The following is a 56,821-nucleotide window of genomic DNA, read 5'->3' on the forward strand; positions in this document are numbered from 1 at the left end:
GCTCCCACGCGCCCGGAATGGGCGGAGGCCACGCTCCGGCTCGGCCAGCCGCTCTACCGCACGCTGGCGCAGGCGTTGCCTGGCGTGCGCACGCTGCGGGAGCGGCTGAGGCCCTGGCTCTAGGCCAGCCTGCGACAGGCTTGCTGAAACGGCCTGTCTGTTTCAGGGGATGTTTCAACCCGCCGACCTGGCTCGCGAGTACTGCAAGGGGGTCTTCGTGGTGATCAACTCGACCACCGCGAGGCTGGCGAGGGCTGTCACCAGCTTCGTCCGTCCCGGAGCGGATCAACATGAAGACGCGGGGGGCATCATCGCCCGCGCCCAGGCGCGCCGGTAGGGGGGGCCTCCCTCAACCCCTGCGCGCCGCGTTGATCTTCGCGATGTCGATCTTCTGCATCTCCATCATCGCGGCGAACACCCGCTTGCGCGCGGCCGGATCCGGATCGCTCATTCCGTCCGTCAGGGCGGCAGGGGTGATCTGCCAGGAGATTCCCCACTTGTCCTTGCACCACCCGCACTGACTTTCCTGACCGCCGTTGCCGACGATGGCGTTCCAGTAACGGTCCGTCTCTTCCTGATCCTTCGTGCTGATCTGGAACGAGAAGGCTTCGCTGTGCTTGAACGTGGGACCGCCATTGAGGCCGATGCAGGGGAAGCCCAGCACGGTGAACTCCACCGTGAGGACATCGCCCTCCTTGCCGTCCGGGTAATCACCCGGTGCGCGGTGCTTGGCGCCGACGGAGCTGCCGGGGAAGGTGCGGGCGTAGAACTCCGCCGCTTCTTCAGCGCTGCGTTCGTACCAGAGACAGAGGACGGTCTTGTTCACCGGGGTCGTCATGATTTCGCTCCTGGATTCATGTCGCCGTGATGCGGTGCGGCAAGTCTGGCCGCGTCAGCGCGGGCCGAAGAAACATTATCTCTCGATGGGCGAGAATCGAGAAAATCATGCGAACCACTCCCCACCACCGTCCTCTCCTTCACGTCGCAAACACTGGCAATCGCGCTCAGAAGGTCGAGGAGCGCATGAAGTCGCCCGGCTACCACAAGGGTGCCGCGGACGACCGCTTCGACGCCAAGACCGCCAGCACCACGACGGCCCGGGCCAGCCAGACGGGCGCCAGCGACAGCAAGGGCAAGACCCCATCGCAGCTCAAGGGCGCGACCTACAACGTCGAGCGCGACCGCAATCCCCAGGACGTGAAGAAGTGGCTGGGCGACTTCGCCAAGAAGAACAAACTCGACTTCATCCAGCTCCAGGAGATCAACGGCTATCACAAGGCCCTGGAGAACATCCCCGGCTACCACCTGGTGACCTTCCCCGGGGCCAAGGACCATGGCGAGACAGGCGTCCTCGTGAAGGACAGCCTGCTCCAGGGGCAGAAGACGTCCATCCAGGGCGAGGGTGGCGGATGGACCACCGTGCGTGGTGGCCATGCTCCGCCGCGCGCGGCCACCGCGGTCAAGCTCGCGGGCTGGCTTCAGGTGGTTTCGGCCCACCAGCCGCCCTCGGTTGACTGGAAGGGCGGGGAGCCCGTCGGGCCGAAGAACCGCGTGAGTACCTACAAGTCGCTCTCCGAGAAGCTGCTCGGCTTCGCGCAGCGGAAGATCGCGAAGAACCCTGACGAGGGCCTGCTCATCGGTGGCGACTGGAACGAGCCGGCGTCGACGAAGGGGAAGTGGTCACCCAACTGGATCGCGCAGCAGGCGGGCATGAAGACCCATGGCGGCGTGGAGAGCCACGGCCACGGCAAGATTGACTATGCGATGTCCTACGGATGCAAGGTCACGAACGTGAGGGCCGGCCCGACCGGCGGCTCGGATCACAACATCGTCATGTTCAACGTGAGCCGTCCGAAGGGGAAGGGCTGACGCGCGGCCTGGTGCCCCGATGGCGCTATCGGGGGAACGGTGAACCTGGGCTGTTTCGATGCACATTGACTGAAAGAGACAGTCCGGGTGTCCACGCGCGCAATGACACACAGTGCGGGGGCACTCGACAGAACGCGTTTGTTGAGGACGTTGATACAGGTGGAGGTCTACGCTCGCCGGATGAACCGACTCCTGGCTGCGCTGATCCTGCTTCCTTCGATGGCCTTCGGGCAGGTGCGTGTCGACCTCAACGTGAAGCTGCCTGACATCGTCTTCTCGACGCCACCGCCGCTCGTCGTCGTGCAGCCCGGCGTGCAGGTGGTGGAGGACTACGACGAGGACCTCTACATCGTGGACGATGCGTACTGGGTGCGTCGTGATGGGCGGTGGTACCGGGCGCGCGACTACCGCGGCGGCTGGGAGGTCGTGGAAGAGCGGCGGGTCCCCGTCAAGGTCGTGAAGCTGCCCCCCGGGCGCTACAAGAAGTGGAAGCACTCGAAGAAGGGGGGCGTCGTGCCCGCGTCGCACCGTGAACGTGGTCATGACCACGGGCACAATCGGGGCCACGACCGGCATCACGATGACGACCACCACAAGGGTGGCAAGGGCAAGGGCAAGAAGTAGCCCGGCCGGGCCCGCTCAGTCCCGGAAGAGGGGACGGAACAGCGCGGACTCGCGCAGGGAGGCGGCCAGCGCGGCGATGTCATCCGACTGGCCGTCCACCTCCTCGGCGTCGAAGGTCTCCTTCAGGCGGGCCATCACCTCCGCGTGGCCGCCTCGCTGTGCTGGACCTTCAGCCACCGCTCCTGAAGGCGCCTCCCCATGTCCTGGAAGATGCGCATGCGCTTTCCCCGCTCACCGGCGTGTCCGCAGCCCATACGGATCGAGGTGGCCATTCTGGCTCGATTTCCTTTGAAAAAAGGGCTTGTCGCTCTTGGGCTGCCGGACCGTGTATAGGGTTGCGCGCGCATGACGACCCTCACGACGAAGCTGTGTGTCATTGGCGGCGGACCCACCGCGGTGGCCGCTCTCTTCGAGGCCCGGGCGCGTGGCATCCCCGCCCTGGCCCTGGAGGCCGGCGCCACTCCGCTGGCCTCGCTGCATGCCCATATCGAGGGTCTCGTCTACCTGTCGCCCGCCTCGCACTGGGAGGTGGGTGGCCTGCCGCTGGACTGCCGCGACGCGCTGGAGTGCTCGCGCGAGGACGTGCTGCACTACTACGCGCGCGTCATCCAGATGGGGCGCCTGGACATCCGCTGCCGCCACCGCTGCGTGGGCCTGCGCCCCGACGCGGACGGGGTGACGGTGGAGGTGGAGACGCCCGAGGGACGCCGCGAGGTGCGCGCCGAAGAGGTGCTCGTCACCTCCTGGTATGAGCGGCGGCCCCTGCCTCCGGACGCGGTGGAGCCCGGCTCGCGCGTGGAGGTGCGGGAGGGGCTGCGCTCCGCGGCGGAGGTGGCTGGCCAGCGCGTGGCGGTGCTGGGCGGTGGCATCTCCGGCTTCGAGCAGGCCGGGGCGCTGATGATGGCAGGCCAGCCGGTGACGCTGCTGATGCGCGGCGAGGCGCGGAGCCTCCACCGGTTGCCGCACTTCGCGCGGCTGGTCGAAGCCACGGGCTCGCGGCTGGTGCCGAACGCCCGCGCGGTGCGCGTTACCCGCGAAGGCGTCACGTACCACGAGGACGGCGAGGCGCGTCACCTGCCGTGCGATGTGCTGGTGGCCGCGTGCGGCGCGCGCCTGTCCCCGCAGGTGCTGGGGCTGCTCACACGCGCGGGCGTTCTGACGGAGGACGAAGCTCGAGGCCTGCGGGAGTCCGTCAGCCTGGAGGAGGCGAAGCAGGCGCATCCGGACTGGACCGGAGCGGAGCTGGAGCGCCTGGCGGTGGAGTCCCGGCCGGACCTGTGGCCGCTCGTCTTCGAGGGCCGCCGCCGCGTGAGGCTCGCTGGAGGGCCCCTGCACGTGGGGGCCTCCAACGCGGGCGTGATGGTGTCCATTGCCACCGCCGTGTTCGCGGTGCGCGCGATGGCGGGCGCGCCTGTACCGTCGGGCATGGCGCCGCCGCTGGCGCGGGCCCTGCTCAACCTGGAGACCCTCCTCCAGGTACTGCGCGAGGAAGTGCCGCCCGAACGCGTGGAGTCGCTGCGCCCGCTGGCGGTGGGCTCCTGGAGCCGCGCGTGGGTGCACCCGCATCTGCTGGAGCGCCCCACCGCGCAGAGCGTGGAGCGCACCACCGGCCTGAATCCGACCCGATTCCTGCTACCCCCCGGGCTCGGCGCCAGCGACATGGAGCGGGAGCTGCTCGGGCTCGCGGATGGCACCACCAGCATCGCGGAGATCGCCGACGCCAACGAGCTGACGGATCCCGCGGAGCGCGCGAAGCTCGTCGCCACCTTCCGCAAGCTCTGGACGCGCAACGTGCTCACGTGGCTGCCTCCGCTGGACGCGAATCGCTGACAAGTGATTGGAGCAACGACCAGGAACTCGAGGGCACTTCGTATTTCGTTTCGACCGCGCAATTCCGTGCGGCCTTACATCGAGAGACGAAATATGAAGAAGCCCTCCAAGAAGCTGACGCTGTCGAAGGACACCCTGCGCTCGCTGAACGAGACCGAGCTGAAGCAGGTTGCCGGTGGCGCCCCGACCTCCGTGGTTGCCTGCACGGGCACGGATCCGACCGAGGCCACCGTCTGCTACACGAACGCGCTCTGCTCGACGGGCGAAGCCTTCGGCTGCTGCTTCTGATGAGGTCTTTGCCATGAGCTCGGAGGTGAGGTCCGCCTCCGAGGCATGGTGAGAGGCTTTGCCCCGGGCCGGTGCTTGCCGGCCCGGGGCGTTTTTCCGCACCCGCCCGGTTCCGAGGTCCGTCGCGATGTCCCAGCTCCGCCGCCGCGCTCCCGCCGAATCCCTGATGGAACCGGCGGACTTCTTCGTCCTGCGCACTCCGCTCCTGCCCTTCGACGCAGTGGAGCACTGGAGCTCGCAACTCACCGCGCCGCGGGCCCCGGAGTCGCTCGCGAAGGCGCTGGACGCGGATCGCGCGCTGTTGCGCACGCGGCTGCGCGCGTACGTGGAGCGGCCGGAGGTGCGCGAGGCCCTCTTCGTCGCGTCGCCCTCGTTGGAGGAGGGGCTGCCGCTCTGGTTCCAGGCGCCGGACAGCGAGTACGGCCTCAAGGTGGAGCGGGCGCTGGTGCGCTACTTCCTGCGCATGGCGGGGCGCTGCACGCCCTTTGGCCTCTTCGCGTCGTGCTCCGTGGGGAAGCTGGGAGCGCGCACGCACCTGCCGGTGGCGGACGCGCGTGAATGCCAGCGCGACACGCGTCTGGACATGGACTACCTCACGCGGCTGGTGGAGGCGCTGGTGCGTCACCCGGCCCTGCGCGACGTGCTCCGCTACCGCCCCAATGGCAGCCTGTACCGCGCGGCCGGGCGGCTTCGCTATGTGGAGACGCGGCACGCGGGCGCGGTGCGCCAGCACCACCTGTCTTCGGTGCGGCCGGATGCGTACCTGGAAGCGGTGCTGGAGTGCGCGCGCCCGGGGGCCCGGCCGGAGCAGCTGGTGCGGACGCTGGTGGCGCTGGACGCGGAGGTGGATGCCCAGGAGGCCGCCGCGTACGTGCGCACGCTCGTGGACAACGACCTGCTGGTGCCGGAGCTGGCTGTGCCCGTCACCGGGCCCGAGCCACTCCCATACCTGGTGGCGCGGCTGCGCGCGCTGGCGCGGGAGTCAGGCCCCGGTGAGGCCGCTCAGGTCGCGCTGGAGGCCGCCACCTGCCTGGAGGACGTCGGAGGTCAGCTGTCCAGGCTGGATGCGGAGGGCCCCGGCCGGTCGAAGGAGGCCTACCTCGCCATCGCCACGCGGCTCGAGGCGCTTCCCGTGAAGGTGGAGCTCCCGCGCCTCTTCCAGGTGGATCTCTACCGTCCGGCGCCCGGGGCCACGCTCGGGCCGGAGGTGCTGGCGGAGGCGTCGCGCGCGGTGGAGCTCGTCCGGCGCATGGGGCCCCAGCTGCACACCGGCAACTCGCTGCTGAGCGCGTTCTGCGAGGCCTTCACCCGCCGCTACGAGGGCCGCGAGGTGCCGCTGCTGGAGGCGTTGGACGAGGAGTCCGGCGTGGGCTTCCAGGTGTCCAACGCGCCCGCCGCGGATGGAGCGCCGCTGTTGCGCGGGCTGGCCTTTCCCGCGGCGACGGAAGCTGGAGGGGCGCTCGGCGCACGCGAGCTGCACCTGATGCGCCGGCTGACCGCCAGCCCGGGCGCGCGCGTGCTGACGCTGGGCGAGGAGGACCTGAAGGCGCTGTCCTCGGAGAAGGCCGTGCCGGCGCCGGACGCCCTCTCCGTGGGTTTCAGCGTCCAGGCCGCTTCGGACGAGGCCTTCACGCGTGGGGACTTCTCACTGGTGCTGCGCGGCGCGGGGGGGCCCTCCGGCGCCAACACCCTTGGCCGCTTCTGCCATGGGGACGAGGCGCTGCGCGACGCGGTGGAGCGGCACCTGCGCGCCGAGGAGGCGCTGCGCCCGGACGCCGTCTTCGCGGAGGTGGTGCACCTGCCGGAGGGACGCATCGGCAACGTGCTGCTGCGGCCCCAGTTGCGTGGGCACGAGATTCCCTTCCTGGGGACCTCCGGCGCGCCCGAGGCGCAGCAGCTTCCGGTGGAAGACCTGCGCGTGTCGGTGGTGGATGGGCGCGTGGTGCTGCGCTCGAAGCGGCTGGGCCGCGAGGTGCTGCCGCGGCTCACCACCGCGCACAACTTCTCCCGGGGGCTGGGCGTCTACCGCTTCCTGTGCATGCTCCAGCATGATGGGCGCGCGGTGGGCCTGTCGTGGAACTGGGGCGCGCTGGAGGGCCTGGACTTCCTGCCGCGCGTGGTGTCCGGCCGGGTGGTGCTGTCGCTGGCGAGGTGGCGGCTGGGGCCGGACGTGCTGAAGCCACTGGGCGCGGCGCGCGGCGAGGAGTGCTTCCGCGCCGTGCAACAGCTTCGCGAGCGGCTGGGCCTTCCGCGCCACGTGGCGCTGGTGAGTGGCGACAACGTGCTGCCGTTGGACCTGGACAACGTCCTGTGCGTGGAGACGCTCGCCTCCCTGGTGAAGGACAGCCCCCGCGCCGTGCTGCGCGAGCAGCTCGTCGGGCTGGACGCGCTGTGCGCCCACGGTCCGGAGGGGAGGTTCGTCCATGAGCTGTTCCTCCCCATGGTGCGGCGCCAGGAGCCCACGGCCTCCGTGCCGGCCCCGCGCGCTGTCTCCACCGCCGGTGCCCTCCGGCACTTCGCGCCCGGCTCGGAGTGGCTCTACGCGAAGCTGTACGCGGGCACCGCTGGCGCGGATGACGTGCTGTGCGACGCGGTGGCGCCGCTGGTGGAGCGGCTCGTCCGCGAGGGCGTGGTGGACCGCTGGTTCTTCATCCGCTTCGAGGATCCGGACCGGCACGTGCGCCTGCGGCTGCACGGGGACCCGGCCCGCCTGAACCGCGACGCGCTGCCCGCGCTGTCCGCCGCCGTGGCGCCGCTGATGCGGGACGGCGTGGTGTGGAAGGTGCAGCTCGACACGTACGAGCGGGAGCTGGAGCGCTACGGCGGTCCGGAGGGCATGGCCCTGGCCGAGGAGCTGTTCCACGCGGACAGCGACGCGGTGCTGAAGCTGATGGCGCTGCTGGACGGCGACGCGGGCGCGGAGGCCCGATGGCAGCTCACGCTGCGGGGCATGGACCTGCTGCTGGATGACCTGGGTCTGGACCTTCGCATGAAGCTGAACGTGGCCGAGCGCTCCCGCGACTACTTCGGGCGGGAGTTCCGCATGGACACGGCCTTCACGCACCAGCTCGGTGCCCGCTACCGGCAGTCCCGCGCCGCCCTGGAGGCCGCGTGGGCTCCAGGCGCGGAAGAAAGCCCGCTGCTCGTCGAGGGGCTCGCCGTCCTGCGCGAGCGCTCGGAGCGGCTGGTCTCCGTGCGGCGGCGCCTGGAGGCGGCTTCGCTCGAGGGCCGGCTTGGCGTGACCCTGCTCGCGACGGCCAGCATCCACCTGCACATGCACGCCAACCGGATGCTGCGCTCGTCGGCGCGTGCGCAGGAGCTGGTGCTGCACGACTTCCTTGCCCGGACGTACCAGTCCCAGCTCGCGCGTGCCCGCGCGAAGGAGCCTCGCCCATGATGGCCCATTCCCTCCGTCCCACCCAGGAGTCCCCCCGGTGGTGGCCGCTGCTCACCGGAGCGCTGGCGGACCAGGCCGCGGAGACGGTGCGCGCCATCACCACCGAGCTTCACAAGCCCTTCACCCACTCGGGCGCGCGCATCGCGGAGCGTTTGTCGAGCCAGGCGCTGCTGCACGGCTACCTGGCTCGCGTGTGGCCCGGGGGAGAGGATCCGGAGCACGCGGCGCGCTACCTGGACGGGGCGCTGGATGAGGTGGGGAGCCGGTGGATGCGCCCGGCGCTCCATGGCGGCTTCGTCCAGGTGGCGTGGGTGATGCACCACCTGGGCGCGCACCTGCTGCCGGATCAGCTGGGCGCGGAGGAAGACCCGCTGGAGGACGTGGAGGCGGCGCTGGAGGAGGCCCTGGGCGTCGAGCGTTGGGTGCAGCACTACGATCTCATCGCCGGGCTGGTGGGGCTGGGCGTCTTCGCGCTGGAGCGGCTGCCAGGGGCCCGGGCGCGCCGGTGCCTGGAGCGCATCGTCCACCACCTGCTGGACGTGTCGGAGCTGGGGCCGCAAGGAAGGGCGTGGCGGACTCCTCCGGAGCTCATCCCCACGACGACGCGCAAGAAGACGCAGGACGGCGGCTACAACCTGGGCGTGGCGCACGGCAACCCGGGCGCGGTGGGCCTGCTCGCGGCCGCGTGGGCGCACGGCATCGACCGGGCGCGGGTGGGCCCCGCGCTGGAGGAGGCGGTGCGGTGGCTGCTCGCGCAGCAGCAACCGGCGGGCTCGCTGTCCGCCTTCGCCTACTACGGGGATGACGAGGTGCGGCGCTCCCAGGTGGCGCGGGGGGCGTGGTGCTACGGGGATCCGGGCGTGGCCGCGACGCTGCTGATGGCCGCGCGGGCCGTGGGCAACGCGGAGTGGGAGCAGGTGGCCGTGGAGACGGGTTTGCGCGCGGTGCGCCGGCCCGAGGAGACGCGCGAGGTGATGGACGGCGGCCTGTGCCATGGCGAGGCGGGGCTGGCGCACCTGTTCCATCGCATGTACCGGCTGACGGGGGAGGAGGCCTTCGGCCGCGAGGCGCGCGAGTGCTTCGCGCGGCTGCTGGCGCGGCGCGTGCCCGGCGAGGGCGTCGGTGGCTACGCGGCGTGGTTCCCCCGCGAGATCTACCCGGACCGGGTGGAGGACAACGCCAGCTTCCTGACGGGCTCGGCGGGTATCGCGCTCGCGCTGCTTGCGGCCATCAGCGACGAGGAGCCGGCGTGGGACCGGATGCTGCTCGCGTCCTTCCGCCCGCCGCCGGAGTCGGGACATGGCCGCTGAGGAAGGGAGCACGCCCTTCCGGCGCGAGGCCCTGGAGCGCCATGCGCGCGGAGGCGCCGCGGAGCCGGTGCGGCTGGAGCACCCGCGCTGGGTGCGCTGGCTGCCGCTTCCATTGGGGGTCGCGCTCGCGGGCCTGGGGCTCTTCGCGACGCGCGTGCCGGTGGACCGCGTGGTGAGCGTCCCGGGGGTGGTGGAGGCGCTGTCCCAGGGCTCTTCCCTGGATCCGTCGCCTGGGAGCGCCCTGCGGACGCGGCTGTTCTTCACCGTGCCTGCCCAGCACCAGGGGGCGCTGCGTCCGGGGCTGCGCGTGCGCTCACGGATGGCGCAGGGCCCGCGCGACTACGAGGTGGAGTGGGTGGACACGGAGACACGAAGACCGGAGACGTTCAGCCGGGGACTCGGGAGTCTGGCGTCGGGCGTGCTCGTCCGGGCGCACGAGGTCTCGTCAGCGGGCGGCGACGCGCCGGGCACGCCGGGCACCGTCGAAGTGCGGGTGGGCACGGAGTCGCTGCTGGCCGCGCTGTGGGCGCAGGCTCGTGGCGGGCGGAGGTGAGCCATGGAGGCGTTGCGTGAGCTGAGGCGTCGGTGGCGCCGGGTGCCGTTCCGTCAGCAGTTCACCTCGGCGGACTGTGGCCCCACGTGCCTGGCCATGGTGCTCGCGTACCATGGCGCCCCGGCGCGGCCGGCGGAGGTGCGCGGGGTGGTGGGGGCAGGGCGCGGTGGCGCGCACGCGCTGGCGCTGGTGGAGGCGGCGCGGCGCTTCGGCCTGGACGCGCGCGGGGTGAGCCTGGGCATGGACGACCTGCCCGTGCTGGAGCGCGGCTCCATCCTCCACTGGGAGTTCAACCACTACGTCGTCTTCGACGGGCTATGGCGGGGTGGGGTGGCCGTGGTGGACCCGGCGCTGGGGCGGCGGCGGCTGTCCTGGGACGAATTCCGCGACGCCTTCACCGGCGTGGCGCTGCTGTTCGAGCCTACGCCCGCGCTCCAGCGGGGCCACTCGCGGCCGGCCCTGCTGCGCCGCCTGCCAGCGCTGCTGCGCGGGCACGCGGGCAACTGGACGCGCATCTTCGCGGTGTCGCTGGTGCTGCAGATGCTGTCGCTGGTGCTGCCCTTCCTCACGGGCATGGCGGTGGATCGGGTGGTGCCACGGCAGGACACGGGCCTGCTGGCGGCACTGGGCGTGGGCGTGGGGCTGGTGCTGGTCTGCCACGTCCTGGCCACGTCGCTGCGCTCGGCCCTGCTGGTGCGGCTGCGCATGGAGCTGGACGTGGGCATGGCGGGCCAGCTGGTGCGGCACCTGCTGTCGCTGCCGTATGCCTTCCTCCAACAGCGCTCGTCGGGCGACCTGATGATGCGCATCAACAGCCTGGCCATCATCCGCGAGGCGCTGGGCGCGGCCACGCTGGCGGTGATGCTGGACGGGCTGCTCATCCTCTCCTCGGTGGGGATGCTGGCGGGCCTGAGCCGGCCGCTGCTCCTGGCGGTGGGGGCCGTGGCGGCGGCGCAGGTGCTGGTGCTGCTCTTGACGCGGCGGCGGCGCGAGGAGCTGCTGGCCAGCGAGATGCACGCGCAGGCGAAGTCCCAGGACTTCACGGTGGAGATGCTGTCCGGCCTGGAGGTGCTGAAGTCCTCGGGCGCGCAGGGACAGTCGGTGGGGCACTGGGAGGAGCTCTACACGCGGCAGCTCAATGCCTCCTCGCGCAAGCGCTACTACCAGGGCGTGGTGGACGCGCTGGCGGCGGGGCTCCAGGTGGGCGCGCCCTCGGTGTTGCTGGGCACGGGGTTGTGGCAGGTGCTGCGCGGCGAGCTGACGCTGGGGACGATGCTGACGGCGCACGCGCTGGCGCTGGGCGCGCTGTCCCCGCTGGCGTCCCTTGTCGCGGTGGGCGGGCAGTTGCAGCTCGCTGGCGGCTACATGGAGCGCATCGACGATCTGCTGGAGACGCCTCCGGAGCAGGACGCGCGAAAGGTGCGGCCCGCGCCGAAGCTGGCGGGTGGCATCACGGTGGAGGGGGTCCGCTTCCGCTACGACGCGCTGGAGTCACCGTCCCTGCAGGACGTGTCGCTGAGAATCGCCCCGGGCCAGTGGGCGGCCATCGTCGGCCCCTCCGGCGGAGGCAAGTCCACGCTGGCTCGCGTGCTGTTGGGGTTGTACCGGCCGGAGGCGGGGCGGGTGCTCTTCGACGGGATGGACCTGACGGAGCTGGAGAGCGATTCGGTGCGCCAGCAGCTGGGCATCGTGGTGCAGGAGACGCGGCTGTTCAACGCGTCGGTGCGCAGCAACATCGCCTTCGCGGATCCGTCCATCCCGCTGGCGGCCGTGGTGGACGCGGCGACGCGCGCGGGCATCCACGAAGACATCCTCGCGCTGCCGATGGGCTACGACACGCCCCTGGGAGACCAGGGGTCCAGCCTGTCCGGAGGACAGCGGCAGCGGCTGGCCCTGGCGCGCGCGCTGGTGAGAAGGCCCTCGGTGCTGCTTTTGGACGAGGCGACGAGCGCGCTGGACGCCGTCACCGAGCGGCGCGTGCAGCAAGCACTGCAATCCCTCTCCTGCACCCGCGTCACCATCGCCCACCGGCTGAGCACCGTGGTGGGCGCGGACATCCTCTTCGTCATCGAGAAGGGCCGCATCGTGGAGCAGGGCACGCACGCGGAGCTGCTCGCGCGAGGCGGGGCCTACACGCGGCTCGTGCAGGCCCAGCTCGAAATGCCCTCACGCCCCGAACTGACGAGGGTGCGCGCTCAAGGCGCGTAGGTCTCCGTGTGGGAGAGGGCGCCGCCATTGAACCCGCCGACAACGAGCACCTTGCCAGAGGAGAGCAGGGTCGCGGTGTGTTGGTTTCGGGCGGTGGCCATGGAGCCCGCGGAGGACCAGACGTGGGTCGCCGGGTCATACAGCTCCGTGGAGTCCAGGTAGGTGTTGAAGCCTCCTGTCACGAATACCTTGCCAGTGGTGAGCAAGGTGGCGGTGTGGAGGGCGCGGCCTGTGACCATGGTCCCGGCGGAGGACCAGGCGTTGGTGGCCGGGTCGTACACCTCCGAGGCGGCGAAGTAGCCCGTGTATCCCCCGGCGACCAGCACCTTGCCGGAGGCGAGCAGGGTGGCGCTGTGCTGGTAGCGGGCCGTGGTCATGGCGCTCGCGGAGGTCCAGGCGTGGGTGGCCGGGTCATACAGCTCCGCGGAGGCCAGTGAGCTGCCATTGATGCCCCCCGTGACAAGCACCTTGCCGGAGGGAAGCAGGACGGCGGTGTGCTGGCTGCGGGCCATGGTCATGAGGCCCGCGGAGGACCAGGAGCCGGTGTCCGGGTCATACAGCTCCGCGGAGGCCAGGGCGCTGCCATTGACGCCCCCCGTGACGAGCACCTTGCCGGAGGGGAGCAGGACGGCGGTGTGCTGGTAGCGGGCCGTGGCCATGGGTTCCACGGAGGTCCAGGCGCCAGTGGCCGGGTCATACAGCTCCACGGAGCTCAGGGCGCTGCCATTGCCGTAGCCCCCCGTGACGAGCACCTTGCCAGAGGCGAGCAGGGTGGCGGTGTGGTGGAAGCGGCCCATGGCCATGGGGCCCGCGGAGGACCAGCTGTTGGTGTCCGGGTCGTACACCTCCGAGGAGGTGTCGCCGTTGTAACCCGCTGCGACGAGCACCTTGCCGGAGGCGAGCAGGGTGGCGGTGTGATTGTAGCGACCCGTGGCCATGGGGCCCGCGAAGGACCAGCCGGTCACGCACGTCCGCAGGCCGGTGAGGGTGAAGGACTTGGAGGCCACGAGGCCGTAGTCATTGGTGACGACCACGGTGATGGAGGGGGGCGGGCCCGTCACCGCGCAGGAGGGCGCTGTCCATGCGACCTGGCTGGTATGGGCGGTGCTCTGTCCCGCGGACAGCGAGCCCATGTTGGCGGTCCAGGCAAACGTCATGGGGCGGGTCTGCGGGTCCATGGCCGCGACGTCCAAGGTCACCGTCTGGCCCGGAGCGGCGGAGGTGGAGGACTGGTAGAAGTGGGTGAAGAGTGGGGCGAAGCGCTCGGGGGATGAGGCCGCGACGCAGAGGTTGAGCGAGCCCGTGGTCTGCCCACCCCGGTTGTCTTGCACCGTGACGGTGAGCCGGCAGTTATTGCATGCGCTGGCTGGAATGGAGGAAGGGACGAAGGACGCGGTCCTGGAAGTCGCATCCGTCCAGGTCCCAGGGCAGGTCGCGGCCCACTGGTAGGAGAGTGCATCGCCGTCCGCATCCGAGGCATTCGCGGAGACGACGGTGGACTGCCCCGCATCCATCCGGCTGAGCGAGGCCGAGATCCTGGAGACCGCCGGCCAGAGGTTGAAGGAGACGTCGATGGCCGCGTCGCCGGTGGAGGCGCCGGAGACGACGTTGACGGCGAGGGAGATGGAGGCGGCGGCTCCTTGAGAGTCCGTCACGGTGAAGACAAGGGTTTGGATCCCAGGGGAGGAAGGCGCCGTCCAAGAGGAGGTGCCGTCCGTGGGAGCGGAGAAGGTGCCGCTGGAGGCCGTCCACGCAAACGCGAGGGCGTCCCCGATGTTGGGATCATGCGCCGTCGCGGTCAGCGAGAGTGAACCGCCAGCCTGGACCGTGGTGGTGGAGGCGACGACGGAGTCAATGAGAGGGGCTTCATTGGCATACGGAGCGGGTGGGGCAAGCTCCTGGAGGGTGATGACCACGGTGGTGGTCTGGTTGGCGGCAATGGTGACGCCGGAAGTCTGGCCCTGGAACCGCAGGGTGCCGGAGGCGTCGAAGGCCTCGGCAAGGAAGGCGTGATTGGCGCCAGCGGGGATGTCACCGATGAGTCCGCCCCAGGAGCCGTTGGAGCGGCCCAGGTCGACGACGCGGGGCGGCATCTCCGCCGTGGAGAGGGTTACCTTGACGCGAGTGACCTCCTGCACAGAGAGGGCCTGCTGGACGGAGGCCGCGAATTGGACGGAGCCGGAGGACCGAGCGGTACAGGCGGCCAGGGAGAGCAGGAGTCCGGTGACGCAAAGGGCAATGCGACTAAAGGGGGGCATGCCTTGAAGAATCCAATACATGGAAGATGATGCAAGGATCCCGATGGCAACCGATGAAAGGCGAAGGCGTCATGAAAACGAAGACCTCGTTTCGACACTACCGAGCGCTGTCCCTGCTGATGGGAGGGTTGCTGCTGACATCCTGCGAAAAGGACCCGGCGAAGCCTGAGCCAGTTCCGGACGCCGGGTCGTTAGTGATGAATCCCGGGGCGCACGGCGCAGGCGAGCTGACGGAGGAGGGGCAGCGGGTCCGCTACGAACTGGCCACGAAGGCCGGACACTATTACCGGTTCAGCTGCCAGGGGGACACCCTGCCTGAATGCCAGGTGCGGAGGCTCGATCCGGGCACGCTGGAGCCCCTCCCGCCCGCCGCGACTTCCGATCGCACCTACGTGACCTGGCGTGCGGAGGTGGACGAAACCGCCATCATGGACGTGAGTGCGCGCATCAATTCGCAGGTCCAGGTCGGCCGGTATACCTTTGACTTCTCCGAAACCGAGGACGCCGAGCCCAACACGGTGCAGGACGCCATTTCCAAGGAGGCCCCGTCGGACTTCACCGGCGTCTTGAACGCTGCGGATGACGTGGATGTCTTCCGGTTCTCCATTCCAAAGGGGCACATCCTGGCGGTGTTTTGCTACACCAAGTCGGCCAGCTCAGGCCCCGACACGGAGATCGTGAGGGCGGATGGCACCGTGCTCAACAAGTATCGATATTTGCACAGGTACGGGGAGTCAGCGCTGTCCGCCGAGAACGACACCGGAGAAGACCTCTTCCTGCGTGTCTCCTCCCAGGTGGGAGGTGTGGATGTGGGGGACTATGGCTGCAAGGCGACGGACGACGGAGTGGACGATCATCCAAATGCGCAGCCAGAGGCCACGGTGGTGACGGTGCCCTCGACGACCCCCGTGAAGTTCTGGCCCGAGGGTGATGTGGACGTGCTCGCGGTGGACCTCGTGGGAGGTCACACGTACCAGGTGAACTCAGACGGATTCTCCTTCTATCCCTCCACGACGGTGCTGGATGCCCAGGGCACCGTCCTCGCGAAGGACATCGAGGACCCCGACTCCTTGAGTCTGAAGGCTGAGTTCACGGTGCCTTCCACCGCGCGCTACTTCCTCTCGCTTCGTCGCCTCCAGGGGTTCGGTACCTACGTCTACTACTTTGATAAGGAATTCACATACAGCATCTCTGATGTCACGCCGTAGCCCTCGTCGAACGGGAGGATGGCCAGCTCCCCCGTGTCTGATCAAGCCGGGTGGCCATTCCGCCCCTGGGGGGCGGAACATCCACCAGGAAATCCTCGAGACCGCGCTGCAAGAAACCCAAGAGCAACCGATGAAAGGCGAGGCCGTCATGAAAACGAAGACATCCTTCCTGCGGTACCGAGCGCTGTCCCTGCTGATGGGAGGGTTGCTGCTGGCGTCCTGCGAAAAGGACCCGGCGAAGCCCGAGCCAATTCCGGACGACGCTCCAATTCCGGACGACGTCAAGCAGAGCCCGATGAGTCCCGGGACGCACGGAGAAGGGGAGCTGACGGAGGAGGGGCAGCGGGTCCGCTACGAGCTGGCCACGAAGGCCGGATACTTCTACCGGTTCAGCTGCCAGGGGGACACCCTGCTTGGATGCGAGGTACGGAGGCTCGATCCGGGCACGCTGGAGCCCCTCCCGCCCGCCGCGACTTCCGATCGCACCTACGTGTCCTGGCGGGCGGAGGTGGACGAAACCGCCATCGTGGACGTGGGTGCGTCCCTCCCGTCGCAGGTCCAGGTCGGCCGGTATACCTTTGACTTCTCCGAGACCGAGGACACCGAGCCCAACACGGTGCAGGACGCCATTTTCAAGGAGGTCCCGTCGCGCTTCACCGGCGTCTTGAACGACGTGGATGACGTGGATGTCTTCCGGTTCTCCATTCCAAAGGGGCACATCCTGGCGGTGGTCTGCTACTTCATCCCCGGAGGGAGCGGCATGGGCCCGAGAACGCAGATGGTGAGGGCGGATGGCACCGTGCTCAACACGCATTCATATCTGCACAGGCGCGGGGAGAGAGCACTGTCCGCCGAGAACGACACCGGAGAGGACCTCTTCCTGCGTGTCTTCACCTGGGCGGACGGTCGGTATATGGGGGGCTATAGCTGCCAGGCGGCGGACGACGGAGTGGACGAGCATCCGGATGCGCCGCCAGAGGCCACGGTGGTGACGGTGCCCTCGACGACCGACGTGAACTTCTGGCCCGAGGGTGATGTGGACGTGCTCGCGGTGGACCTCGTGGAAGGTCACACGTACCGGGTGACCTCGAACGGATTCTCCTTCTATCCCTCCACGACGGTGCTGGATGCCCAGGGCACCGTCCTCGGGAAGGACCTCGAGGACCCCGATACCTTGCGTCTGGTTGCCGAGTTCACGGCGCCTTCCACCGCGCGCTACTTCCTCTCGCTTCGTCGCCTCCAGGGGTTCGGTGTCTACGTCACCTATTACGACACGGAATTCACGTACAGCATCTCCGATGTCACGCCGTAGCCCTTGAGCGGGTCTTCGGGCGTCAGTGGCTCACAGCGCCTCGCGCAGGTTCCGCTCCGCGATGCGCACGAGCTGGGTGACGCGCTTGTGGAGCCACAGGCCGAAGGGCTGCACGCGCTCGCGCTTCATGGGCCTGGGGAGCTTCTCCAGGCCCTCGTCGAACGGGATGATGGCCAGCTCACCCGTGGCGGATTCCACGCAGGGGTCGAACGCGAAGGACCTGGAGGTGTGCCACCCTCCGTGGAACACGAGGAGGTCCTCCAGGTCCGGGTTGCCGGTGGCTTCGACGAGGTCCTCCATCGCGTAGAGGTCCTCCGCCACCTCCAGGCAGCTCCAGCCACCGCCGGTGACGTTGCCGCACAGGAACATGGGCAGGTCCTGGTCGGCACCGCTGCCGACAATCCAGGTGATGGAGCCATACACGCGCAGGAAGTAGTCCCAGCTGGACTCGCGCTTCTTCGGCTTGCCCGGCTTCGCCGTCCTCCAACGACCGATGCGCGCCTTGTGCATGCGCTTGAAGAAGGACACATGCTCCTCGGCCGTGCCGATGCGCTTCTTCTCCTTCTGGGCGTCGAGCTGCTCCGCGACGAAGTGACCCGTGGGGAAACGCTCGTGCAGGTCCTTCAGCATCGAGATGGCCACGTCGACAGCCTCGAAGGCGTCCTGGGGCTTCGGGAAGGAGGGCCCCTTGGGCAGGGGCGCACGCCTGGGCGCGCTGGGGGCGGGCTTGGGCTCCGGATTGGAGAACCTGGCTTCAGTGAGCTCGATGTTCCGGAGCACGAAGCCCGCCTTCTCCTTGGCTCGAACGCGCTGCTCGGCCCGGGCCAGGGCGGCTTCACGGCTCCCGAGGGTCGTCTGCTCCGAGTAATCCTCGAAGACATGCTCGCCGTCCACGCGGACCTCCCAGTACCTGTCCGGAGCCCGGTGATACTGGCGGCGCGTCACGAGCTTCTTCGTCGCGTTCCACGGCGCGCCGTCCTTGAAGCCCAGCTTGCGGTAGCGCGCCAGCAGGGCTTCGACGCGGGAGGTCTCGATGCGGGAGACGAGGTGCGCGCCGTTCAGCGTCCCGCGGCAGACGAGCGACTGCGCGCCACGCACCTCGACATCGACGTGGAGCAGGGTGCTGAGCCGGTACAGGGTGTGCCGCCGCTCGACGGGCGCGAGCCCCTTGAAGACGTTCGGGTCCTCCCGGGTGAGCGTGCCCTCGCTCCAGACGCGCAGGGCACCGCCCTGGTTGTAGAACCAGACCTCGTCCTTCGTGTCGAGCTGGGGATCCGAGTACCAGATGGGATCCCCACCGTTGAGCTGCTGCAACCGCTTCCAGTCGGGCATGGGGCCTTGTCTCACGCGCGCTCGGGACGCGTAAACCCGAAGGACACCCGCCTCAGGGTTCGAGCTGCGGCTGCAGCGTCCAGGTGTAGGTGGTGTCCGAGTAGAGGAACGTCCCGGACAGCTCGCCATTGGGCTTCGCGAGCGGCGGTGAGCCCGAGTCCGTGAAGAGGATGTTCCCGGGGGCATCCTTCTCCGGCCCCCGGCAGTCCGGGCTGCCGCTGACGGCGATGTCCACGATGCGTCCATCACCAATCGCCGACGTGTACGAGCGCGACGCGTGCGACAGCCAGTCCTGGGTGTCGGGATCCGGTGACTTCAACTCGTTGAAGGGGTTCATCAACATCACCCCTCCAGACGCGACCAGCGCGTACTTCGTGGGCCCGTGTGTGTACCGGCAGCCTCCGAAGTTGTAGTCGACGTCGAGCGTGAAGTCGCCGCTGACCGGCATGATCATGAAGGCTCCCAGCCGCTTCGTGTGCGGGAGGCTTGGATGTTCGTAGTCCGAGGCCGCGAAGGCTCCCAGCACCTGGTACTCCAGGTTCGCGTCGAGGACTTTTCCCCGGCCTGACCAGCCCGCCCCCATCAGGACCGCCTTCGAGGTGCCCTTGTACTTCCAGCAGCCCAGGTTGCTGCGCTTGAGGTAGGGCGTCTTCGCCGCCTTCAGGCTCCCGCCGCCGTTGGGCTCGAACTTCGCGTTGCTGGTGATGATGATCAGGTCCTGTGCCCGCTGCGACTTCAGGTCACGGCAGAGGCCCACGTACTCGTAGTCGCTCCAGTCCTCCTCGTGCCACGCCCCGCTCGCGTCGTTCCAGAGCGCGAGCACCTTCACCGGATCCTTCGACTCGGTGATGTTCTTGAACCACCCGTTGTGGAAGAGCAGGGAGCGCGTGTTCGGGTCGCTGAACGTGAAGTGCTCGTAGTGGTTGGACAGGTTCTTCAGCTCGTCGTGGAGCTCTTCCTTGTGCTCGGGCGCGCCGGCCAGGTCGCCTTTGAGCGCGTGGACTTTCACCTTCTCCTTGAGCTGGTCCCACTTCGCGAAGGACTCCGCCTTGGCGTCGATGGGCGCCTGGTTCCAGAGCACCTTCGCGAACTCCGGCCACGTCTTCTCCAGCTTGCCGGGGACGACGGAGTCCACCGCGGTGAGGCTGGAGGTCTCCGTGGTCAGCTTCTCCAGCGCCGCCACCACGACGTTCGGGCCGTGCTTCTTCGCCAGGTATTGGAAGAACAGGTAGGCGCCGTAGTCGCGTCCGGCCAGCTTGCCCGCCGCCGCCGAGGTGCAGTGGCCCGGGGAGCGGTCCTCCAGGGACAGGTCCGGGGTGCGCATGAAGCAGTCGGCGTAGTCGTGCTCGAGCTGCGGCGCCTGCCCAAACACCTGGTCGATGGCCCAGTTCGCGGTCGCATCGCGGATCCATCCGTATTGGGGCTGCGGGCCCTTCGTCTTGTAGGACCACTGGATGGCGTGCATCAGCTCGTGGGCGACCGCGCTCTTGAGCTCGTCCTTGGTGAGCCCATCCGACACCAGGATGAAGGTGGCGGCCTGCGTGTTGTCCAAGCCTTCCGGGACGGTCGAGCCCCGCTGGCCGGTCATGTTGCGGGACAGGTAGATGTCGAGGTGGGCGCTTCCTCCGTTGCAGCCGACGTAGGCCTCGTCGGTGAGGGGCTCCTTGAGCCCCAGCGCCATCAGCTTCGGCCAGATCTCACTCTCTATCGCCCTGTCGAGGAAGATGGCCTGATCGCGCTGACTCGGGAAGGCGAGCTCGAACCAGACCTTCACCTTCGCGTAGGACGGCGAAGGGGAGTACCACCTGTCGGAGCTGGCCCTGCAGGCGGGCCGCTTCATGCTGCTCAGCCGGGCGTCGGGCAGGGGCGTGTTGAGCCAGCTCCCCGGGTCATCCGGGCGCAGCATGTACATCCCGAGCGCATCCTGCATCGGCGCGGAGAGGTCGTCGAAGCGCTCGCGAAGTTCTTCGAGCGGGGTGACGTCGAAGCCCGGATCGACGCGGGCCTTGTACTGGAGGGGCAGCCGGGGATCGCTGAACGCGGCGTACACCCGGTAGGCCAGCAGCTCTTCATCGTTGATGAGGCCTGCCTCATGGGCGGACGCCAGGACCTCGTCGCTCGACGGCCGGGATGGGTCGTCCGGCATCACGACCACCGTCAGCGTCGTGCTCACCGCCCCCACCTTGGCGGTGATGACCGAGCCGCCGGGGGCCACGCCTGTGACCCGGCCGTCGGTCACCGTGGCGTACGTGGGCAGCTGGGAGGACCAGGTCACCTGGACGTTGTTGAGCACGTGGCCGCTGTTGTCGAGCGCATGGGCGGCCAGGGTCAGCGTTTCGCCCACCAGGAGCGTCGCCCCGTTCGGCGAGAGGGTGAGCGCCGCGACCTTGTCGCTGTCGTCATCCTCCCCAGGCGTCGGATCGGGTTCGGTGGAACCGCAGGCGAGAACGAACGTGAGCAGGCACAACGCGATCCAGCGGGCTCCATGAAACACTGGCATTTCCAGGCCTCGGCATGTCGAGCCGCGGGGCGCGGGCTGCGACAAACCTTTATCGCCATGACTCCATGTGAAGTTTCTTCAAGTTGATGGGTGTCTGTCGTTGCCTGGAAGGCCACAGTGGCCTGTCAGGCAACAACAAACAGCATTTCCAAGGTCGCGTCCTGACCGTTGAGCGGAGACCGCACCGGCGAAAGCTCGCTTGACAGCACACTTGCACGCAGGGAGGGTGCTCGCCCGTTGCCCCCTCCAGCCCTGGCGCCCCCCGCCTGAAAGGTCCCGCGTGTCCGCCTTCTCCGCCGCCCACCTCGCCACCCTGGGGCTGTTGCTCGCCGCGCCCCAGGCCCGCGCCCAGGCGACCGAGCCCGAAAAGGCCCCGGAGCCCCCCAGCGTCCAGGTCTCCGAGGAGGGCTACATCCTCTCCTCCGCCGACAAGGCCTTCGTGCTGAAGATCCGCGGCCAGCTCCAGGCGGACGGCCGCTTCTACCTGGCGGACTCGGACCGGAGCGCCAACAACACGTTCCTCATCCGCCGCCTGCGCCCCTTCCTGGACGGGACGCTGTTCGGCTTCGTGGACTTCCGGCTCATGCCGGACTTCGGCGTCAATCAGCCGCTCATCCAGGACGCGTACATCGACCTGCGCCCCGTCGAGTGGCTCCGCCTGCGCGCAGGCCGCTTCAAGACGCCCTTCGGGCTGGAGCTGCTCCAGGCCAACACGGACGTCCCCTTCATCGAACGCTCGCTCACCTTCGGCCTGGTCCCCGTCCGCGACGCGGGCCTGCAGCTGCACGGCGACATCGCCGGGGGGCGCCTCAGCTATGCGTTCGCGGTGGTCAACGGCGATCCCGACGGCGCCAGCCTCGACGTCAACACGGATGACAGCTTCGACCTGGTGGCCCGCGTCTTCGCCCAGCCCTTCAAGGGCGATACGAACTCCGCGCTCCAGGGCCTGGGCCTGGGCGTCGCCGTCACCCGGGGCCTCCAGTTCGGCACGCCGTCCACCAACACCTCCACGACCGGCCTGGGGCCGCAGCGCAGCACCGGCCAGGAGATCATCTTCAGCTTCCTGAACAACGGGACCACCGGACCGACCGTCGTCGCGGACGGCGAACACGTGCGCCTGTCGCCCCAGGGCCACTTCTACTGGGGCCCGGTGGGGCTCCTCGCGGAGTACGTCCTGTCGTCACAGGAGGTGAGCATCGGTGGCCAGCGCGCGCGCCTGCGCAACCACGCGTGGCAGGCGTACGCGTCGTATGTGCTGGGCGGGGACGCGTCCTTCACGGGCCCCAAGCCCCACCGTCCCTTCGACCCCAAGACGGGCAAGGGCGGCGCGCTGGAGCTCTCCGTGCGCTACCAGGGCCTGGACATGGACGACGACGCATTCCCCGTGTTCGCGGACCCCACGCGCTCCGTGAGCCAGGCCCGGGGCTTCGGCGTCGCGACCCTCTTCGCCGTCAACCGGCGGGTGCGCGTCGCGCTGAACTACCACCACACGAAGTACGTGGGCGGGGCACTGGAAGGCGACCGGGAAGCGGAGAACGTCGTGATGTCCCGGTTTCAAGTCGCGTTCTGAGACTTCGAGCGTGAGTTCCGTGGGGAGCTCCTGCAAGCGCCGGTCGTCGAAGCGCTGGAGCGGGCAGGGCTCTTCGCCGCGCTGCTGAAGCGGGGGCAGGGCTTGAACCTGGCAATCAAGGACACGTTCGTGGCCGCCAACCACCTGCTGGACGCCCTTCGCGAGGACCGGCCGCTGGATGCCGTGGTCTTCCAGCGGATCCAGGACGAGCGTCAGCCCGAGGTGGACCGGGTGCAGGCAGGACAGACGCGAGCAGGGCAGATGGTGCTCAAGCCACCAGGCGTGCTGCACCTGATGTTCACCCTCCCGGGCGCGGTGATGGCCATTGCGGGAAAGAAGATGCAGGGAGCGGCGGAGCCTGCCATTGAGCCGCGCTACTTCATTGCGTGGTAGGCTTTCAGCGTTTCAAGCAGCAATGCCACTCCATGAAGAGGAGCGTGACGCCATGCGGTTTCAACTGAAGAAGTCCGCGCTGTGGTCCTTGCTGTCCTCCGCTCTGCTGTTGGCGGCCTGTGGTGGGGCTCCCGAATCAAGCCCTGCGACGGCCGAGGCGCCCGTGGGCACCTCCGAAGCGGCGGTGTGCTCCGACGGGAGCTGTACGTGCATCGCGCCGGATTGCGACGCCCTGAACTGGACGAACTGCGGGAATGGTGGTGGCACGACGACGTGCTCCTGGTCCGACGGCAGCACCTGCAGGACCGCCACGTGCAGCTGCTCGAACAGGAGATGGATCTGCCCTTGAGGGGCGTGAGATGGCCTGGGTGCGCTCCGCGGTGGTGCTCGCGCCGATGTCGAGGCCGAGCTGGTCCGCGAACAGCCCGATGTCGGTGAACGACGCGTGCACCGTGCCCGCCACCTCGAGCCAGCGCTTCCACCCGGTCAGCTGCTGCCAGTCCCGTTCCCAGGGTGTGTTCACGCCAGGCTGGCACGGAATGGGCGTGAGCTGGTGGCTCAGGAACATGAACGGCCGGGACAGTCCGGGGGCGAGGAGCGGGATGTCCGTGTCGCCGTCGAGGTCGATTCCGGCCTTGATGCGGGAGTCGTTGACCATGGTGGGGAGGGTGCTCGCGCCACCCACGGAGTGGCCGGCCATCCCGATGCGGGACGGGTCGATCAGGTAGGCGCCGAGCCACTTCGCGTGAGGCCAGGACAGCAGCGCGTCCAGCACGAACGACACGTCGGCGGCCCGGCCCTGCTCCAGCTTCTGCCAGAACGCCAGGTCGTGCGGGAGGTCGCACGAGGCACACCCTTCGACGCGCCCGTCGGGGAAGCTGGTGCCGACGCTCTCATGGGTGTGGTCGACCACCGCCACGACGTAGCCGTGGCTCGCCAGGTCCTCGGCCAGTGAGCTGAGCGTGGCACGGGGCTTTCTGTAGCCCGGCGACAGCACGACCAGCGGCAGGCTGCGCGGGCGCCCCGCCGGCCACGCGTTGCGGACGGAGTGGGTCCGCGTCGTGCTCAGCAGGTCGGGTTGCACGTCGGGGATGCCGCTGTCCGCGAGGAGCGCCGCCGACTCGGCCGGGGTCATGTACTGGGTCTTCGGACCGTGCGACCAGATCGCCGGGTAGAAGAGGGAGACCATCAACTCCCGGGAGTTCACCGACGGCACCCATGGGTCGGGGCGCGAGGTGTCCTTCAGATACAGGGAGGTGGTGCCGACTGGCTGGCGGCCGGTGGGTTCGGGGAGGGAGGGCACCGTGTCCGCGGTGGCGGGCGATGCGGACAGGGCCAGGGTCAGTGCGAGGGCGACGGTGAGGCCACGCATGGGGGGCAGCTCCTTCAGGAGGATGCGACACCTGCCGGCCCAGGTGCTGGTGCGACAAAGACAGGCATCCGTGCGTGGAACACGGCTCGCGCCTCGAACTGTCACCCGTTTGTGGCGATGAAGGGGCTCCGCTTCCGGTCAGGCTTCCTCGTCGGGAAGAAGTGTCCGAAGAAGCTCGTCGTCAGGATTGAGCGGGCGCCAGCCGGGAGGTGGTGGACTGGAGAGGAGCACATCGCTGGCCCGATCAACGCGCTCCTGATGGGTTTCCGGCGTGTAACCACTCCAGCGACCGAGCGCTATGGCAACATCCATACGGGCGTCGTCGTCCATCACGGCCGGCCATCCGTCGGGGAAGTCGTCGGACAGCTCACGCACGAGCACATCGCGCACAAGACGTGTGACCCGCAGACTCTGCTCTGCCTCAGCGAGCAACCCGCTGAACACCTGCACCGCAGCGACATCGTCTTCACCAAGCTCGTTGGCCAGTCTATGCAACGGGACGGCAGGGCGCGCATCGGCAAAGGCGGTCAGTGAGTCGTAGCCTCGCTCTCGGACCCGTTCGTACAGGCGTGCCTTCCAGCTTCCCTGCCACGAACGTCCATCGGTCATCGACTGCTCTCCTTCGTGAAGTCCTGCGGGACGAAGTGGCAATGTGGAGCCCCGCCTCGCCAACTATCGGGGCCACCATCTGCGTTCAGACCTCCTCGTCGGGAAGGAGCGTCCGGAGCAGTTCGTCGTCAGGACCGAGCGGGCGCCAGCCAGCAGGGGGCGGATTGGCGAGGAGCGACGTCCTGCATTGGCGTGCGCGCTCTTTATGAGTGTCTGGGGTATAGGCAATCCAGGGGCCAAGTGCCTTGGCAACCTTGAAGCGGTTGTCGTCATCCAACACGGCCGGCCAACCCTCAGGGATGCTTCCCCACAACTCGCGCACAAGTTGGCCACGCACCAATCGGGTCACTTGCTTGCTTCGCACCGCTTCAACTACCAATCCATCGTACACCTGAATTCCGGCAACGTCGTCAGGACCGAGCTCCTCGGCCAGTGCCACCAATGATGCAGTGGGTCGGGCCTCGGCAAAAGCCGTGAGTGAATCGTAGCCCCGCTCGCGGACGCGCTCATACAAGCGGGCCTTCCAGTTCTCCCGCCATGAACGTCCGTCGATCATCGGCTCCTCCCTTTCGTGAACGTGATTGGGACTCTGTAGACCTTCATACGCTCCACGACGATGTCCAGGACCTGATTCCGCGTCAACCTCCGACCTGCCGTGATCTCAGCTTCGTGCAGAGCCTCCATGATCAGCCGATTCCACTCGCCGGGCCATGCACGCCCCAGCTTCCAATTCCCCCCACCGTGAATGGCCTCGTGGTGGGCCTGCTCCAATCGGACGCAGAAGTTGTCGATGTCCATGTCGCCCTTGAAGCCGCGCCGCTCGAACCACTCGCGGTGCTCCTGCGGCAGCACATGGTGCTTGGGAGCATCCGACATGCCCGCCCCCGCTCTGCCCGTCACCTGCATGCCGCGCACCTCGGGGCTGTCTCCCAGCGCTTCGAGCACGCCCTTGGGCAAGCCCTGGTGCGCCTGGGCCATCATCGTGACCTGTCCGCCCTGAATGAGGACGGCCGCGCCGACGGCAGGCACGGAGATGACGCCCGCCTGCACGAGCCTTCGCATCATCTCCACCCACTCAGCGGAGACGACAATCCGCGAGCCCGCCATCACTCCACCCGAACTCATTGCCAGTCCCACGCCGAGCGTCGCAGGGGCCGAGGGCGGTACGCGTGGCAGGGCCATTTTCATCGTGGAGATCATCGTGACCATCTCCACCGCCTGCATCGCCGCGATGACCTGCCCGCCAAGCTTCAGGGTCTCGCGGGTCTCCCGATGGAGCGTGTCGAATTCACGCGTCAGCTTCCCCATCAGCTCGGGCATCGCGGTTGTCGCCGCCTCCACCCGCTCCGGGTCCAGTGAGGCGAGGTCCGTCAGCGTGGGCTCCATCAACCCCTGCACGCGATGAAGGTCCACGAAGAGCTTCTCGGCGCTGCACATGGGGCAGTGGCGAAGCACGGCGTCCGCAAGGTGCAGGAAGTCCACCCAGGTGGCCAAGAGGAGCGTCCCGAACTGAGCCGCCTGGAGCTTCGGCCCTGTCATGCGCAGCAGGCCCAGCTCCATGTCCGTGTCGCCAACTTCCGAGGCCACTTCCGTCAACGCGGTGGCGCTCCCAAGCGCGCCATGAAGCCACGTCACCTGCTTGGAGCCCTGGTCGAGGTAGCGCGTGAAGACGCCAGTGAGACTCCAGCCCCAGGGGTCCGGAGGACGGGCCGCCAGCTTGCTGAACGCGGCCTCGACGCGGGTCAGGGAGCCCTTCACGTCTTTCGTCGCGTCGAGGACTGCCTGCCGCGTCAATGCATTGCTCCGGCCCCCGCCCCCGACAGCGCCGCCTCCCACGGCGGTCACGTCGTCACGCGGCTGCTGGCGGCGCAGGAGCCGTTGCTCGGGCCCAGCAAGAGCGCGCGGGAGGAAGGTCTGGGCGCGCGGGGACTCATCGCTCGGGGGGTCCACCCAGGCGGGCGAGGAGGCTTCTCGCGGTGCGTAGCTCAAGCTTCGGCCACGCCCAGGCGCTTGTGACACGGAGGCGCATCCCGTGGCCATCAGAACCAGGGCCAGCAAAAGGACGTCAGCGCGCATTGTCCACCCCCAGGCCCACCGAGGCGAACGCCCCCGGCCGCAGCATCCCTTCTGGCGTGGGGAACAGCAGCGTGCCGCCCGTCCCCATCGCGTAGAGCTTCCCGCCCAGCAATCGCCAGCGCGCTTCCGCCGCGCCCAGGTAGCGCGCTCCAGGCTGTCCCGTTCCCACGGCGAGACCCTTCAAGGCGACTTCCACGGAGCGGTCAAAGAGCTGCACCGCCACGCGCCCGTCCACGTCGAAGCGGCCCCAGTTGAAGGCCTCCACTCCCAACGACAGCTTCAGGTGCTTGGAGAGGCCGCCGTAGCGGACCGCGTCCCAGCCCACCTCCGCCTCGCCATAGGCGGAAGTCCCATCCGGGAAGTGGGCCTCCGCCAGTGGCACTCCCTCCGGCCCCGCCGCTTTGAAGCGCGCCAACTCGTAGTCCGGGCCGAAGTATCCCTGTCGGAAGCCACCATGCTGCCTGCGCACCTCCAGCCGCAGCCGCATGTCCAACGTGGGTGTCACCGCATCCGCGCCAGCGCCTACCACCGCCCCCCATGCGCCGCCCGCACCGGGCCGTCCTCCCCAACCGGCAAGCAGGTGGGCCTCGAAGCCCTGCCGCACCACCACCACGGCGGTTGTGTCCAGGTGCGCCAGCGTCACCGGAGGCGCGCGACCTCCCGCCTCCCCCCAGTCATGCACCGCTGACAGTGCCAGCGTGTAGCGGCCCTGCGCGTGGGGCTGGCCGAAGAGGACGTGCTCCAGGTCCAACGCGACTTCCGCCCCCATGAGGCGCGCGCCCAGCACGTCCGAGGCGAACGCCTGCGTATAGAGGGGCCCCAGCGAGCCCGTGAGGAAGCCGCCCGCCGGGTGGTAGTCGGGATTGCTTCGGTTGGAGTAGCGCCGCACGAGGTGCGCGGACAGCAGGCTGTAGGACTCCAGCGCGCCGAACCAGACACCCACGGGCGCCGCGCCCGAGCCCAGCTTGAGGCCGCGCACCACCTGCCCGAAGTCCGAGAGGCTGTCCCAGTCCTCGCGTCGCACGAAGCCCTCGGTCCCTCCACCACCCCAGAGGCGCAACCGCACGGGCGTGCCCAGGTTGAGGCCGAACTCCGCGCCTCCGTCGAGAATGAGGGTCGGCTCCACCTGGAGGAAGCCCTCGTCCGTGCCCATCCCTGCGCGCGGCAGGAAGGACAGCGTCGTCGCCTCCACGCGCAGCAGGTTGCGCCAGGCCTCGTCCCGGGGGCGCCGTTCCTCCTCCTCGGGCGGCACCTCCGGGACGTCCTCGGCCCATGCGGCCACCGGCAACAGCAGCCACAGCCAGACAGCCCCACTGCGCGTCATTCGCATCCACGCCCCCTGGGAGTGACACCTCCGAGGAGAGCAAAGGACACACGTCTGACATTCAGCCCGGCACCCGCAGGCCCTGCACTGCTACCCAGGGGGAAGGTCGGCTGCGTCGAGCCAGCGGAGGAGTACGGGACTTGAACCCGTGGGCAAAGGTGATGGGAACTCCAGGTAGGACGCGCTGTTACCCCCTGTCGCCTTGATTCCCCTCGGGTTCATCATCCCACCCCGTCCCATGCTGTCCCCCGGAGTGCCCGGCTGAACCACGCTGGAGGGGCACACTGGGGGCACACGGCGGCCCCTCACCGTGGCTTGAAGGGCCACCGCTTCCAGTCAGGCTTCCTCGTCGGGAAGGAGCGTCCGAAGCAGTTCGTCGTCAGGACTGAGCGGGCGCCAGCCGGGAGGTGGGGGACTGGCGAGGAGCACATCGCGCACCTGCCGCACGCGCTCTTCATGGGTTTCTGGGGTGTACGCAGACCAGCGCCCAAGCGTCATTGCAACCTCGAAGCGGCTTGCGTCGTCCAAGATGGGCGGCCAACCGTTGGGGAGTCCCTCGGCGACTTCGCGCACGAGCACGTCGCGAACGAAGCGCGTGACCCGCTTGTGCTGCTCCGCCTCGTACAGCAAGCCGCTCAACACCTGCACCGCAGCAACGTCGTTGCCCAGCTCGTCGGCCAGGACGTACAGCGGAACGGCAGGGCGCGCATCGGCAAAGGCGGTCAGTGAGTCGTAGCCTCGCTCACGGACCCGTTCGTACAGGCGCGCCTTGATGTTGCCCTGCCATGCACCTCCGTCGCTCATCGTCCTCTCCCACGAATGAAGCTCATCGGGATCCTATAGTCCCGCATGCTCTTCGCGACGAGAGTCAGGATCTCGTTCCGCGTCAGAGTTCGACCAGTGGCAATCTCGGCATCGCCCAGGGCCTTCATAATCATCCTGTTCCACTCGCCGGGCCATGTGCGTCCCAGCTTCCAGTTCCCCCCGCCGTGAATCGCCTCATGATCAGCCTGCTCCATCCGGACGCAGAAGTTGTCGATGTCCATGTCGCCCTTGAAGCCGCGCTGCTCGAACCACTCGCGGTGCTCCTGCGGCATCACGTGGTGTTTCGGAGCGTCCGACATGCCCGCCCCCGCTCTGCCCGTCACCTGCATGCCGCGCACCTCGGGGCTGTCCCCCAGCGCTTCGAGCACGCCCTTGGGCAAGCCCTGGTGCGCCTGGGCCATCATCGTGACCTGTCCGCCCTGAATGAGGACGGCCGCGCCGACGGCAGGAACGGAGATGACGCCCGCCTGCACGAGCCTTCGCATCATCTCCACCCACTCGGCGGAGACCACCATCCGCGAGCCCACCACGACTCCACCCGAGCTCATCACGAGGCCCACGCCAAGCGTCGCGGGAGCCGAGGGCGGCACGCGTGGCAGGGCCATTTTCATCGTGGAGATCATCGTGACCATCTCCACCGCCTGCATCGCCGCGATGACCTGCCCGCCAAGCTTCAGGGTCTCGCGGGTCTCCCGATGGAGCGTGTCGAATTCACGCGTCAGCTTCCCCATCAGCTCGGGCATCGCGGTGGTTGCCGCCTCCACCCGCTCCGGGTCCAGTGAGGCAAGGTCCGTCAGCGTGGGCTCCATCAACCCCTGCACGCGATGAAGGTCCACGAAGAGCTTCTCAGCGCTGCACATGGGGCAGTGACGAAGCACGGCGTCCGCGAGGTGCAGGAAGTCCACCCAGGTGGCCAAGAGGAGCGTCCCGAACTGAGCTGCCTGGAGCTTCGGCCCTGTCATGCGCAGCAGGCCCAGCTCCATGTCCGTGTCGCCAACTTCCGAGGCCACTTCCGTCAACGCGGTGGCGCTCCCAAGCGCGCCATGAAGCCACGTCACCTGCTTGGAGCCCTGGTCGAGGTAGCGCGTGAAGACGCCAGTGAGACTCCAGCCCCAGGGGTCCGGAGGACGGGCCGCCAGCTTGCTGAACGCGGCCTCGACGCGGGTCAGGGAGCCCTTCACGTCTTTCGTCGCGTCGAGGACTGCCTGCCGCGTCAATGCATTGCTCCGGCCCCCGCCCCCGACAGCGCCGCCTCCCACGGCGGTCACGTCGTCACGCGGCTGCTGGCGGCGCAGGAGCCGTTGCTCGGGCCCAGCAAGAGCGCGCGGGAGGAAGGTCTGGGCGCGCGGGGACTCATCGCTCGGGGGGTCCACCCAGGCGGGCGAGGAGGCTTCTCGCGGTGCGTAGCTCAAGCTTCGGCCACGCCCAGGCGCTTGTGACACGGAGGCGCATCCCGTGGCCATCAGAACCAGGGCCAGCAAAAGGACGTCAGCGCGCATTGTCCACCCCCAGGCCCACCGAGGCGAACGCCCCCGGCCGCAGCATCCCTTCTGGCGTGGGGAACAGCAGCGTGCCGCCCGTCCCCATCGCGTAGAGCTTCCCGCCCAGCAATCGCCAGCGCGCTTCCGCCGCGCCCAGGTAGCGCGCTCCTGTCTGGCCCCGCTGCGGATTGGGGTCAACTCCGAAACGCACGGCCAACCCTCCTCCAAGGGAGCGCTGCTTGCTGGAGGTTTGCAATTCAGCGGCTGCGAGCCGCAGGCACCTTTGCGATCGGCTCCGCCGTGTAGCCCAAGCGGAGAAAGCAAGAGGGCGCTGCATACCCGGAAATGCATGGATACATCCTGGCTGTAGTTCTCCGGTTTCGTCTCCGGGCGACTTGTCTTGTTACGTCGAAGTCTTCGACTGCAGACCACGCTTCTTGTCAAAATCCGACCGAGAGGCTTTGAGTGTGTCGTGTATTTTTGTAATGATTGAGCCGAGTGCTGTCGCAGTTTCGGTAAGCGGTACCTCGTAGGTCTCGCGCCATTGCTCCACGTGCTCATTGCCGTTGGGCTTCCAGTGTTCGGTCTTAACCACGCCGTGAATGCGTATATGATCGCCATTCAGGACTTGCATCGCGATGGCGGCTACGAGCGTATGCGTGTGCTTGGGGACGTTCTCGATGACGCACATGTATCCACTTTCGAAGTAGATCTGCTCTCCTGGAACGCCAGGTGCACGAGAACGCTGGTTGTCGGGTATTGCGGCAGTGTTTTTATGCACCTCGACTTCGACCTTGGGCCATGAAAGGACGGACGCGCCAGCTTTTTCTACCGCCTTCTTTAATGTGTCGAGATGCGTCGAGCAGAGGGCTGCAGCTCGCTCCCTCTGCTGGCTGGCTGTGCGGACGCTGTCTTTGAGCGCAGTCCGGCGTTCATCTAGAGTTCCGGATCGGTTGTGGGAGGCCAGCAGTGAATTTGTTACCGCTGCATCTGTGGTCCCTGGGGCGATGGAGGGGAAGCAACCCAAGTGGCGGTTGTGGTATCTGAGGTGGAAGACTTTGACGCTTGGGTATGCCTTCAGTGTGGCCGACAAGGCCGGTAGGCGGCTGCTCGGGAAGGCGTCTCCAAGAAACACTCCAGTCAATGCTTCACGGATGGAGAACTCTATGGGGAGTACGGACTGATCAATGAGGACCAACCTGTACTCGCTTTCGTTGGACCAGTCTGCGTGCTTTCGGAAGAAGATTTGGTCGTGGTGGGTCTCTGCGTAGTTGATTGCTACTGCGTCCAAGCCGAACTCGCGAATTTGCCCAACGTTGACACCGTCCAGCCCTGCGCCGACCGATGCGCTTCTGTATACGACTGGGCCGTGAAATCGGAGAAGAGCACCTGGGACCAGGGCGGTTGTGAAAGCTTCGATCAGTCTGTTGCGATCGAACTGGAGGCAGACTCCCGAATGCCTAGCGCCGTAGTGCGCCCAGATTGAGAGGTGGTTCCAGCCGCGCAGGGCGTCAGGATTCAAGACCGACCTAGGAAGCTCCCAGTCTTGGGTCAAACAGGCGACTTTCGCGTGGATTCGAATTGACCTGTCCAGTTCGTTCCACACCTCCATCCCAGCATCGAGGCGGCGATCATCAGCGTGCAACGTCAGGGAGGGATAGAGGGGGCGGGATTCCCAAAGATCGTTGGTCGACTCAAAGGGCGACAATCTGAGCGTTCCGCTGCGGAGAATGCCGAAAATCGCCGCCTCGGCGTTCGTGTAGTGGAAGAGATGGTTGGACAACTGCCTCGGGGCGTTGAGTAGTTCCGCCTCAAGGTACGCCTCGTGATCGAACATGGCCGTATTCAAACGCACCTCGATGTGAGGAGAGGATGGTGTGCGACTTCCCTAGTCCGTCAGACAGAAGGCTTAGTGTTTGATGGACACTAAGTCAAGTGAATTGACTCTTCGCCTCAGACATTGAATGCCGGACTGAGGCTGCTCATTGCGCCTCTGCTTCTTCTTGCGCTCCAACATCGGGCGCTCGTCCATCACATCGGGGCATGAAAGCAGGGGGACTACTCACATTGACCCACGACGCCGGATGGGCGCGCTGAAGGCACATGCGGGAACAAGGGAGAGAAAAAGCCCAGCAACACCGTAGGATTGCTGGGCTTTTAGTGGCGAGGAGTACGGGACTTGAACCCGTCCCCCTCGCGCGCTGCCGTCAGCCTCCCTTGTGCTGCCAGCCCTTGATCTTCGCGTAGAGCGAGCTGCGGGAGATGCCCAGCTTCGTCGCCGCGCGCTCCACGTGGCCGCCCTCGCGCGCCAGCACGCGCTCGATGTGGCGGTGCTCCAGTTCCTCCAGCGTGAGGTCCTCGCCCAGCGGCTCCTCCGCGGGCAGCAGGGACTCGAAGCGCAGGGCGCCGCGGGACAGGCGCGACGTGCCGGACAGGAGCACCGCGCGCTCCAGCACGTTGCGCAGCTCGCGGATGTTGCCCGGCCAGCTGTAGGCCATCAGGGCTCGCTCCGCGTCGGGCTCCAGCTCCACCTGGCCGCGGCCCCGGTGCGCGCCCATCTCCGCCAGGAAGTGGCTCGCGAGCACCGGCACGTCCTCCGCGCGCTCGCGCAGGGGCGGCACGTGGAGGAGGAGCGTGCTGATGCGGAAGTACAGGTCGCTGCGGAAGCGCTTCTCTCGCGCGGCCACCTGCAGGTCCTGGTGCGTGGCGGCCACGAGCCTTACGTCCACGCGCCGGTCCTTCACGTCACCCAGGCGCCGGAAGCGCTGCTCCTCCAGCACCTTGAGCAGCTTGGGCTGGACGGCCACGTCCATGTCGCCAATCTCATCCAGGAACAGCGTGCCCCGGTCCGCCACCTCCAGCAGGCCCTGCTTCGCGGCCACCGCGCTGGTGAAGGCGCCCTTCTCGTGGCCGAACAACTCCGAGTCCAGCAGGTCCTTGGACAGCGCCGCGCAGTTCAGGTCCACGAAGGGGGCCTCCTTGCGCGGTCCACCTTCATGCAGCCAGCGCGCGAGCACGCTCTTTCCGCTGCCCGTCTCGCCCGTGACGAGCACCGGGCTGTCGCTGTCGCGCATGCGCTCCGCCTGGTCGCGCAGCGCGCGGATGACGGGGCTGTTCCCCAGGAACGGATCCACCTGCGTGCGCACCGCGCGCGAGCGGTCCGCCAAGAGCCGCTGCCGCTCGCGCCGCTGGGCCACGAGCCGCTCCAGCACCACCTTGAGCACCGCCAGCTCCAGCGGCTTGGTGAGGAATTGCTCGGCGCCTTCCTTCACGGCCTGCACCGCCAGCTCGATGGAGCCGTGCCCCGTCAGCACCACCAGGGGCACCGCCGCGTCCAGCTCCTTGAGCCGGGGCAACAGCTCCAGCGCGGTACCGTCCGGCAGGCGGTAATCGATGACGGCCACATCGGGCCGGTGCGTGCGGAAACCCTCCTGGGCCTCGGCGACGCTGGTGGCTTCATCCACGTCGAAGCCGTGCTGGGTGAGGTAGCCCTTCATACCCAGACGGACGCCGGGCTCGTCGTCCACGAGCAGGATGCGGGTGCGGGTCATGACACCTGTGACTGCGGAGTGGGGCCGGTGTTGCCGGCGGGGGAAAGGGCGGGCAGGAGGATGGTCACCTCCGCGCCTCCCCGGGGGTGATTGGACAGGCGGATGCGCCCCTGGTGCTCCTCCAGGATGCGCTGGACGATGGACAGCCCCAGGCCAGTCCCTCCTCGACGCTTGCTGAAGAAGGGCTCGAAGACGTGGGGCAGGTCCTCGCTCTTGAAGCCGGGCCCTCCGTCGTGGACGGTGCAGCGCACCCAGGGGCGCCCCGCCTCCTCCACGGCCTCCGCCGTCACGTGAACGGTAGTGCCCTGGGGGGAGTGCTGCACGGCGTTCTCCACCACGTTGCGGAAGACATGGAACAGGCGGCGCGCGTCCATGCGCACCGGGGGCAGCGCGTCGGACACCTCGCGCTGGAGCTTCACGGCCGCCTTGTCGCTCGTGAGCGTGCAGGCGGACAGGGCTTCGGAAACCACCGAGCCCACGGCGCCGTCCGTCCACTCGCCCCGCGTGGGCCGGCCGTACTCGAACAGCTCCTGGGTGAGGTGCGTGAGTCGGCGCACCTCGCCGCGCAGCACGTCCAGGTAGGGCTTCAACTCCGGCTGGGCGCCGTAGGTGGCCTCCACCGCGTCCACGACCGCGGAGATGGAGAAGAGGGGGTTGCGCACCTCGTGGGCCACGCCCGCGACGATGGCGCCCATGGCGGCCATTGTTTCACCGCGGCGCACGTGGGCCTGCAGCTCCAACAGCCGGGTGACCTCGGTGGCCACCAGGATGATGCGAGGGTCCTCGCTGGCCTTCTCGTCCACCCAGGCGGCCGACACCTCCCAGGTGCGCCCGGACTCCGCGTCGTGCACCTCGCGGCTGGTGCTGCCGTGGGTCGCGCGCAGTTCCTCCACCAGCGGACCCGCGCTGGACCAGGGCGGAGCCCCGGCGGTCGCGGAGAGCGGCTGTCCGGAGGGATCCGCCTCCCGGAAGAGCACGCGGGCCGCGTCGTTGAGCCGGTGGATGATGCCCTCCGCGCTCAGCACCAGCAGCGGCGAGGACACCGCGTCGAAGGTGCGGCGCCACTCCGTCGCGGAGCGGCGGAAGCTGTCGTTCAACCGCTGGCGCAGGTCGTCCGCGAGCCGCCGGTCGGTGACGTCCGTGACGACGCAGCCCAGGTGCACGCCGCCCCGGTCGTCCAGGCCGGAGGCCGCGGCGCGGCTGCGCACCCAGCGCACGCGCCCGTCCGCGCAGATGATGCGGTGCTCGATCTCCACCTCCGTGCTCGGGGCCAGGGCCAGCGACTCGATGCACTCGCGATAGCGCGTCCGGTCCTCCGGGTGGATCATCTCCGCCCACAGCGGCGAGGGCGTGCCCTCCGGCCCGCCGCCCGTGGTGAAGGCGCTGGCCGGATAGCCGGTGGTGCGCTCCACGACGGGCGTGCAGTAGAAGTCACGCAGCACGCCGTCCCGCAGCTTCCCGCCCCATAGATAGTCCGGCAGCGACCGGGTGAGCACGTCCAGGCGCCCCTCGTGCTCCTGGAGGGACGCCTCCGCGCGCATCCGCTCGGTGACCTCCGACAGGGACGCGATGACGCCCAGCACCGCGCCACCCGAGCCGCGCACGCGCGAGTAGCTCCCGAACCAGAAGCGCGTCTCGCCGGGCGCGGCGGGCGTCTCCACCTGGAGGCTGAGGTCCTGGAGGGGCGCGTCCGTCTCCAGCGCCCGCGCGAGCCGGGGCGCGAGCGCCGTGCCCAGCGCGGGCAGCACCTCCGAGACGTGGCGCCCCAGGTGCGCCGCCGCCGGCAGGCCGTTCATCGCGGCGAGCGCGGCATTGACGTGCACGTAGCGCAGGTCGCGGTCGTAGAACGCGAAGCCCACCGGCGTGATGCCCATCACCGCGTCGCGCAGCGCCCGCGCGTCGTCCGCCTGGTCGCGCAGAAGGGCGCACTCGCGCTCGCTCCGGGCCACCGTGCGAAGCGCGGCCCCCGCGCCCACCGCCGCCAGCACGAACGCGCTCACCGTCAGCAGGGCGATGCGGACACCCGCTGACTGGCTTTCGCTCCAGGCCGCGATCAGGCCCAGGAGCACCGCGCACGCGGCGGCGACAGTGCGCAGCCGCAGGAGGTGAGGGGGCGAGAAGGACGGGAGCATGGCGCGTGACGAGCGCACCTCACTCTAGGATTCCTCGCATCGACTTGCATCGCCGCGTGAGGGCAGCAAACGCTGTCATTGGACGAAGGTCCAGGGAGGTTCGCAAGTCATCTCCCGCCGGTGAATGCGCTCGGACACCGGGTGCGTCAGGTCCATGGGAATCCACGGCGCCGCGCGCCTGGAGCGGTCACGCGATGATCTTCGGCGGCCCCGGATGGTTGGGGTCATGCGCGGGTGGGTCCTGGATGCCCGGCTCCACCTCCGGGTCCTGCTGGGGCGGCGGAGGTTCCCGGCGCTGGGGCTCGCCCGGCGGTGGATCCTTCTCCGGCGCGGGCGGCCGGGGTGGATCAATCTCAGGCGTGGGCTTCGGTTCCGGCTCCTTCACCGGCTTCGTGGGCGGATTCGTCTGTGGATTCGTCGGCATGTCCTTCCACACTGCGCATGCCGCTCTCCCAGGGAACCACCGCGTCCGCCTCGCCGGGAGCAGGTGCGTGGTTTTGGACAGGTGGGGTGGCGTCCTCGCGACGGGCGTGGGCCCAGACCTCCACCACCGGCTCGATGCGCGGGGTGAGCTGGAGCATGGAGCTGGGAAAACAACGCTCCGGCAGCCGGGCGAAGAGCTGGCGCGCGTCCTCCGCTTCCCGCGGACTGCCCACGGCGACGTGCGGCCGGACGATGAGGTCGGTGAAGTGGGCGGCCTCTTCAGGGCTCCCGCTCACCAGCCGGGCCGTGGCGGAGCTCTGGTAGAAGAGCACGCCCACGCCCGCCTCCCGGGCCCCGTCCAGGAACGCGTGCAGCGTGCGCCCCTCCACCGCGCCCACCAGCAGCGCCTCGGGGTCCCAGCGCCCGTCCTCGGGCCCGCATTGCTGGCCGCACAGCGGGCGGCCAATCGGAACGGGGGGCGCACGGTCGCTCGTCAGCACCGCGCCCCGGCCTCCCTGCCAGTAGAGGCGAGTTTCGTACTCGGTGATGGAAGCGGAGGTCATCGGGCATCTCCTCGGCGACGGGGGCATGCACCATGCGCCTTCAACAGCCATGCCCGGACAATGCTTCACATCCCGCCAGTCCATGCCCCGCGGGGCGAGTCCCCCCAGGTGGGCCGGTGATCGCGGGGCCACACGCAGACTGACCCGGGATGCGGAGCGCTTACAACAGCCCTTTTGGACGATTCCGACTCCGCTGCCCTTGCTCCACATCACGCGCCTCAATGCCTGACATGGGGGGCGGCATGAATGCGATGCGATGCGGTGGGGGACCCGGTCCGTTGACTGTATGGCTTTATGAGGGCTTCCAGGGCCGTACCGCCTGAAGGGCTGGAGCCCCTTCTTGAGCATGTCCATGCACGAACGACGTGAGGCACTGATGGCCGAGGCCTATGCGAGTCAGCTCATCCAGGCACCCGCGGACGTGGTCTGGGACCGCGTGGGAGGCTTTGACAGCCTCCCGCGCTGGCACCCGGGCGTCGTCTCCAGTGAGCGGGTGACGCGTCCCGACTCCGGCCCCCTGCGCCGGCTCACCACGCGCGATGGCGAGGTGTACCTGGAGGCGCGGTTGGCGTACGACTCGAATGCGCGCAGCTACGCGTACGAGATGGTGGAGGGCCCGCTGCCCGTGCGCGACTACGTGGCGAAGCTGCGGGTGACGCCGGTGACGGCGACCGGGCAGACCTTCGTGGAGTGGCACGCGACCTTCCGGCTGGCGCCGGGGCACGAGGGCGAGGCGGCGGCGCTGAGCCAGTGGATCCGCGAGGAGTTCTTCGCGCGGGGCCTGCGGGGGCTGGCGCACACCTTCCTGCCGCCTCCGCCCCGGGTGTCGGCGCCGGAGCTGGAGTGGCGGCGCTGAAGGGCGCTCACAGCCGCTGGAGGAAGCGCAGCAGATCCTTCTTCTGCGCGGGGCTGAGGGACTCCGGCGGCCCGCCCGGGAACTCGGGCGGGTGCACCGGCAGCGCGCCCACGGTGGGGATGCCCGGGAGGATGAAGCGGCTGTAGGTGTCCACCGCCTCCGCGAGCGTGGCGTGGCTGTTGTCGTGGAAGTACGGCGCGGTGCGGGCAATGCCTCGCAGGGACGGCACGTCGAAGGCCTCGAACTCCGCGGGGTCGCCGCTGATCAACGCGCGCCCGGGGTCGGTGGAGTACCACTGCGCCGCGAGCGCGGGGCCCACGATGGGCGCGCCGTGCTCATCCAGGGCGGGGTTGATGTCATCCGGGTCGCCGCTCGCGGTGACGGGGATGGGCGGCAGGTCCGTGACGGCGTGCTGGCGCGTGCCGTCCGTGTAGAAGCGGAAGCGGTACTGGGGGAAGTCGACGGACGTGTTGAAGAGGGGCACGACGCCGCGCTGGCCCAGGTAGGTCATGTACGCGTAGCCGGCGTTGAGGAACTCGCTGTGGGGGCGGGGCACGCGCACGGGTTCGGGCGGGGCGCCGGGCGTGACGGTGTACTGGATGTTGCCGTCGGGCTTGAGCGCGTAGAAGAGCGCGTCGTGCGTGGCGCGGTTCACGATGCGGTTGCGCGTGCGGTCGCCGTGGCAGGCCTCGCAGGCCAGGTCGTAGACGTCGCGGCCGCGCCGCTCGGACGCGTCGAGCAGGAGCAGCGCGTCCGGGTCCGGGATGGCGCTCAGCGGCCAGCCGCGCTCCAGCAGCTCCGACACGAAGCGGGCGCGCGGGGAGCTGAACACGCCGCGCTCGAACGCGGCGATGCGCTGGAGCACGGCCGGCGCCACCGTGCCGCCCTCGCTGTGGCTGGTGACGGCGCTCTGGGCCTGGGTGACGAGGTCGGTTTCGCGGCCGTCGGACTGGAAGGGGCCGGAGAAGCCGGTGTCGGCGATGCTCGGCACGGCGCGCCAGACGGACACCTTGCGGTCCGGGGCGGTGATGACGTTCCCCTGCACGTCGATGACGTCCATGTTCGCGGGGAGGGGGAGCACCACGCGCACCAGGCCCTTCTTCAGGTGCTCGTAGGTGGGCACGGGGGCGGCCGGGTCATCCGCGTCGATGCGGTTGAACAGCGGATCCGCGGGGTTCCGCGCCCAGAGCGCCTCCACGTGCGCGGGCGTGAGCGCGGTGTCGTCCGCGAAGACGTGGCACGTCGCGCAGGAGCGCCTGTTGGTGCCGGGCAGTGCCTCCTGGAAGTGCTTCCTGCCGGCGGCCACCTGGGCCACGGACGCCAGCTCCGCCTCGGACGTCGCGAGCGCGGCGGTGGCCTCCACGGAGCCCGCGGTGTCGGTGCAGCCCACGAGCGTGGTGAGCGCGAACGCGCCCAGGGTGCTCGCGATGAATCGATGCCCTGCCATGTGTTCCCCTCCCGGTTGCTGCGGTGGGAAGGGAACACCGCGCGCCCCGCTTCGTGTCACCGCGAAAGGTTCGACTTGGACGTTCCGCCGACGTCCTTTTCCCGGAACGGTGTGAATCCGCCTTCGCTCCAGGCACGCTGGCGCCACATCAGGAGCGAAGAGGACCATGGACATCATCCGCAATGACAAGCAGGGCGCGAAGGTGAAGCTGGAGCGCATTCCCACGACGCCTCCGAAGAAGGAGGACAAGGAGGCCGCCAAGGAGGAGTTCGCCGCGCTGGGCGCGGAGTTGTTCGATCTGCAGGACCTGCTGTGGGGCGCGAAGATGAACTCCGTCCTCATCGTCCTGCAGGGGCGCGACACCGCCGGCAAGGACGGCACCATCAAGCACGTGGTGGGCAGCCTCAATCCGCGCGGGGTGAGCGTCACCTCCTTCGGCGTGCCCAGCACGGAGGAGCGGGAGCACGACTTCCTCTGGCGCGTGCACCTCAAGGCCCCTCGCCAGGGCGAGTTCTCCATCTTCAACCGCTCCCACTATGAGGACGTGCTCGTGGCGCGGGTGCACAACCTGGTCCCCGAAGCGCTCTGGAAGCTGCGCTACCAGCACATCCGCGACTTCGAGTCCCTGCTCTCGGAGCACGGCACCATCGTCCTCAAGTTCTTCCTCCACATCAGCCAGGAGGAGCAGGAGCAGCGGCTGCTGTCGCGCGAGGAGGAGCCTCGCAAGGCGTGGAAGATCGCCGCGGGTGACTGGGAGGACCGCAAGCACTGGGTGGACTACACGCGCGCCTATGAGGACGTCTTCGCTCGCACGTCCACCCGGCAGGCGCCCTGGCACCTGGTGCCCTCGGACGCCAAGTGGTACCGCAACCTCGTGGTGGCCCGCACCGTGGCGGCGGCCCTGCGCCCCTACCGTGAAACCTGGCAGGCCCGGCTGGATGAGGTGGGCAAGCACAAGAAGGCGGAGCTGCGCGCCTGGCGCAAGAAGCGCTGACGCACGGCCTTGCGCGTCATCCATGACGCGAAGAGCCCACTGCGTGCGTGTGGGAAGCGCTGACCCGGCCATGACATGGGGATGGGACAACGTGTCCCCATGGAACGAACCGCGTCGACCTTGAGCAAGGACCTCATTGCCCGCACGCGTCCCTTCGCGGCCCAGGACACCGCGCGCTCCCTCTGGGCGCTCGGCTCCACCTACGCCGCGCTCGTGGGCGCGGTGGTGCTGGCGGTGGCCGCGCCCTGGTGGCCCCTGCGCATCGCGGGCGGCCTCATTGAAGCGCTGGTGCTCATCCGCTGCTTCATCCTCTTCCACGACGCGATGCACGGGGCGCTCCTGCCGAAGTCCCGGTGGGCCAAGGCGCTCTTCCAGGTGCAGGGGCTGCTCACGCTCACCCCGGCGCGCATCTGGAATGACACGCACAACCATCACCACGCCAACACCGCGCGCATCGCGGCGGACTCGGCGGGCACCTTCGTCACCTGGACCACGGAGCAGTGGCGCAAGGCCACCGGCGCGGAGCGCCTGGGCTACGTGGTGGAGCGCCACCCGGTGACGCAGCTGTTCGGCTACTTCACCGCGTTCCTCTACAGCCTGTGCCTCCAGCCGTTCGTGAAGAACCCGAAGCGCTACTGGACGTCCGGGCTCGCGTTCGGTGTGCACGTGGCCCTGTCCGCGGCCGTCTGGCATTTCTTCGGCCTGGGCGTCTACCTCACCGCCTTCGTGGGGCCGCTGTTCGCCGCGTACGCGCTGGGCACGTACCTGTTCTACGCGCAGCACAACTTCGACGAGGTGGCCATCCTGCCGGATGCGTCGTGGAGCCACGCGGACGCGGCGCTGGAGGCCAGCAGCTACATGCGCTTCGGGCCGGTGATGGAGTGGTTCACGGGCAACATCGGCTACCACCACGTGCACCACCTCAACCCGCGCATCCCGTTCTACCGGCTGCCGGAGGCGATGGCGTCCATCCCGGAGCTCCAGGGGCCGCACGTCACCACGCTCACGCTGAAGGACATCGTGGGGTGCCTGCGGCTGAACCTGTGGGATCCGGCGCTGAAGCGGATGGTGCGCTACCGCGACGTGCAGGTGGCGCCGGGAACCTGAAGAAGCTCGGCGACGAGCCTCGGCCCGGCGGGTCCGTTCGGGACCCGCCCGAGGAACCCACCGGGCCAGGGGCTCAAGGCTTCAGCAGCGCGTGCAGGGCGGCGGCGTGTGCCTCCTCCTCGTCGAGGAGCTCCTCCAAGAGCCGCCGCGTGGTGGGGTCCCGCTCCGCGAAGTAGGGGATCAGATCTCGGTACGACGCGATGGCGATGCGCTCCGCCTCCAGGTTCTCGCGCAGCAGCTCCACCAGCGTCCGCCCTTCGTCGTCCTGGGTGTCACCGCTGGACATGATCCCTCCGATGTTGAAGTCCGGCCTGCCGCCCAGCTGCTGGATGCGCTCGGCGAGCCTGAGCGCGTGGCCCTGTTCGTCGCGGGCGTGCAGGCCGAACGCGGCCCTCATCGCCTCGTGACAGGCGCCCCCGGCCAGCAGGGCATGGCGCGTGTAGCGCCGCACGCAGACGACCTTGGTCGCCAGTGCGGCGTTGAGCAGCGTGAGGCGGACCTCCAGGTCCCCCGGGTCGGTGACGGACGGCTGCGAATGCGTGTCGGCCATGGCATTGCCCCCAGGCGGCTGCGTGTCCGGAAGCTGGGGGGCCCGGGCAGCGCCGTCCATCCCACCTGCCCCCGCGTGCCTGAAGCGCCGCGCCTGTCCGTCCCGCCCCCCGACGCCTGCTTCCACACCGGGCGGCGGGCGGGGACGTTGTTCGCGAACATCCCTTGCGGCCTCCAGGGCGGAGGAGGGGGTTCGGGGTTAGTCTTCGCCAATGAGCTCGAGCCCATCCAGCCGGCCGTCCGTCGTCGTGGCGGAGCTGGGGCCCACGAACACCGGGAAGACCTTTCGCGCCATCGAACGGATGCTCGAGCACGACTCCGGCATCATCGGGTTGCCGCTCCGCCTGCTCGCCCGTGAGGTCTACGACCGGGTGACCGCGAAGGTGGGCGAGGGCCGGGTCGCGCTGATGACGGGCGAGGAGAAGCGCGTGCCGCCCCGGCCCGACTACTGGATCTGCACCGTGGAGGCGATGCCGACCGACCGGGAGGTGGACTTCCTCGCGGTGGATGAAATCCAGCTCGCCGCGCACCGGGAGCGTGGGCACGTCTTCACGGACCGGCTGCTGCACGCGCGCGGGCGCAAGGAGACCTGGTTCCTGGGCGCGGACACCATGCGGCCCATGGTGCAGGCGCTGATTCCGCATGCGTCCATGAAGCGCGCCATGCGCCTGTCGCAGCTGCGCTACGCCGGGCGCCGCTCGCTGAAGAGCCTGCCGCCGCGCTCGGCGGTGGTCGCGTTCTCCGCGGACCGCGTCTACGAGCTGGCAGAATCGCTGCGCCGCCTGCGGGGTGGGGTGGCGGTGGTGCTGGGCGCGCTGTCGCCCCGGACGCGCAACGCGCAGGTGGCCATGTATCAGTCCGGCGAGGTCCAGTACCTCGTGGCCACGGATGCCATTGGCATGGGGTTGAACCTGGACCTCAACCACGTGGCCTTCGCGACGCTCTCCAAGTACGACGGCGCCGAACAGCGCGACCTGTATCCGGACGAGCTGGCGCAGATCGCCGGCCGCGCGGGGCGCCACCTCAACGACGGGAGCTTCGGCGCGCTGAACACGCTGCCGGAGCTGCCGCCGCGCATCGTCTCCGCCATCGAAACCCACCGCTTCCCGGCGGTGCGCAGCCTCATCTGGCGCAACTCCTCGCTCGACTTCTCCAGCCCGGAGGCGCTGCTGGACTCTCTGTCGCGAGCGCCGCGGGACAGCGCCTTCGTCCGGGTGGAGCGCGCGGATGACTTCGACGCGCTCAAGGGCCTGTCCGCGGTGCCCGCCATCCGCGAGCTCACCACCGACAAGGCCTCCGTGGAGCTCTTGTGGCAGGTCTGCCAGGTCCCGGACTTCCGCAAGGGGCTCTTCGGGCAGCACGTCGCGCTGCTGCGCGAGACGTTCCTCCAGCTGACGGCCGGGGACGGGAAGTTGGATCCCACCTGGCTGGGCCGGCAGGTGTCGCCGCTGGACGATGCCTCCGGGGACATCCACACGCTGATGGACCGGCTCGCGGCCATCCGCATCTGGACGTACATCAGCCACCGTCCGGGCTGGCTGAGCGACGCGGAGGCCTGGCAGGAGCGCACGCGCCGCATCGAGGACGCGCTGGGGGATGCCCTGCATGAGCGGCTGGTGGAGCGCTTCGTGCAACGGGCCGCGAGGAGGAGCGCGCGCCGCTTCGTGAGGGCCAGCGCGCAGCCGCAGGCCGGGGCCTCGGACAGTCCGTTCGCCAAGCTGGGGCTGCTGCTGACGGAGGTGCCGGGCGCGGAAGGCGCGGTGATGACGGAGGAGCAGTTCGTCCAGCGCGTGGTGGACGCGACGCACGACGCCTTCGAGGTGGACGCCGCGGGGCGCATCTCCTTCGAGGCGCAGCCGCTGGCCCGGCTGGTGCGGGGGCGCGACCGGCGCTCTCCGCAGCTGGCGTTGGCGGAGCCGGAGGTGTGGACGGGAGGCGCGCGGCAGCGACTGGAGCGCCGGCTGGTGGCGCTGGCGAGGGACCTGGTCACGGAGGCCATGGGAGGCTTTCCCGCGGAGTCGTTCACGGGCGCGAGCCGCTCACCGGCGACGCGAGCCGTGGCCTACCAGCTGGCGGAAGGGCTGGGCGTCATCTCGCAGGGAGAGGCGCGCGAGCAGTGGCGGCTCCTGGACGAGGAGTCGCGGGAGCGGCTGAAGGCGCAGGGCGTCCACGAGGGCCAGCGGTACCTCTATGTCACCCAGGCCCTGTCGCCGCAGGCCCTGGAGCGGCGGGCCATGTTGACGGCGCTGTTCCAGCAGGCGCCGTGTCCGCAGGGCATCCCCCAGGAGCCGGCGCTGAACGTGTCGGTGCTGGCCGGCCGGAGCGCGCGGGCCTTCGGCTACGAGATCATCGGGCCGGTGGCGCTGCGCATCGACATCGTCGAGCGGCTGGGAGAGGGATTGCGGAGCCCCCAGGGCGCGAAGCAGGTGCAAGCGCTCATGCAACAACTGCGATTGGATGGCGGTGTCCGCGCGCAGGTGTTGCGGACGTTGGGCGGACAGCCCCAGGGCGCTGCCTCGAAGCGGCGGCGGCGCAGGCGGGGACGGAAGCCGTCGGCGACGGCACCAGAGCCGAGTGGTGTTCGCGGTCGTGAACCGGCAGGCTCAAGCCGGTTCAACGACCGCCCATGAAACCATTCCTCTTCTTCGCGGGAAGCGTTCTCGCGCTCTACGTCGGAAATCTCGTCGTGATGCTGGTGACCACCGAGGTCGAGCGCGACGGGTTCTTCGCGATGGGGTTTGGCTACCTCGCCATCGTCGGTGGGGTGGTCTCCGCGGGCGTGATCGCTCTGGGCGGAGCGCTGATGCTCCTCTGGCAGCGCTTCATCGCGAAGAACCCGAAGGTGTCCAGGGCTGGCGTCGTGTTCGCCTGCATCATCCTGGCCCTGGCGGTCGCGACCGGCCTGGCTGTGAAGAAGATCCTGGAGCCCTCCGCCACGGAGGATCTGGCGGCCCAGCGGGCCCGCGCGCTGCGCGACGCCATCGAGCACCACGACGTGCAGGTGTTCACATGGGCGGTCCTGGATCGGCTCCAGGACAGGAACGCGACCGAGGCCGAGCGCTTCATCGCCGCGAGTCCCTTCACGGAGGAGGAGGTCCTCCAGTATCAGCTCGCGACCTACACTGGGATGGACCCCAGGCAGTGCCTGTTCCTGGCGCGGCTGGGCGGGCGTCACGAGGACTTCCTCGCGAAGCTGCCGTACCGCTTGCGTTCGTTACCGGAGCTATGAACGCTTCTGCGTCGGTGACCTGATGGGGCTGGATGAGAGCGGAAATGCCTTCTTCTTCGCGTTCCGGTCGTTCCACGGACTGGGGGGCACGCCGCAACAGGCGGCCCCGGAGAGCACCGCCCCTGTGTTCAAGGCCGCGAGCGAGCTCAGCGCCGACATCCGCTCCTTCGTATCCCCGATGTTCCTCCTGTTGACCGTCTCGTACCTGGAGGTGTTCCCGCGCGTCGGGCAATTGGGGATCAACGACGAACAGAAGGCGCTGAGGCGGTCAGCCCTGATCCTGCTCCGACGAAGGGGCATGGAGCTGAACGCCGAAGAAAAGAAGGACGCGGAGATCCAGGCCGCGCTGCGCGCCGCGGGCCTCTCTGAACTGCTGGAGTGAGGGGCCGGCCAGGGAGCAGGCCGGCGGCCCGGGAGGAGGGGAGGCGACGAATCCACGCGGGGCCTGCCCGGATTCGCCTATACGCTGGCCCCGTCTCCCTCCCAGGCCGGTGGTCGTCCCATGAGCAGTGGTCGTGCCCTTTCGCCAGTCCTCCTCGTCGGTGCCGGAACGGGCGAAGCCACGTGCGGCATCCTCTACCTGGCGAGCTACCTGCGGCGCGGCGGGATTGAAGCCTTCGTTCGGCTGTGGGACGGGGACGAGAGCGCAGGAGAGGTGACCCAGTCCTTCGAGCGCCTCATCGCCCGCGTTCGCCCCAAGCTCATCGGCATCAGCCTCAAGTGGTTCCACCACGTGGACCGCGCGCTGCTGATCGCTCGGACCATCCGGAAGATCGACCCGTCCATCCGCATCGTCGTGGGCGGCAACTCCGCGTCATACTGGTGGAAGGAGTTGAGCGGCTACGACTGCATCGACCACGTCATCCTGGGCGATGGAGAAGTCCCCCTCCTGGCGCTCTGCAACGGAGAGGAAGCCCCGCCCAACTGCGTGACGCGGCACCCGGACGGACGTCCCCGCCGGTCGCCGCTGGCGTACGTGCAGCGCGCCACCAACACGCAGGACGTCTACTACTCGCACTTCAACGAGATCTTCCTCAGCCAGATGGATGCGCACTCCTTCTCCGGCTGGGTCGCGCCCGGCAAGGGCTGCGGCGAGAACTGCCTCTATTGCGGCGGCGCGCGAGGCAACCAGAAGGCGGACTTCGGGCGCGCGAAGCCGTTCCTGCGCGCCGAGGAGAACGTGCGCAGGGACCACCAGGAGATCGCCAGCCGGACGTGGCAGATGCGCTACGACTTCGCGGGCAGCACGGCGGAGTTCCTGGGGAGCACCTGGGCGGGCGTGGACCTGTCGCGCCACTGCTGCACGTACTTCCTCTGGGGCGTGCCACGCGTGGAGTTGGTCGCCGCGTTGGCGGAAACCTTCCAGCGCATCTACATGGTCATCGACATCGGCTGCTTCTCCGAACAGCAGCGGCTGGAGCAGATGTCCAAGGGCCTGCTCAAGCCCTGCGCGAAGGACCGCGAGCTGCTGGACGTCATCGAGTCCGTCCGCCGCCATCCGAACGTGGACATTGAAATCTCCGGCATCGGAGGCCTGCCGTTCATGAATCGGGAGCGGCTCGCGGAGGAGCTGCGGCTGGTGGAGCGCATCATCAGCATGGACTGCGTGGTGGGCTACCAGCGGCTGGAGGCGCAGCCCGGAGCGCTCGTCACGGAACATCCCGCGCGCTTCGACATGGTGACGGAGGCGAAGACGTTCGCGGAGTTCCTCGACTACTTCGAGCGCCGCGAGCCCGGCGATGTGTCCGTGCCGATGATCCGCTTCAAGGACAAGGAGCTGGAAGCGGCGGTGCAGCGCAACTCGGACCGGGTGGACGCCCTGGCCTGGAAGCACCGGGACACGAGGAAGCGCGTCGAGCTCCACGGCCGCACGCGGCTCAAGAACACCGCGCCCTCGACGAAGCGCTTCACGCTGGGGGATTGGCTGGGAAGCCACCGGGCGCCCGCGAAGCTGGCGAAGGAGCCGGTGACGGTCCTGCGCTCGGTGGACGGCATCACCCTGAGCTGTGCGCCGTCCGTCAACCCACGCAAGTTCACCGACCCCACGCTGACCCAGGGCGACGACGGCGCCATCCTCCTCGCCGCCCTGGCCGCCTTCGATCAGCCGACCACCGTCTCCAACGCGGTGTCACACCTGGGCACCAAGGCAAGGCTGGATCCGCACTCCGCCCGCGAGGTCATCGACCACCTGGTGGACGGGCGCTTCCTCCAGCCGGCGTAGGTGCAGCGCTTTCAGATGTCTCCACTCACGGTGCCCACGAAGCGGATGTGGCTCTTGCCTGATTCGCTGCAAGTGGCATCCACGGAGACGCTGTAGCTGGGGACATCCGAATCCCACCTGACGGTCCCGGTCCAGGAGTTGCAGTTGTTCCCGGGAGCAGAAAAGGAAAGGCTTACACGGTTGTCCGGAAGCTGAATGACTGCGCCCGGCGTGGTCAGGGGCCGTTTGATGATGATGTTCAGGTCTCTGAATGTGCCCTGACCACATTGCTGAGATTTCACATCCGCGACAACAGCGACCTGGAAGTAACTGACACCGTCACAGGACGTTGGGAGCGAGCAGTAATCCTGGCCGTCGGCGTAGGTGAAGTATGTGCCGGAGGTGACGGGGCTGGAGAAGTTCCAGCGGCAGGTGGCCTTCGCTGGACGGCAACAGGCGGACCTTCCTGGCGCGCAGTTGTCGCTGAAGCAGCTGGTGGGATTGTTTGCTGATCCGCCAGCGCAATCGGCATAGAGCGCGGCATCCGTACCCGACCGGGTGCAGCTCCACATCTTGTTGCCCTCACAGAACAGCGCCGCGGGAGTGCACATCGCGGCGCCCTGTTCTCCCGGAGGCCCCATGGGACCCTGGGGTCCCTGCGGCCCCTGCGGGCCCGCCGGTCCTTGAGGACCTTGAGGACCGCCAGCGGGCCCAGGCGCGCCCTGAGGCCCTGCAGGCCCTGCTGGCCCGGCAGGCCCGGCAGGCCCGGCAGACCCGGCCGCACCCTCCGTGCACGCTGTGAAGAGACACGCTGCCAGACAGCTCGCCAGCACCCACCGCGCTCGCATTCCCACGATGCCCTCCCCGGATTGAGTTCCAGTCCGCCGGGCACACCGGTCCCGGGCGGACGCTGGACATATCTCAAGCCAGGAAGGGCTGGCCGTGGAGGCTTGTCGTGGGCTTCCAATTGCTTTCGCGCGCGGATTGTCCTACCGGCGGGGAGAAGACCCTTGCGCGGGTCTGGGCTCCGAGCTCTTGGCGGACGCACGCGGCGGATGCGCCGTGGGTGGCGTCATCGGCTGCGAGAGCGGCACCTCCTGTCCGGTGACCCGGGCCACTTCCTCCGGCTCCGGCCCCCGGTTCCAGTATCCCTCGCGAGCCACCACATGCTCGCCCACGGGCTGCGTCTGGCGCATCAGCTCCTGGACCCGCGACTCCGGAAGGAGATGCGACCCCACGTCGGGCTGCACGAAGTTGTCCGCGCTCATGAACGTCCAGCTCAACCCGGTGTTCATGCCCGGCGGCGCGAGGGGCTGCCAGCCAACGAAGCCATTTCCCCACCGCCAGTCCACCCAGGCAGGGGCCCACTCATTGTCGGGCCACCACAACCAGCCCTCCGACGGCGTGTTGAACCACCGGCCGTAGTGGAAGGGCGCCCAGCCCCACTCCGAGTCGCTCTCGAAGGTCCATCCCCAATCGCTGGAAACCCACCGGCCGTTCGAGGAATACGGGACGAAGCCCGCGCCCACCTCCTCCGGGTCCGGCTGCCAGACCCAGCCGATGTGCGGCAGATCCATCCACGTGCCGTAGGGCGCCAGCACGTCCCGGAACTGGGAAATGGGGTGGTCCAGGGGCGTCGAGCTCGACGTCACCTGCGGCCCGAATTCATCCGGGCCCATCGCACAGCCGCCGGCTGCCAGGATGGCAAGGACAGGGGTGCCGGTCCGAAGCCAGCGCACCCGGGGATGCCAGGAGCCCATGTCCGGTTCCTTTCGTGGGGGTCTCTGCCCTGCAAGGTGAGGACGCCTTCACGCAACTTCACGAGCCGTGCACGTGCAGGAGGCGTATGAACGCCTGAACGGAGGCTCCAATGGCAAACGCCAAGGCCATGCTCGGAAGCATGCTGGGCCGTTTTCTTTTCACCGAAGCGAAGGTGACCCAGGTGCGCGAAGTCTCGCGCGCCTTCCGACAGATTGACTGTGAAGGGCCCGCGCTGCGCGGGCAGGGATGGACCCCCGGTGACAAGGTGCAGGTGTTCCTGCCCGGGCTGGGCATGCGCACGTACACGCCGCTGTCCTGGGACGAAGCGCGCGGCGCCACGGCCTTCCTGGTGTACCTGCACGGCGACAGCCCGGGCGCGAAGTGGGGCCGCGACGTGCGCACCGGGGACACGGTGCAGTTCTTCGGTCCCCGGCGCTCGGTGGCGCTGGAGGCCGGTGACGCGCCGGTGGTGCTCTTCGGTGACGAAACGTCCTTCGCGGTGGCGCACGCGTTCCGCGCCGGAGCGAAGCGCAGCGTCACCCCCATCTTCGAGGTGACCCGCCGCGAGGACTGCGCACCCGCGCTGCGCGAGCTGGGCTTCGAGGGCCAGGACGTGGAGCGAACGGCAGGCGACGCGCACCTGACGCAGGTCCACGAACGGCTGCGCGAAGCCCTGCGCGCGAAACCCGGCGCGACGCTGGTGATGACGGGCCGGGCGCAGTCCATCCAGGCCCTGCGCTCGCGGCTGCGCGGCGACGGTGAACGCGCCACGCCGAAGGTGAAGGCCTACTGGGCCGTGGGCAAGACGGGGCTCGACTGATTCAGGCCGGAGCGAACTGGAGGCCGCGCAGGACGTCGTCGCGGTCCCGGGTAACGCCCGCCGGGCGGCGCTTGGACTTCTGCTTGAGGAAGCGCGAGGCATCCTGACGGCGGTAGCAGGTGAGGAGCCGGTCCTCGTCATTGAGGATGAGGATCCACCCGCGCGCCTGACGCGCCAGGGACGAATCACGCAGCGCAACCGGCAGGTCGCGCTCGTGCACGGTGAGGTGGGTGGCACCACACGCCCGGGCGGGAGTGCCGAACTCGAGGATGAACGCGATGACCTCCTCGCGCAGCCTCCAGCGGGCACACTGCTCGACGAAGAGGCGGGTGAGGGAGAACACGGACGACGCGGGGCTCTGGCGCATGGCGGGCTATCTCCTTGCGCGCTTCCCAATACACACCGCGTTCCAACGCCCCACTCACGCGATTCCGCGCACTTGCGCGGAGGCCCCACGGGCCCCGAAAGACATTCCGTCAATCCCGCCCGCGGCCCGTGTCACCCAGGCACGAAGTCTTCACGCAGGCCGCCGTCCCCCACGCCGCGTGATGGCGCCGCCCACTCCCAGGGTTGGGCCCGTTCTGAAGAAAACCTTCACAGGCCCTGTGGCTTTTTGAAAGGCTCCGGGAGGGCAGGACCGGGGCAGCATCGCCCCTCCGGCCTCGCGACGCAGCGTGGGCTGGAGGACCTCTGGCCGAAGGGATGGACGGGGCACGATGAATCTTCGCTCGAAGGCACTGGGAGCCGTGCTGGGCGCGGGGGCGGCGGGGCTGTCGCTGTCGCTCCTGTTCAGCGCGGGATGTGGAGGCCGCGCGGCGCATCCGGGCGGGGTACCCCCGCCCGCGAATCCGCGGACGCTCCGGCCGCCGGAGGCCTTCGCGGGCATTGGCGACAAGAAGGAGCGCTCGCGGGCGCTGTTCCTGGAAGCGAGCCGGGTGATGCTGCATCCCCGCTGCGTCAACTGCCACCCCGTGGGCGACAGCCCGCTCCAAGGGGAGAACAGCCAGATCCATGATCCGCCGGTGACCCGCGGCCCCGAGGACCAGGGCGTGCCCGGCCTGGAGTGCACCTCCTGCCACCAGGACCGCAACGCGCAGCTGGCGCGGGTCCCCGGCGCGCCCAAGTGGCACCTGGCGCCCAAGGTGATGTTCTGGGAGGGGCGCACGCCGCGCTCGCTGTGCGAGCAGTTGAAGGACCCGGCGCGCAACGGCGGCAAGAGCCTGGCGGAGTTGATTGAGCACTCGGCGCATGACGAGCTGGTGGGCTGGGGCTGGAAGCCCGGGGCGGACCGGGTTCCGGCGCCGGGAACGCAGGCGGAGTTCGGGGCCCTGGTGGCCGCGTGGGTGAAGGACGGCGCGGAGTGCCCGCGCGAGGAGAGCCAACCGTGAGCATCCGACTGCGAGTGAATGGGACCGAGCACGAGCTCGACGTGGATCCGGAGATGCCGCTGCTCTGGGCGCTGCGCGACGTGCTGACGCTGACGGGCACCAAGTACGGCTGCGGCCAGGCGCTCTGCGGCGCGTGCGTGGTGCACATCGACGGCGCGGCGGTGCGCTCGTGCGTGACGCCGGTGCGCCGCGCGGAGGGCCGTGAGGTGATGACCATCGAGGGCCTGTCGCCGGACGGCTCGCACCCGCTGCAGAAGGCGTGGGTGGAGCTGGCGGTGCCGCAGTGTGGCTTCTGTCAGGCGGGGCAGATCATGACGGCGGCGGCGCTGCTGGCGAAGAATCCGAAGCCCACCGACGCGGAGATCGACCAATCGCTGGCGGGCAACCTCTGCCGCTGCGGGACGTACACGCGCATCCGCACCGCCGTGAAGAAGGCGGCGGGACTGCCGACGGAGTGAGGACCGCCACCATGCAAGACACTCGCATCCGTCTGTCGCGCCGCTCCGTGCTCGAAGGAATGGGACTCGTGGCCGCGGGCCTGGGGTTGGAGGTGTTCCTGCCCGCCAGGGCGCACGCCGCGCCCATGCCCACGGCGATGCCGGAGGTGCCCACGAATGGCCTCCGGGCCAACGTCTTCGTGCACGTGGCGCCAGACGGCGTGGTGACCATCGTCTGCCACCGCTCGGAGATGGGGCAGGGCGTGCGCAGCTCGCTGCCGGTGCTCATCGCGGACGAGCTGGGCGCGGACATGGCCCACGTGAAGGTGGTCCAGGGCGACGGCGACGAGGCCTACGGCGACCAGAACACGGACGGCTCCAGCAGCGTGCGGAAGATCTTCGACGACCTGCGCTACGCGGGCGCGACGGCGCGCACGATGCTGGTGGCGGTGGCGGCGAAGCGCTGGAAGGTGGCGCCCACGGAGTGCGAGGCGCGCGACCACGCCGTCTTCCACAAGGGCACGCAGCGCTCGCTCAAGTTCGGCGAGCTGGCCGGTGACGCGGCGAAGCTGAAGGTGCCCAAGAAGGAAGCGGTGACGCTCCGTCCGCGCAGCGAGCTCAAGCACCTGGGCAAGGAGCTGCCGCTGCTGGACGGGCCGGACATCGTGACGGGCCGGGCGGTGTTCGGCGCGGACGTCGTGTTGCCGGGGATGCGCACGGTGGTCATCGCGCGTCCGCCCGTGGCGGGAGGCAAGGTGGCCCGCTACGACGCGACGAAGACGCTGGCGGTGCCGGGCGTGCGGCAGGTGGTGGAGCTGCCAGCGGCGACGAAGCCCTTCCTGTTCCAGCCGCTGGGAGGACTGGCGGTGGTGGCGGACCACACCTGGGCGGCGATGAAGGGCCGCGCGGTGCTGGACGTGACGTGGGAGGGCGGGGAGAACGTCGTCTACGACTCGGAGGCGTACCGCGAGCAGCTGCTGGCGGTGATTGGCAAGCCGGGCAAGGTGGTGCGCAACGTCGGCGACGCGGAGGGCGCGCTGGCGAAGGCGGCCAGGCGGGTGCAGGCCACGTACAACACGCCGCACCTGGCGCACGCGCCCATGGAGCCGCCCGCGGCGGTGGCGAAGGTGGAGAACGGCACCTGCGAGGTGTGGGCCACGACGCAGAACCCGCAGGCCGCGCGCAGCGAGGTGGCGAAGGCGCTGGGCATCGACCCGTCGAAGGTGACCGTCCACGTGACGCTGCTGGGCGGCGGGTTCGGCCGCAAGTCGAAGCCGGACTACGTGGTGGAGGCGGCGCTCGTCGCGAAGGCGGTGGGCGCGCCGGTGCGCTTGCAGTGGACGCGCGAGGATGATGTGCGCCACGACTACTACCACTCCACGAGCGCGCAGCGGCTGGAGGCGGGCCTGGACGCGAACGGCAAGGTGGTGGCGTGGCACCAGCGCATCGCGTTCCCGCCCATCGGCTCCACGTTCTCCGACGCGACGTTCGCGGGGGACGGAGAGATGGGGCAGGGCATCGTGGACCTGCCGCTGGCCATCCCCGACGTGCGGATGGAGAACTGCGAGGCGCGAGCGCACACGCGCATCGGCTGGCTGCGGTCCGTGGCGAACATCTACCACGCGTTCGCGGTGCAGAGCTTCATCGACGAGCTGGCGCACGAGCGCGGCACGGATCCGCGAGACACGTTGCTGGAGGTACTGGGGCCGTCGCGCATCGTGACGCCCAAGGACCTGGGCGTGGCGAAGGTGCCGAACTACGGCCAATCCCTGGACGAGCACCCGGTGGACACGGCGCGGCTGCGCAGGGTGATTGAGCGCGTGACGGGCCTGGCGCGCTGGGACGAGCGCAAGCGGGAGGGCAGGGCGCTGGGGCTGGCGGCGCACCGCAGCTTCCTGACGTACGTGGCGGTGGTGGTGTCGGTGGTGAAGGACGCGGACGAGCGCATCCGGGTGGACGAGGCGTGGATCGTCGCGGACGCGGGCACCATCGTGAACATGGAGCGCGTGCGGGCGCAGATGGAGGGCGCGGTGGTGTTCGGCCTGAGCCTGGGGCTCTACGGCGCCATCACGATGAAGGACGGCGCCGTGGTGGAGAGCAACTTCCGCGACTACCGCCTGGCGCGCATCGCGGAGACGCCGAAGCGCATCCACGTGGACATCATCCCCAGCGACGGTCGTCCCGGAGGCGTGGGAGAGCCCGGAGTGCCCCCCGTGGCTCCGGCCCTGGCCAACGCCGTGTTCGCGCTCACGGGCACCCGCGTGCGCGAACTGCCGCTCGTGAAGACCGTGAAGGTGTAGGCGGAAGCCTCGCCGTCACGGCACCCACAGGGCGCCATCCGACAGGGGAGCTTCCGCGCCGCCGCCCCCCATGCCTCCCCAGATGAAGAGGGCGTTGCCAGTCCACACGCCCACGTGCCCGGACCGTGCGGAAGGGGCGCCTTCAGTGCGCAGCGGCGCCCACGTGTCCGTCTCCGGGTCGTAGGCCGCGCCGTCCGAGCAGGCGCCGCCGCCGGAGCCGCACTTCGGCGACGCGCCACCCCAGATGACCATCTTCGAGCCGGTCCACACCGCGGAGTGCCCGGTGCGAGGTGAGGGCGCGCCCCTGGCGGAGACGGGTGACCACTTCCGGTCCACCGGATCGTACGCGGCGCCCTGCTCGCAATAGACCGGTGGGTCCTGCGTGTCGTCGCCGCAGCCGATCCCGCCCCAGATGATCATCTTCGCGCCGGTCCACACCGCCGTGTGCGCCCAGCGGCCCGTGGGTGCCCCTTCGGTCGGCATCGCCAGCCAGTGGCCCTCGAAGGGGCCGTAGCTCGAGCCGTCCGCCAGGGCCACGTCCACGGTGCCACCGCCGCCGTTTCCGCCCCAGTAGAGCACCTCGCCGCTGAGCTCGCCGGTCCACACCGCGGAGTGGTAGCGGCGCCCCACGGGGGCCTCGACGAGGTTCAGGGTCGTCCAGATGCCCGCATCGACGTGGTAGCGGGCCCCGTCCCCGAACACGCGCCCCTGCTGGAGATCCTGGCCCCCCCACACCACCATCACCTCACCGGTCCAGGTGGCCGTGTGTCCCCCGCGCGGAGAGGGCGCGCCCTGGGACGTGATGGCGCTCCAGGTGTCGGTGGCCGGGTCATAGGTCGCGCCGTCGCCGCAGGGGCCCAGGGGGCTTCCACAGCCGAGCCCACCCCAGACGATCATCTTCTCGCCGGTCCACACCGCCGAGTGCAGGGTGCGCGCGGACGGTGCCCCCTGGGTCGACAGGGGCGTCCAGGTCTTCGCCTCCAGGTTGAAACGGGCCCCGTCACCGCAGACGCCGTTGACGGTGCAGCCGCCCAGCCCGCCCCAGAGCAGGACGTTCTGGCCATCGAAGACACTCGCCACCTGGAGCCCCGTGCCCATGGGCGCGCCCGAGGGCAGGGGCGTCCAGGTGCCCTGCTCCGGGCCCTCCGTCCCGGTCTGCTTCTGTGGACTCGAACAGCAGACCAGCGACAGGAGGGCCAGGCCCGACATCAGGCGCATCCGAAACGGCTTCGCGGCGTCACGCTCCGAATGCGCCATCTGTCATTTCCTTCCAGCTACCAGGGGCGAGGGCTGCCGCAGGTGTAACCCGGGCCGTTGATGAAGCGAGACGCGGCGCGGGCATTGGCATCCGACGCCGCGGTCTGCCTCACGCTCAGCGGAATCCACCACTGGGATTGATCCGCCACATCGCAGAGGAACTCCACCTGCACCTGGTTGGGCGAGTGGAACCGGCTGGCGGTGCCATTGTTCTCCCACATGGCGCCAAAGACATACTTGGAGATGCCGTGGAAGTAGAAGTAGTCGCAGCCGTTGATGGTGCACGCGCCCTGCGGGCCGGGGCGGTGGCCGCCGGTGTTGCCGTTGTCGAAGTTGTACTTGTCGAAGTAGGCGTGCCAGCCCTCGTGCATGTAGTCACCCGCGCGAGAGCCCGGGTTGGAGTTGCTGACGGTCGGGTTGTAGAGGGGGCACGCGGTCTCCACGCGGTCCGTGTCCCACGGCCAGAAGCGGGGCGTGAAGGTCCCGAAGACGTCCGTGCGGTCGGTGATGCTGTGGTAGAGGCTGTCGTGGAAGTTGCTGCTGCGCGCCTCCGCCGTCGCCCGGTAGTCCTCGGTGCCGTGGAAGGACTGGTTCCAGTCGTCCTCCATGCCGTACGTCAGCAGGTAGGACGCGTTCCAGTGCTTGGGGAACTCCAGGTTGACGTTGCAGGCGGCATTCCAGCCGCGGTTGCTCCAGTCTCCGGAGCGCAGGCCGTAGGCCTTGTACTGCCAGAGGAAGAAGTCCTGCCAGCAGCCGTGGGTGTTCCAGAGGTCCCGGTCCGCCTGGCTCGCGGCCGTCTGGGTGCAGACGGCGCCGGCTTCGGTGGCCAGACCGAAGGCCAGGACGGACGACATCAGGGCAATGCCTTGCTTGAGATTCATGGGCGTTCTCGCTCCTCAGGTCGTGAGGGAAGGTCAGAACTTCGGAGGGGTCACGTCGAAGGTGTTGGGCTTCTCCTCGGGCGGGCGCGGGTCCTTGCGCACGGGATCCGGCGCCTGCACCTCCGGGTGGGCCTTCAGGTAGGCGGTGAGCTTGCGGTTGAAGGCATCCGCGCCTTCGCCGGTGACGCGCCGGACGCGGTCCAGGTACAGCCGCTCCTCCTTGCGGACGAACGGCTCCAATGCCTTGCGAGCCTCCAGCGAGTCTCCGCGGTTCCAGAGGTACGCGCTGATGGCCTCCGCGCGGACGATGACGGAGGGGTGGTTGCCGGCCTGGTACGCCACCTCGCGGTCGAACTCCTCGTTGCGCAGGTACGCGACGCCCGCGATGGCCTTGGCCTGCAGGCGCGCCAATTGGGCCTCTTCCTGGAGCTCGCCTTCGATGACGGTGCCCTTGGTGGGCAGGGGCCTGTGGACGAACTCCACGAGGAACTTCGCGCCGTCGTAGGTCCGCATCTCTCCCAGCAGGCCCAGGCCGACGAGCGCGCGGCTGGTGTCGCCGGACTCGTGGGCCGCGAGGATTTCCTCCA

The 56,821-nt window shown here is 69.0% G+C and carries 47 protein-coding genes and 1 pseudogene (1 of these 48 cut by a window edge); 24 read left to right on the forward strand and 24 right to left on the reverse strand.

What is annotated here, in order from left to right; translation table 11 throughout:
- Positions 1 to 169 precede the first annotated feature (169 nt).
- The gene (locus D7V80_RS41690) at positions 170 to 337 is read left to right on the forward strand and encodes a hypothetical protein (RefSeq protein ID WP_158616568.1); all 168 of its coding nucleotides are present in this window, start codon (positions 170 to 172) and stop codon (positions 335 to 337) included.
- Between the two features lie 12 nt (positions 338 to 349).
- Here D7V80_RS41690 and D7V80_RS07210 read toward each other — a convergent pair whose 3' ends face one another.
- A complete protein-coding gene (locus D7V80_RS07210) occupies positions 350 to 838 on the reverse strand; it encodes a VOC family protein (protein ID WP_120562808.1) in 489 nt (162 codons plus the stop codon).
- 185 nt (positions 839 to 1,023) lie between these two features.
- Here D7V80_RS07210 and D7V80_RS07215 point away from each other — a divergent pair, with 185 nt between their 5' ends.
- The 8 genes from D7V80_RS07215 (at position 1,024) to D7V80_RS07250 (ending at position 12,079) form a co-directional block, all read left to right on the forward strand.
- Complete coding sequence (locus D7V80_RS07215) at positions 1,024 to 1,869, forward strand: endonuclease/exonuclease/phosphatase family protein (protein ID WP_158616569.1); 846 nt, start codon at positions 1,024 to 1,026, stop codon at positions 1,867 to 1,869.
- 180 nt (positions 1,870 to 2,049) lie between these two features.
- Positions 2,050 to 2,493, forward strand: a complete 444-nt coding sequence (locus D7V80_RS07220) for a hypothetical protein (RefSeq protein ID WP_120587460.1) — start codon at positions 2,050 to 2,052, stop codon at positions 2,491 to 2,493.
- 345 nt (positions 2,494 to 2,838) lie between these two features.
- Positions 2,839 to 4,323 carry an FAD-dependent oxidoreductase gene (locus tag D7V80_RS07225; RefSeq protein WP_120587461.1) on the forward strand — a complete coding sequence of 495 codons (1,485 nt, stop codon included), beginning with the start codon at positions 2,839 to 2,841 and terminating at the stop codon, positions 4,321 to 4,323.
- A 93-nt stretch (positions 4,324 to 4,416) separates the two neighbouring features.
- A complete protein-coding gene (locus D7V80_RS07230; protein WP_120587462.1) occupies positions 4,417 to 4,611 on the forward strand; it encodes a class I lanthipeptide in 195 nt (64 codons plus the stop codon).
- Between the two features lie 127 nt (positions 4,612 to 4,738).
- Positions 4,739 to 8,008: a lantibiotic dehydratase gene (locus D7V80_RS07235; protein WP_120587463.1), complete on the forward strand. Its 3,270-nt coding sequence runs from the start codon at positions 4,739 to 4,741 to the stop codon at positions 8,006 to 8,008.
- Positions 8,005 to 9,318, forward strand: a complete 1,314-nt coding sequence (locus tag D7V80_RS07240; protein WP_120587464.1) for a lanthionine synthetase C family protein — start codon at positions 8,005 to 8,007, stop codon at positions 9,316 to 9,318. Before D7V80_RS07235 ends, D7V80_RS07240 begins: the two co-directional genes overlap by 4 nt.
- Positions 9,308 to 9,871: a hypothetical protein gene (locus D7V80_RS07245; RefSeq protein WP_120587465.1), complete on the forward strand. Its 564-nt coding sequence runs from the start codon at positions 9,308 to 9,310 to the stop codon at positions 9,869 to 9,871. Before D7V80_RS07240 ends, D7V80_RS07245 begins: the two co-directional genes overlap by 11 nt.
- Before the next feature lie 3 nt (positions 9,872 to 9,874).
- Positions 9,875 to 12,079, forward strand: coding sequence for a peptidase domain-containing ABC transporter (locus D7V80_RS07250; RefSeq protein WP_120587466.1), 2,205 nt, complete (start codon positions 9,875 to 9,877; stop codon positions 12,077 to 12,079).
- Here the strand turns inward: D7V80_RS07250 and D7V80_RS07255 are convergent.
- The gene (locus D7V80_RS07255; protein WP_120587467.1) at positions 12,067 to 14,337 is read right to left on the reverse strand and encodes a kelch motif-containing protein; all 2,271 of its coding nucleotides are present in this window, start codon (positions 14,335 to 14,337) and stop codon (positions 12,067 to 12,069) included. The two genes, D7V80_RS07250 and D7V80_RS07255, sit on opposite strands and share 13 nt — an antisense overlap.
- A gap of 71 nt (positions 14,338 to 14,408) precedes the next feature.
- Here D7V80_RS07255 and D7V80_RS07260 point away from each other — a divergent pair, with 71 nt between their 5' ends.
- Positions 14,409 to 15,545, forward strand: coding sequence for a hypothetical protein (locus D7V80_RS07260; protein ID WP_147447006.1), 1,137 nt, complete (start codon positions 14,409 to 14,411; stop codon positions 15,543 to 15,545).
- 148 nt (positions 15,546 to 15,693) lie between these two features.
- On the forward strand, positions 15,694 to 16,857 hold the full coding sequence (locus tag D7V80_RS07265) for a hypothetical protein (RefSeq protein WP_147447007.1): 1,164 nt from the start codon (positions 15,694 to 15,696) through the stop codon (positions 16,855 to 16,857).
- A 30-nt stretch (positions 16,858 to 16,887) separates the two neighbouring features.
- Here the strand turns inward: D7V80_RS07265 and D7V80_RS42630 are convergent, their stop codons facing one another.
- Both D7V80_RS42630 and D7V80_RS07280 read right to left on the reverse strand, forming a co-directional pair.
- The gene (locus tag D7V80_RS42630) at positions 16,888 to 18,189 is read right to left on the reverse strand and encodes a hypothetical protein (RefSeq protein WP_233585198.1); all 1,302 of its coding nucleotides are present in this window, start codon (positions 18,187 to 18,189) and stop codon (positions 16,888 to 16,890) included.
- 52 nt (positions 18,190 to 18,241) lie between these two features.
- On the reverse strand, positions 18,242 to 20,683 hold the full coding sequence (locus D7V80_RS07280) for an Ig-like domain-containing protein (RefSeq protein ID WP_158616570.1): 2,442 nt from the start codon (positions 20,681 to 20,683) through the stop codon (positions 18,242 to 18,244).
- 286 nt (positions 20,684 to 20,969) lie between these two features.
- Here D7V80_RS07280 and D7V80_RS07285 point away from each other — a divergent pair, with 286 nt between their 5' ends.
- On the forward strand, positions 20,970 to 22,259 hold the full coding sequence (locus D7V80_RS07285) for an OprO/OprP family phosphate-selective porin (RefSeq protein WP_120587471.1): 1,290 nt from the start codon (positions 20,970 to 20,972) through the stop codon (positions 22,257 to 22,259).
- 102 nt (positions 22,260 to 22,361) lie between these two features.
- Positions 22,362 to 22,652, forward strand: a complete 291-nt coding sequence (locus D7V80_RS07290; protein ID WP_199738421.1) for a hypothetical protein — start codon at positions 22,362 to 22,364, stop codon at positions 22,650 to 22,652.
- A gap of 136 nt (positions 22,653 to 22,788) precedes the next feature.
- On the opposite strand, the gene D7V80_RS07295 is transcribed toward D7V80_RS07290, so the two are convergent.
- The 13 genes and pseudogenes from D7V80_RS07295 to D7V80_RS07360 form a co-directional block, all read right to left on the reverse strand.
- On the reverse strand, positions 22,789 to 24,024 hold the full coding sequence (locus D7V80_RS07295; protein WP_233585199.1) for an alpha/beta hydrolase: 1,236 nt from the start codon (positions 24,022 to 24,024) through the stop codon (positions 22,789 to 22,791).
- 138 nt (positions 24,025 to 24,162) lie between these two features.
- Entirely contained in the window at positions 24,163 to 24,633 is a 471-nt protein-coding gene (locus D7V80_RS07300) for an NUDIX hydrolase (protein ID WP_120587472.1), read from the reverse strand.
- 85 nt (positions 24,634 to 24,718) lie between these two features.
- Positions 24,719 to 25,189 (reverse strand): NUDIX hydrolase, encoded by a 471-nt coding sequence (locus D7V80_RS07305; protein ID WP_120587473.1) that lies wholly within the window; start codon positions 25,187 to 25,189, stop codon positions 24,719 to 24,721.
- Complete coding sequence (locus D7V80_RS07310; RefSeq protein ID WP_370452467.1) at positions 25,186 to 26,391, reverse strand: DUF2380 domain-containing protein; 1,206 nt, start codon at positions 26,389 to 26,391, stop codon at positions 25,186 to 25,188. The genes D7V80_RS07305 and D7V80_RS07310 overlap by 4 nt, the downstream gene beginning before the upstream one ends.
- A gap of 307 nt (positions 26,392 to 26,698) precedes the next feature.
- On the reverse strand, positions 26,699 to 28,039 hold the full coding sequence (locus D7V80_RS07315) for a hypothetical protein (protein ID WP_120587475.1): 1,341 nt from the start codon (positions 28,037 to 28,039) through the stop codon (positions 26,699 to 26,701).
- Between the two features lie 330 nt (positions 28,040 to 28,369).
- Entirely contained in the window at positions 28,370 to 28,837 is a 468-nt protein-coding gene (locus tag D7V80_RS07325) for an NUDIX hydrolase (RefSeq protein WP_120587477.1), read from the reverse strand.
- Entirely contained in the window at positions 28,834 to 29,841 is a 1,008-nt protein-coding gene (locus D7V80_RS07330; protein WP_370452468.1) for a DUF2380 domain-containing protein, read from the reverse strand. Before D7V80_RS07330 ends, D7V80_RS07325 begins: the two co-directional genes overlap by 4 nt.
- A gap of 505 nt (positions 29,842 to 30,346) precedes the next feature.
- A pseudogene (locus D7V80_RS07335) lies at positions 30,347 to 30,598 on the reverse strand (hypothetical protein); the annotation flags it as partial.
- Between the two features lie 144 nt (positions 30,599 to 30,742).
- Entirely contained in the window at positions 30,743 to 32,176 is a 1,434-nt protein-coding gene (locus tag D7V80_RS07340) for a DUF2971 domain-containing protein (RefSeq protein WP_120587480.1), read from the reverse strand.
- A gap of 370 nt (positions 32,177 to 32,546) precedes the next feature.
- Positions 32,547 to 33,890 (reverse strand): sigma-54 dependent transcriptional regulator, encoded by a 1,344-nt coding sequence (locus D7V80_RS07345; protein WP_120587481.1) that lies wholly within the window; start codon positions 33,888 to 33,890, stop codon positions 32,547 to 32,549.
- A complete protein-coding gene (locus D7V80_RS07350; RefSeq protein ID WP_120587482.1) occupies positions 33,887 to 36,022 on the reverse strand; it encodes an ATP-binding protein in 2,136 nt (711 codons plus the stop codon). Before D7V80_RS07350 ends, D7V80_RS07345 begins: the two co-directional genes overlap by 4 nt.
- A gap of 187 nt (positions 36,023 to 36,209) precedes the next feature.
- Positions 36,210 to 36,407, reverse strand: a complete 198-nt coding sequence (locus D7V80_RS07355) for a hypothetical protein (RefSeq protein WP_052313020.1) — start codon at positions 36,405 to 36,407, stop codon at positions 36,210 to 36,212.
- A complete protein-coding gene (locus D7V80_RS07360; protein WP_120587483.1) occupies positions 36,376 to 37,008 on the reverse strand; it encodes an OsmC family protein in 633 nt (210 codons plus the stop codon). Before D7V80_RS07360 ends, D7V80_RS07355 begins: the two co-directional genes overlap by 32 nt.
- Before the next feature lie 352 nt (positions 37,009 to 37,360).
- On the opposite strand from D7V80_RS07360, the gene D7V80_RS07365 reads away from it, so the two are divergent.
- The gene (locus D7V80_RS07365; protein WP_158616571.1) at positions 37,361 to 37,864 is read left to right on the forward strand and encodes an SRPBCC family protein; all 504 of its coding nucleotides are present in this window, start codon (positions 37,361 to 37,363) and stop codon (positions 37,862 to 37,864) included.
- A gap of 7 nt (positions 37,865 to 37,871) precedes the next feature.
- On the opposite strand, the gene D7V80_RS07370 is transcribed toward D7V80_RS07365, so the two are convergent.
- Complete coding sequence (locus tag D7V80_RS07370; RefSeq protein WP_120587485.1) at positions 37,872 to 39,311, reverse strand: cytochrome c peroxidase; 1,440 nt, start codon at positions 39,309 to 39,311, stop codon at positions 37,872 to 37,874.
- A 166-nt stretch (positions 39,312 to 39,477) separates the two neighbouring features.
- Between D7V80_RS07370 and D7V80_RS07375 the strand changes: the two genes are divergently transcribed.
- Complete coding sequence (locus D7V80_RS07375; protein ID WP_120587486.1) at positions 39,478 to 40,305, forward strand: PPK2 family polyphosphate kinase; 828 nt, start codon at positions 39,478 to 39,480, stop codon at positions 40,303 to 40,305.
- A gap of 120 nt (positions 40,306 to 40,425) precedes the next feature.
- A complete protein-coding gene (locus D7V80_RS07380) occupies positions 40,426 to 41,412 on the forward strand; it encodes a fatty acid desaturase (protein WP_233585200.1) in 987 nt (328 codons plus the stop codon).
- A 73-nt stretch (positions 41,413 to 41,485) separates the two neighbouring features.
- Here D7V80_RS07380 and D7V80_RS07385 read toward each other — a convergent pair whose 3' ends face one another.
- Positions 41,486 to 41,962, reverse strand: coding sequence for a bacterioferritin (locus tag D7V80_RS07385; protein ID WP_120587488.1), 477 nt, complete (start codon positions 41,960 to 41,962; stop codon positions 41,486 to 41,488).
- Positions 41,963 to 42,173: 211 nt separating this feature from the next.
- On the opposite strand from D7V80_RS07385, the gene D7V80_RS07390 reads away from it, so the two are divergent.
- The 4 genes from D7V80_RS07390 (at position 42,174) to D7V80_RS07405 (ending at position 47,411) form a co-directional block, all read left to right on the forward strand.
- The gene (locus tag D7V80_RS07390) at positions 42,174 to 44,591 is read left to right on the forward strand and encodes a helicase-related protein (RefSeq protein ID WP_120587489.1); all 2,418 of its coding nucleotides are present in this window, start codon (positions 42,174 to 42,176) and stop codon (positions 44,589 to 44,591) included.
- Positions 44,588 to 45,190: a hypothetical protein gene (locus D7V80_RS07395; RefSeq protein ID WP_120587490.1), complete on the forward strand. Its 603-nt coding sequence runs from the start codon at positions 44,588 to 44,590 to the stop codon at positions 45,188 to 45,190. The genes D7V80_RS07390 and D7V80_RS07395 overlap by 4 nt, the downstream gene beginning before the upstream one ends.
- Before the next feature lie 22 nt (positions 45,191 to 45,212).
- Complete coding sequence (locus D7V80_RS07400) at positions 45,213 to 45,572, forward strand: hypothetical protein (protein WP_120587491.1); 360 nt, start codon at positions 45,213 to 45,215, stop codon at positions 45,570 to 45,572.
- 120 nt (positions 45,573 to 45,692) lie between these two features.
- Positions 45,693 to 47,411, forward strand: a complete 1,719-nt coding sequence (locus tag D7V80_RS07405; protein WP_120587492.1) for a radical SAM protein — start codon at positions 45,693 to 45,695, stop codon at positions 47,409 to 47,411.
- Positions 47,412 to 48,379: 968 nt separating this feature from the next.
- Here the strand turns inward: D7V80_RS07405 and D7V80_RS07415 are convergent.
- Positions 48,380 to 49,042, reverse strand: a complete 663-nt coding sequence (locus D7V80_RS07415) for a DUF6600 domain-containing protein (protein ID WP_233585201.1) — start codon at positions 49,040 to 49,042, stop codon at positions 48,380 to 48,382.
- Between the two features lie 218 nt (positions 49,043 to 49,260).
- On the opposite strand from D7V80_RS07415, the gene D7V80_RS07420 reads away from it, so the two are divergent.
- Entirely contained in the window at positions 49,261 to 49,971 is a 711-nt protein-coding gene (locus D7V80_RS07420; protein WP_120587494.1) for a siderophore-interacting protein, read from the forward strand.
- 1 nt (position 49,972) lies between these two features.
- Here D7V80_RS07420 and D7V80_RS07425 read toward each other — a convergent pair whose 3' ends face one another.
- Entirely contained in the window at positions 49,973 to 50,338 is a 366-nt protein-coding gene (locus tag D7V80_RS07425) for a hypothetical protein (RefSeq protein WP_120587495.1), read from the reverse strand.
- Positions 50,339 to 50,687: 349 nt separating this feature from the next.
- Between D7V80_RS07425 and D7V80_RS07430 the strand changes: the two genes are divergently transcribed.
- Genes D7V80_RS07430 through D7V80_RS07440 form a run of 3 tightly spaced genes read left to right on the forward strand, consistent with a single transcriptional unit; the run spans position 50,688 to position 54,096 of the window.
- On the forward strand, positions 50,688 to 51,359 hold the full coding sequence (locus D7V80_RS07430; RefSeq protein ID WP_120587496.1) for an Isoquinoline 1-oxidoreductase subunit: 672 nt from the start codon (positions 50,688 to 50,690) through the stop codon (positions 51,357 to 51,359).
- Entirely contained in the window at positions 51,356 to 51,817 is a 462-nt protein-coding gene (locus D7V80_RS07435; protein ID WP_120587497.1) for a (2Fe-2S)-binding protein, read from the forward strand. The genes D7V80_RS07430 and D7V80_RS07435 overlap by 4 nt, the downstream gene beginning before the upstream one ends.
- 11 nt (positions 51,818 to 51,828) lie before the next feature.
- Positions 51,829 to 54,096, forward strand: a complete 2,268-nt coding sequence (locus D7V80_RS07440) for a molybdopterin cofactor-binding domain-containing protein (protein ID WP_120587498.1) — start codon at positions 51,829 to 51,831, stop codon at positions 54,094 to 54,096.
- A gap of 15 nt (positions 54,097 to 54,111) precedes the next feature.
- Here D7V80_RS07440 and D7V80_RS07445 read toward each other — a convergent pair whose 3' ends face one another.
- The 3 genes in view from D7V80_RS07445 to D7V80_RS07455 are tightly spaced (at most 33 nt apart) and all read right to left on the reverse strand, a layout consistent with a single transcriptional unit that may run on beyond the window.
- Positions 54,112 to 55,353: a hypothetical protein gene (locus tag D7V80_RS07445; protein ID WP_120587499.1), complete on the reverse strand. Its 1,242-nt coding sequence runs from the start codon at positions 55,351 to 55,353 to the stop codon at positions 54,112 to 54,114.
- A gap of 17 nt (positions 55,354 to 55,370) precedes the next feature.
- Positions 55,371 to 56,234 (reverse strand): hypothetical protein, encoded by an 864-nt coding sequence (locus D7V80_RS07450; RefSeq protein ID WP_120617908.1) that lies wholly within the window; start codon positions 56,232 to 56,234, stop codon positions 55,371 to 55,373.
- Between the two features lie 33 nt (positions 56,235 to 56,267).
- Positions 56,268 to 56,821 carry the 3' portion of a hypothetical protein gene (locus D7V80_RS07455; protein WP_147447009.1) on the reverse strand. It continues 307 nt past the right edge of the window, so only the last 554 of its 861 coding nucleotides appear in the window; its start codon lies beyond the right edge, outside the window — the gene reads right to left on this strand; the stop codon is at positions 56,268 to 56,270.

The sequence above is a fragment of the Corallococcus sp. CA054B genome (assembly GCF_003611625.1).
In the GTDB taxonomy this organism is placed as follows: Bacteria; Myxococcota; Myxococcia; order Myxococcales; family Myxococcaceae; genus Corallococcus; species Corallococcus coralloides.

Bases quoted from the DNA above. Each gene is read 5' to 3' on its own strand.
- D7V80_RS41690 (WP_158616568.1), top strand. From the start codon at position 170: ATGTTTCAACCCGCCGACCTGGCTCGCGAGTACTGCAAGGGGGTCTTC.
- D7V80_RS07210 (WP_120562808.1), bottom strand. From the start codon at position 838: ATGACGACCCCGGTGAACAAGACCGTCCTCTGTCTCTGGTACGAACGC.
- D7V80_RS07215 (WP_158616569.1), top strand. From the start codon at position 1,024: ATGAAGTCGCCCGGCTACCACAAGGGTGCCGCGGACGACCGCTTCGAC.
- D7V80_RS07220 (WP_120587460.1), top strand. From the start codon at position 2,050: ATGAACCGACTCCTGGCTGCGCTGATCCTGCTTCCTTCGATGGCCTTC.
- D7V80_RS07225 (WP_120587461.1), top strand. From the start codon at position 2,839: ATGACGACCCTCACGACGAAGCTGTGTGTCATTGGCGGCGGACCCACC.
- D7V80_RS07230 (WP_120587462.1), top strand. From the start codon at position 4,417: ATGAAGAAGCCCTCCAAGAAGCTGACGCTGTCGAAGGACACCCTGCGC.
- D7V80_RS07235 (WP_120587463.1), top strand. From the start codon at position 4,739: ATGTCCCAGCTCCGCCGCCGCGCTCCCGCCGAATCCCTGATGGAACCG.
- D7V80_RS07240 (WP_120587464.1), top strand. From the start codon at position 8,005: ATGATGGCCCATTCCCTCCGTCCCACCCAGGAGTCCCCCCGGTGGTGG.
- D7V80_RS07245 (WP_120587465.1), top strand. From the start codon at position 9,308: ATGGCCGCTGAGGAAGGGAGCACGCCCTTCCGGCGCGAGGCCCTGGAG.
- D7V80_RS07250 (WP_120587466.1), top strand. From the start codon at position 9,875: ATGGAGGCGTTGCGTGAGCTGAGGCGTCGGTGGCGCCGGGTGCCGTTC.
- D7V80_RS07255 (WP_120587467.1), bottom strand. From the start codon at position 14,337: ATGCCCCCCTTTAGTCGCATTGCCCTTTGCGTCACCGGACTCCTGCTC.
- D7V80_RS07260 (WP_147447006.1), top strand. From the start codon at position 14,409: ATGAAAACGAAGACCTCGTTTCGACACTACCGAGCGCTGTCCCTGCTG.
- D7V80_RS07265 (WP_147447007.1), top strand. From the start codon at position 15,694: ATGAAAACGAAGACATCCTTCCTGCGGTACCGAGCGCTGTCCCTGCTG.
- D7V80_RS42630 (WP_233585198.1), bottom strand. From the start codon at position 18,189: ATGCCCGACTGGAAGCGGTTGCAGCAGCTCAACGGTGGGGATCCCATC.
- D7V80_RS07295 (WP_233585199.1), bottom strand. From the start codon at position 24,024: ATGCGTGGCCTCACCGTCGCCCTCGCACTGACCCTGGCCCTGTCCGCA.
- D7V80_RS07300 (WP_120587472.1), bottom strand. From the start codon at position 24,633: ATGACCGATGGACGTTCGTGGCAGGGAAGCTGGAAGGCACGCCTGTAC.
- D7V80_RS07305 (WP_120587473.1), bottom strand. From the start codon at position 25,189: ATGATCGACGGACGTTCATGGCGGGAGAACTGGAAGGCCCGCTTGTAT.
- D7V80_RS07315 (WP_120587475.1), bottom strand. From the start codon at position 28,039: ATGCGAATGACGCGCAGTGGGGCTGTCTGGCTGTGGCTGCTGTTGCCG.
- D7V80_RS07325 (WP_120587477.1), bottom strand. From the start codon at position 28,837: ATGAGCGACGGAGGTGCATGGCAGGGCAACATCAAGGCGCGCCTGTAC.
- D7V80_RS07330 (WP_370452468.1), bottom strand. From the start codon at position 29,841: ATGGAGCTGGGCCTGCTGCGCATGACAGGGCCGAAGCTCCAGGCAGCT.
- D7V80_RS07340 (WP_120587480.1), bottom strand. From the start codon at position 32,176: ATGTTCGATCACGAGGCGTACCTTGAGGCGGAACTACTCAACGCCCCG.
- D7V80_RS07345 (WP_120587481.1), bottom strand. From the start codon at position 33,890: ATGACCCGCACCCGCATCCTGCTCGTGGACGACGAGCCCGGCGTCCGT.
- D7V80_RS07350 (WP_120587482.1), bottom strand. From the start codon at position 36,022: ATGCTCCCGTCCTTCTCGCCCCCTCACCTCCTGCGGCTGCGCACTGTC.
- D7V80_RS07360 (WP_120587483.1), bottom strand. From the start codon at position 37,008: ATGACCTCCGCTTCCATCACCGAGTACGAAACTCGCCTCTACTGGCAG.
- D7V80_RS07365 (WP_158616571.1), top strand. From the start codon at position 37,361: ATGCACGAACGACGTGAGGCACTGATGGCCGAGGCCTATGCGAGTCAG.
- D7V80_RS07370 (WP_120587485.1), bottom strand. From the start codon at position 39,311: ATGGCAGGGCATCGATTCATCGCGAGCACCCTGGGCGCGTTCGCGCTC.
- D7V80_RS07375 (WP_120587486.1), top strand. From the start codon at position 39,478: ATGGACATCATCCGCAATGACAAGCAGGGCGCGAAGGTGAAGCTGGAG.
- D7V80_RS07385 (WP_120587488.1), bottom strand. From the start codon at position 41,962: ATGGCCGACACGCATTCGCAGCCGTCCGTCACCGACCCGGGGGACCTG.
- D7V80_RS07390 (WP_120587489.1), top strand. From the start codon at position 42,174: ATGAGCTCGAGCCCATCCAGCCGGCCGTCCGTCGTCGTGGCGGAGCTG.
- D7V80_RS07395 (WP_120587490.1), top strand. From the start codon at position 44,588: ATGAAACCATTCCTCTTCTTCGCGGGAAGCGTTCTCGCGCTCTACGTC.
- D7V80_RS07400 (WP_120587491.1), top strand. From the start codon at position 45,213: ATGGGGCTGGATGAGAGCGGAAATGCCTTCTTCTTCGCGTTCCGGTCG.
- D7V80_RS07405 (WP_120587492.1), top strand. From the start codon at position 45,693: ATGAGCAGTGGTCGTGCCCTTTCGCCAGTCCTCCTCGTCGGTGCCGGA.
- D7V80_RS07420 (WP_120587494.1), top strand. From the start codon at position 49,261: ATGGCAAACGCCAAGGCCATGCTCGGAAGCATGCTGGGCCGTTTTCTT.
- D7V80_RS07425 (WP_120587495.1), bottom strand. From the start codon at position 50,338: ATGCGCCAGAGCCCCGCGTCGTCCGTGTTCTCCCTCACCCGCCTCTTC.
- D7V80_RS07430 (WP_120587496.1), top strand. From the start codon at position 50,688: ATGAATCTTCGCTCGAAGGCACTGGGAGCCGTGCTGGGCGCGGGGGCG.
- D7V80_RS07440 (WP_120587498.1), top strand. From the start codon at position 51,829: ATGCAAGACACTCGCATCCGTCTGTCGCGCCGCTCCGTGCTCGAAGGA.
- D7V80_RS07445 (WP_120587499.1), bottom strand. From the start codon at position 55,353: ATGGCGCATTCGGAGCGTGACGCCGCGAAGCCGTTTCGGATGCGCCTG.
- D7V80_RS07450 (WP_120617908.1), bottom strand. From the start codon at position 56,234: ATGAATCTCAAGCAAGGCATTGCCCTGATGTCGTCCGTCCTGGCCTTC.